A 45054-nucleotide genomic window follows, 5' to 3' on the forward strand; every position below is an offset into this window, starting at 1 on the left:
TCGATGCCAATAGTGTTGACCTGCTTAATCAAAACAACACCAATTCTTTTAATCAAAGTGCTATAAAGTTGTATTACTTGGAAAATGGTGAGAAGAAATTTCAAAACATTTATTTTTCTTGTGAAGAAGCATTATGTTTTCTTAGGCTTTACACAAAGGCAGTGCCGTTATTTCTTGAGCTGAACAATCAGGTTACCGATACAATCACTAGCGAATTAACTATAGATGGTGCTAACTATAAAAGAAAAATTTGGTATAATGGTGAGCTAATCTCAGATACCTTGGCTGGTAGCGAATTTCATTTTACCATTATAAAATAATTTGCACCAAACTTAACGACCGATCTTTAAGTTTAAACTTTAGGATTGGTACATCATTAACAAATACCATGAAAAATATTTTTTTCTTAATTCTAACAACATTATTTTCAATAAATGTAATCGGGCAAACAACTGAATTCTCATTTCATCTAACTTCCGGCTTGTTTTCGTTTAGAGGATCAGAATCTGGAACAACAACGATTTATACAGCAGCATCTGATTTTGGCGCATATTCAACATGGTCTCCCTTTGGTAAACATAGCGGATTTTCATACTGTCTTGGGTTTAATGCACAAAGAATAACGGATTCACATTTTATTTTTGGAATTCGAACTAGCTATGAATCATTATCAAGCAGCATTAATATTGACAAAGTTATAAATATCACATCATCCGGAGGGGAAACCTGGGATGCCTATGACAGCAGAACAATCTTAACTAACCGATTTATAAATATATTTCCATTCCTTGGTAACAGAATGAATGTAATTAATGGGGTTAATTCCGATTTAATTTTTGGCTTTGATATTGGTGCATACCATAGCATAAAGGAACATGCAACAATAAATGCAAATCAGAAATCATATAATACAACAAAAAATTCTTTAAAAGAAAAATGGGACTACAGGCTTCATGTCGAAATGATAAACTATTATAAAAGAGTAGGGCTTAGCATCGGATACTCATATGGTTTAACAAATTATTTATTCGTGCCTAAATATAATAATTTTGAAAAAAGAGATGCACGGTCGAGAATGTTGAGGTTTGGATTAGTTTATAAAATTTAAAAAATCAAGCTTCACTTCGAATTAATCTTCTAAAAAGAAAATGAGGTGGTAAAATATTTTCATAGTTAAATAAGCCAATTTGAAAACAGGGTTATAGCCTTCCGAAAGATTATAATTTTCGGAAGGCTTAATTTTTTCTATTCTTTCTTATTGAAAACAAAAGAGCCCTGAAAGTTTTCCGAATCATAAACTTTTGCGTTCAAATTACCAGACTCAAAGACTCCTTGTAATTCAATCATTTTTCCTTTTTTTGTAAGAAAAGTAAGATACATATTTTGATTAATCATGTAAAGGTGATCAATTTTATAAATGCTGCCATCAGAAGATGTTACCTGCCCGAACACCGCATCCTGTTCTGTTTCAATGTTGATGATTAAAGCACCCTCCTTAGGATCTTCAGGATGAGTTTCCCAATGACCTTTAAAAAATTGGTTTTCGGCCAGTGATGCACGAAGCGAATGATTTGAAAAATTATCAACTACCTGTTCAAAAGAGAGACCACCCATTTCGAAAAATGAATGAGGAATGAGTGTGCCCATGTAGTTTAGAAATTCACTCATTTCCTTTGCCGTGTAAGGGTGCATTAAAGCCAGCACCTCTCCTCCTTTTTCGATGTCCATATTGTGGATCAAACATGGTCCGGCCTTAGCCGAAAAATCAACATCGTTTAATGAAAAATGTTTTATGGCCGGATTGATACGGGTTCGAAAATAAACCTGCTTTTTGATTGGATCAAAAACGATGGACCATTCTGCCACATCAAATACTTTTATTTTATCGAGCATGTAAAACCCATAATCCACGATATTTTCTGAAGGATCGTAAGTTTTAATTAAAAAGTCGGTTTTTACAAATCTTGGTACATTCGGATTGTCCAATTCAACTTTATATTGGCCCCCAAAATTCTCATAATATTTTGCAACTTCCATCTCACGATTGTAAGAAGTGTTAAACAATCCTTTTACCGGCATATTTTTATCCCTGTTGATTTTCATTTTCCCATCGACAAAAGCCAGAGCAGCACAATTGCCGCTTGCATCAGCCAGAAAATAATGCCAGCCCCAACCGTCAATTTCAATCTTTTCGGTCATTTTGATGGCTTCATCCAATGTTGAACAATTATCAAGCAGAAACTGCATCCATCCCATTTGGCTCAATCGCTGTAAAGAATCTCCTATCGGATAATCGGCATCTTCATTCATTTCCCAAATATAAAATCCAGCTTCATTCATTCCACCATCAGGCAAATCTTTCCCGAAATTATTGAAGGTTACCGAACCATATCGTGAAATCCAGCTAAGTTTTGAAGGCTTTGTAACTTCTTTATTCATCATCTCATTTAAACTACGCCCCATCTTAAAAACGCCCCTTTTGTTAATAAACACAATCCCAGGAACGCCAATGTCCCCCTCATTTAAATTGTGCCCAAAGATGAGCTTATCGCCTTTGTGTAGCATGAAAGTTGAACATGCCGAAGCTTTTACCAAACTCAATAGCGTCAAAGAAACTATTAATATACCGATCATTGTAAATTTGCGATAACTGTTTTTCATCATATTTTTGTTTAATTTGTTTTACACTTTTATGACGGTCAGTATTTGGTTTGGTTACAAATTTTATTCAGATTATGAGTTTTAATTCTACGTTCACCATAAAAAAACAGTATTCTACCGATTTTTGCTTCTTTCCAATCGATGGTTCGGGTAGTTTTGTCCATATCATAAATTTTTTATGAAAAAAGATGAAGTATAATTTAGTGCTCGGTAACTAATAAATATTGTAACGAAGTACATTTTATAATCGTCTAAGATAAAATTTCACATGAGTATCCATCAAAAACCAAATTCAATGAATGCTATCAAACTTATATCACCGTTATTAATGGTGTTTATATTTTTTCTGGGGCAATCTGTTTATGCTCAGGAAAACAACAATCAAATTGAAGTCGGGTACCGAATGACTGGCGAAATTGATGTTCAAGGATTTTCATTATCCGGTCAATCAACCATCAAGATTGAAGGTCACGCCGGATTATATGAAAGGATGGGGAACGACTTAATGTTTTACGGTTGGATTTTAAACGGTAAAACCCGCGAAGTAGTATGGGACATCTTAAAAGAAGAAAATGATAAATTTTTCGGGTACCGTAACTCGGGAAGATTTAAATTTAACAATGAAATCACCTTGCCTGCCGGCGACTATGAAGTTTATTACGCTGCCGGTATAGATCAAGGGAATTATAACAACAATAATAATTTCAATTTTGGCGATCTGCTGGATTGGATTTTTGATGGCAATTCGCGAGAACGTGATCGTGACTCAAGAAGGTATTCCGACTTTTCGATGCAGGTAAGCGGCCCTGAAAATAGTTTCATAAAAAACGACTGGCGAAAAAGCGTAGATGCATTTGCTCAAAATGCAATTGTTTCGATTGTAAGAGCAGGTGATGATGAATTTATGAGCGAAAACTTTAAGGTCGAAAACGAAATTGAATTAAATATCCGCGGAATTGGTGAGCAATACGATGGCGAGCAGTTCGACTTTGCATGGATCGTAAATTCAAGCACCTACGAAAAAGTATGGCCAACTGAGGACACCCGATTTTTAAAAGCCGGAGGAGGAAGAAAAAACCGATTGGTGTCTGAAAAAATCACTTTACAAAAGGGAGATTACACCCTGTACTATATTTCTGATGGCAGCCATTCTTTCCAAAGATGGAATGTACTTCCACCATACGATCCACAATTTTGGGGCATTTCAATCTGGACAGATGAAAAAAATCAAAACAAGGTAAAACTAAATGATAAATCAGATCAGTTTGTACTCAAACTAACAAAAGCCCGTGACGATGATTATTTAAGTCAGGCATTTAAACTTAAGAAGGACATGAAAATACGGGTTTACAGTATAGGAGAGCGTTCGGGCAGTTCGGAAATGGTTGATTATGGCTGGATTATTAATTCTGATACCCATAAAAAAGTTTGGGAATTTGATGGAAGGAATTCTGAATACGCCGGTGGTGGAGATAAAAACAGGTTGGTTAACGAAGAAATCGAATTAAAAGCAGGCAATTACATCGCTTACTATGTAACCGATGGTTCTCACTCTTATCGCAATTGGAATGTAGCTCCTCCATTAATTCCCGATTTATACGGACTCAGCATTTTGGCAGGTGACAATCGTGATTTTTTTGAATTGCAAGATACTCATGTCATTACCAACGAAAATGTTTTAGCCGAGATTGTAAGGGTTAGAAATAATGAATATGAAAAAAGGTCATTCACTTTAAATAAAGAATCGAAAGTAAGGATTTATGCAATTGGCGAAGGCACGGGCTGGGAAATGAATGATAGTGGATGGATTAAAAGTAAAGAAACCGGAAGAGTTGTTTGGGAAATGACACCCCGAAATACAGATCCGGCAGGTGGTGCAGAAAAAAACAAATTGTTTGACGGTACCATAACCCTGCCCGAGGGCGAATACACAGTTTATTATGAAACCGATGGCTCTCATTCCTATCGAAATTGGAACGCTTCCGCACCCCACGATCAGGAACATTACGGAATCAGTGTTTATTTGATAAAATAGCCTCTAATATAATAGCGATAAACTTCTCGGGAAAAAATAATAAGAGACGCCATCCGCCAATTGGCGGATGGCGTCTCTTATTACAATTAGCAAATTGGCACATTAACTCATTATCTCATTAATCAACCCATCATCCGCGAAATTAGGCAGGGTAACTTTTAAATTCGGTTCGGATTCCATTGCACGTTTTATCGCAAATACCGCTCCTTCGTTTCGAGCCCAACTGCGACGCGAAATACCGTTGTTCACATCCCAGTGCAACATCATTTTCAGTCGTTGATCGGCTTCTGCAGTTCCATCTAAAAGCATTCCAAAACCGCCGTTGATAACTTCGCCCCAGCCAACGCCACCGCCGTTGTGGATACTTACCCAAGTAGCTCCGCGGAATGAATCGCCAATTACATTCTGAACTGCCATGTCGGCAGTAAATTGTGAGCCATCATAAATATTTGAGGTTTCGCGATAGGGAGAATCAGTACCGGAAACATCGTGATGATCACGACCCAAAACAACCGGAGCTGAGATTTTTCCTTCTTTAATTGCTTTATTAAATGCCTCTGCTATTTTTGTTCTGCCCTCGCAATCGGCATATAAAATCCGGGCCTGAGATCCCACCACCAATTTGTTTTTCTGTGCCTCCCTGATCCACTGAATATTATCGCGCATTTGCTGGCTGATTTCAACATGCGCGGTTTCAGCAATTTTACTCAGTACTTCCATCGCAATCCGGTCGGTAATTTCCAAATCTTCGGCCTTGCCCGAAGTACAAACCCAACGGAAAGGCCCAAAACCATAATCGAAACACATGGGGCCCATAATATCCTGAACATAAGAAGGATATTTAAATTTCCCTTCTTTATTCATGATTTCGGCATCTGCCCTGCTTGATTCAAGTAAAAAAGCATTTCCATAATCGAAAAAATACATGCCTTTTGCCGTCAAGCGGTTGATGGCCCTTACATGTCTTCGTAAGGTTTCTTTAACTTTTTCTTTGAATTTTTCAGGATTGTTTGCAATCATTTCATTCGATTCTTCTAAACTCATCCCAACAGGATAATATCCACCCGACCAAGGATTATGAAGTGAAGTTTGATCAGAACCTAAATCCACAAAGACATTGTCGTCGGCCAATCGTTCCCATAAGTCCACCACATTGCCTTGATAAGCGATTGAAACTGCCTCTTTATTAACCTGGGCGACTTTTACCCTTTTGATTAATTCCGATAAATCTGTAAAAACCTCATCCACCCATCCTTGTTCAAAACGGGTTTTAACAACCTTGGGATTAATTTCGGCAATCAATCCAATGGCACCTGCAATAACGGCTGCTTTTGGCTGAGCTCCTGACATTCCTCCCAATCCTGAGGTACAGAAAATTTTTCCGGCAAGACCTTCACCGTTCTTTTCAATCATTCGGCCTGCATTCAAAACCGTAATAGTGGTGCCATGAACAATTCCCTGAGGACCAATATACATAAACGAACCGGCAGTCATCTGTCCGTACTGCGAAACACCCAATGCATTAAATTTTTCCCAATGATCCTGTGATGAATAATTGGGTATAACCATGCCATTCGTAACAACCACCCTCGGGGCTCCTTTATGCGAAGGGAACAATCCCATCGGATGACCTGAATATAGTGCGAGGGTTTGCTCATCGGTCATTTCTGAAAGGTATTTCATCGTAAGCAGGTATTGCGCCCAATTTTGGAAAACAGCGCCGTTGCCTCCATAAGTAATTAATTCGTGAGGATGTTGTGCAACTCTGGGGTCGAGATTGTTCTGCAACATCAGCATAATGCCTGCAGCCTGCTTTGATTTTTGTGGGTATTCATCAATGCCTCGGGCATACATCTTGTATGTCGGACGAAAACGATACATGTAAATCCGACCGTATTTTTTAAGTTCTTCTGCAAATTCGGGGGCAAGGGTTTTATGATGTTTTGGATCGAAATAGCGAAGTGCATTTCGAAGGGCAAGTTTTTTCTCTTCTTTACTTAAAATATCTTTACGAACCGGAGCATGGTTTACCTTTAGATCATAAGCCTGAAGGTCAGGTAAATTGCTGGGAATCCCCCTTTTTATTGCTTGCTGGAAATCATTCACGATTTTTGGTTTAAGGTTTTTTATTTGCTCACAAATTTACAACAATGCCCTTAATTTGTCATTGATAATCTTACTATTTTTCATATCTTGCATTTAAGTCGAAGAACAGCATAAAACAAGAAATCCTTTTAAGTATGAAAGTAATTTGCATTGGTAATTACCCCCCTCGTAAATGTGGCATCGCAACTTTTACCGAAAACCTGGTTAAGTCGATGATGATGGCTGCCGAAATAAATCATGACGATCTTGAAATAGAAATCATAACAATGAACGATCAAAATCAGGTTTACGATTACAGTGAAAAAGTAGTTCGGGTCATTAATGATCAGGTTCTCGACGAATATATTTCTGCCGCGGATTTTATTAATCAGTCGGGTGCTGAGGTATGTTTGCTGGAACACGAATATGGAATATTTGGAGGTGACAGCGGGCTTTTGCTTTTACGATTATTGCGAAGGGTCAATATCCCCATCGTAACTACCTTGCATACCGTTCTGCAAAGTCCTACTTTTCTTCAAAAAGAGGTATTAAAAACGATTGCCAAATATTCATCAAAGTTGGTGGTTATGAGCAATCTTGCTGTTAGGTTTTTGAAAGAGGTGTTCGAAATACCTGAAAATAAAATCTTAAGGATTGAACACGGGGTACCTGATTATAAGAATTATGCAAATAAAGAAATTATAAAGCCGAAAGAATTTTTAAATAGAAAAGTAATTTTAACATTTGGATTAATTGGGCGCAGCAAAGGAATTGAAGTCGCGTTAAGGGCCTTGCCAAAAGTGGTAGAAAAACATCCCGATCTACTTTATGTTATTCTTGGAAAAACACATCCTCATGTGGTAAAACATGCAGGTGAAGAATACCGGGAGTTCCTGGCCCAACTTACAAAAGATCTTAAAATCGAAAACAATGTTCTTTTTGAAAATCGTTATGTGGATGAAGAAGAATTAATAAATTACCTCTTAGCTTCAGATATTTACATAACCCCTTATCATAATAAGGCCCAGATTACCAGTGGAACTTTGGCTTATGCGGTAGGTGGTGGATCTGCGATTATCTCTACACCTTATTGGCATGCCGAAGAATTGTTAGCAAATGATACCGGAATCTTGTTTGATTTTGGCGACAAAAAACATCTTTCAAATATTATTAATGATTTACTCGACCATCCGGACAAATTAAAAGCCTATCAGAAAAAAGCTTATCAATATGGGTTAAAAATTGCATGGCCCATTATTGGAAATCAGTACAATGAATGCTTAAAAGAAGCAATTGATCAATTTGAAGATCAAAAGGAATCTTTTAAAATTCCTCCTTTGAAACGCTTACATCTCGAGCGCATGACTGATAAAACAGGAATTATACAGTTTGCCAAAGGAAGTCTTCCGGATTACAGAACAGGCTATTGCTTAGATGATAATGCCAGGGCATTATTGCTCTGTTTAAGGGCTTATAAAAGATTTAAAGACGACAATTTTCTTCAACTCATTTACCGTTATAGCACCTATTTAATTTATATGCGAAATGAAAATGGGAGCTACAAAAACTATCTGAGTTATAATAAAGAATTTATTGACCAGATTGGTTCTGATGATGCTTTTGGAAGAACCATTTGGGCATTGGGATATTTGATCAGATATGCGCCTAATGATTCCATTTTACAAATAGGGCACGAAATGTTTGTTCGTTCACTTGGCTGGTTCAATGAACTAAAGCATGCGAGGGGTTGGGCAAACACCATGCTAGGACTGTATCACTATATTAAAAAGTATCCCGATCGGGAAGAGTTCGGAATTCGATTAAATGAACTTGCAAAAAAAATGGCAGCAGCTTTTTATAAATTTAGCAAGGATGATTGGTATTGGTACGAAGATATTTTAACTTATGACAATGGATTGTTACCTGCTGCAATGTATCGGGCTCATGAAGTACTTCATAATGATGAATATCTTGAAATTGCCGAAAAATCCGCCCAATTCCTTGAACGTAAATGTTTCACAGAAGGATATTTAAGAATTATTGGTAATCGGGAGTGGTACCCTAAGTTTGGAGAATTTGCAATCTACGGTCAACAACCCATTGATGCAGCAGCGATGGTAATTTTATATCATGCTAAATATCAAGCATTACAATGTGAAGACGCTGCTACAAAACTTAAAATCTGTTTTGAGTGGTTTCTCGGAAAAAATGATCATAGCATTCCGATGTACGATGAAGAAACAGGAGGTTGCAACGATGGGCTTGAAGAATTTACGATCAATCGAAATCAGGGGGCAGAAAGTACGATTTCGTATATCCATGCATACTTAATTGCAGGTGATTATTATTAACTATTCAATCCCTGCTTAATTACTTCAACGATTTTTATTGCTGGTTGAGCAAAGCTAAAAATTATTTCTTTAAAATTTTTTGAATCCTTAACAACAAAACTTCTTGGTCAACTGGTTTCTTGATATATTCGATTGCTCCCATTTTTAATCCTTTGGCTTCTTCTTCCTTGCTTGTAAATCCGGATAAGAGGACGACCGGGATTTTGATGTTATTATCGTTAATATAATTGAGCATTTGATAGCCATCAAAATTCGGCATAGCAATATCTGAAAGAATCAAATCAAATTTACCTTTTGAAATCTGAATTAGTGCGACAATTCCATCAGGCGCAATTTCAACTTCATAACCTCCCGATCGTAAAATACCGGCTATTACTTTTTGATTGATTACCTCATCTTCTACAACTAAAATACGTGCTTTATTAACTTCAGCTTCACCGTTCATCTTTTCGAGATTATAACCGGCAGGAATAAGTCGTTCCATCAAATCATCCATCGGAATTGCAGCATAAGTAGAAGCCGTATCTGACATTGCATATGGAAGTACCAACTGATTATTATGTATAATCGAACCACATGAATAAACTACATTTGGAACATAACCTTCACGTTCTTCTTCATTTGGCATAAGTAATGGTTCACTCAATTGCCCAATTACTTTGGTAGGATCTTCTAAATCAAGCAAAGTTGCACCCAAACAATATTTTCGCATGGTACCTACTCCGTGTGTAATTACTAACCATCCATGTTCGGTTTCAATCGGAGAGCCACAATTTCCAACCTGAATATATTCCCAGGGGAATTTTGGTTCCTGAATTTTTTTAGCCTTATTCCAAATATTAATATCATCAGAAAACATGATGTAATTATTTATGCCATCGAGCCTTGAAAGCATTGCATATTTATCATTGAGCTTCCGGGGAAATAATGCCATTCCTTTATTTTGTGCATTTTCTCCATGAATAGGCATAATTTTAAAATGATAAAAATCTTTGGTAACGATCAGTTTAGGCATAATGGTAAACCCATTATAAGCCGTATAAGTTGCATAATAATTAATGGTCCCGTCATTTTCGGTAAACTTTACAAATCGGGCATCTTCAATGCCGTTGCTTTCGGATGCCGCGATTGGAAAAATTACCCGATCGGAGATTCCAGTATCGAGCGAGAAGGTAATTTCATAATGTGAATCGGCCAACCAGGTCATGGTTTGCAGTTTTTTTCTTGCTGCAGCATCAGGGTTGATCTCAAGAATGGTTTGGTTGATGGCATTTATTAACTCATTATAATCAAACTCGAATCGCAGCTTTTCAGAAACAGGGGCAAGTTCTGTTTCTGTTAAATGCATTTCCATTAGTTTATTAAAGAATTCTTCTTTTTGATAAACTTTATTTCTTATCGCCTCGGCTTCATCAACTAATTTTCCGGTCTGTATAACCTGTAAATTATTGTCCTTATCAAGCAAACCTCCCCTAAAAACGATGGAAGAAATATGCCCTTCACCTGTAGCCCTAAAACTTAGAATTACCCTTTTTTCTCCTTCCATTAATCCTGTTTGATCAGGATCTTCTACGATGGATGGATTAAAAAACGCGGCTGATTCAATAGAATATTCACTGGTAAAGTAAGCACCAATCAATAGTTTTTTAAAGTCGGGAAGTTCACTTATATTCCCATTCCTACCATTCATGATCTCCTGAACACGATTAAAGTTAGTTTGAAATATGCGGGAAATATTTCGATGACGACTTGAAAAATCACGTAATGATTGATTTAAGGTAAGTTTGGCAGCCTGATCGGGCATATCAATCACTTTTTGGATAATAGATTGTATCCGGGTTTCCGGGCCGGGAAAAAAGAAACGTGTTATAACCCTTTTAGGATCTGAATAAAACCGAACTGCCTTCCTGAATACTTTAGTGCTCATTAGAATTAGATTTACAATTTAAAAATATACAAAAAACACTTCGATAAATAATTGAATTATTAATAAAACAAAAAGCTAGTACTTTTCAGGTATGTTTTTGAGAATATTGAACAAGAATTCACGAGCTCTGAATAGTTGAGCCTTAACTGTGCCTAAAGGAAGATCTAATTCTTTTGAAATTTCCTCATACGAAAACTCCTTGAAATATCTTAACTCTATCAAGGTTCGATAATGAGGTTTTAATTTTTCAACAACCTCATGCATCATCTCAATTTTTTGTGTCTTTATTATTCTTTCTTCAGGATCTAAGGTTTCAGAAGGAATGCTTTCGCCGAACTCGTGACTATTTTCATCTTCGCCCCTATTGTTTAATGAAAAAGTATTCTTTTTCTTTTTACGGATAAAATCGATGCAATTATTGGAAGCAATTTTAAATAGCCAGGTACTAAAAGCATAATCGGGAGTATATTGTTCAAGCTTTTTAAATGCCTTACCAAAAGCTTCAATGGTAAGATCATCTGCATCGTCAGGATTATTGGTCATTTTCAAAAGCATAAAGTATAATGAATCACGATAATTATGCATTAACGTAGCATATGCCTTCTGGTCACCATGATTAACTGCTGCCAAAACCAACCTATAATCACGTAATCCCTTCTCCGTCAGATGCGACCCTACTTCCATTTGTTTTGTTTAATAAATACATTCGATATTCTCACCGTCATATGGATGAATATCATGAGTAATTCCAGCAAAGGTGTAACTAACAATAATTTGCGTTCCGATAAAACCATCATGCTCTTTTTAATAATAATCAATTGCGTCAACAATCTTAATCCAAATAACCCCAAAACAATAAAAATATTGTATTCCAAGATGAGTAGTGTGGCAAATAGCGCATAAATAACAAACTTGCTTAGTTCATATTTCCCTAATAAAAAACGGGTTCCACTTCTAAAATATTTTACCGTATTTAATTGTTGTTGCTTACGAAGAAACCATAAACGGAAATATGGTACAAACGCAGTATGCATAAAACTTTCAGGACGAATAGATATGTTTGTATTCTTACTTGTGGCAACTCTATTTATGAATAAATCATCATCACCTGATTGTATTTTATAATGAGAAATAAAACCTTTTGATTTATAAAAAAGCGACTTTTTATATGCCAAATTCCTACCAACCCCCATAAATGTTTTACCAATTATTGCATACGATAGATACTGAATAGCTCTTTGTATTGTATCATAACGGGCAATTGTATTAAAGAGCCCCTTATCGGGTTTAATTGGACTGTATCCCAAAACTATTTCCGTTGAAGGAGTAAAAGCTAAAGCCATATTTTTCAACCACTGATCGGAATTTGGTTCACAATCAGGATCGGTCAATACAAGTAACTCGTTTTTTGCTGATTTGATACCAAGTGACAGTGGGAACTTTTTTCCACTGAAAAAATTCAAATTTTGGGCGATATTAACAATGCTGATATTCGGGTGTATCCTTTTTAAATCTTCAAGGTACTCAAGCGTATCATCGGTTGAAGAATCGTTAACGACTACAATTTCGAAACTGGGATAATCTTGCTCTAAAATTTTTGGCAACAAAGTTCTTAGCAAATAATCTTCATTCCTGGCACAAATCACAACCGAAACAGGGAGCAACTCTATGCTCTGCTTTGTTGGACGATAAAAAGCCAGCCTGCTAAAAATAAACCAGTAATATATCATCTGATCAATAAATGCCAAAGCATATATTGCCAACAATATAAAAGGTAAAGAAAATTGGGGAATTGGCATTTCCATTTCACAATAATTAGAACGTAAAATTATTCAATCTTCAGTAATAAAAATTAACTTAGAGCAATTTTTTATAAACATGAAATTTTCCATAAAATCGACTGATAAAAACTCCAATGCTCGTACCGGCATATTAGCTACAGGTCATGGCAATATTGAAACTCCCATATTTATGCCCGTGGGCACAGTAGGTGCCGTAAAGGCTGTTCAAATCCCCGATCTGACAAATGATACTAAAGCTCAAATCATTTTGGGCAATACCTATCACCTTTATTTGCGACCCGGGTTAAATATTATTGAAGAAGCCGGTGGTTTGCACAAATTTAACGGATGGGATAAACCTATACTTACAGATAGTGGTGGATATCAGGTTTATTCATTGGCAAATACACGAAAATTGACCGAAAAAGGAGTAGTTTTCCGTTCGCATATCGATGGGTCAAAACATGAATTTACCCCTGAAAATGTAATGGATATTCAACGAACCATTGGAGCTGACATCATCATGGCTTTTGATGAATGCACTCCTTATCCCTGTGAATATGATTATGCAAAAAATTCATTAAAAATAACTCATCAATGGTTGGACCGATGTATTGCACAATTTGATTGTACACAAGCTAAATATGGTTACGATCAAATACTTTTCCCGATTGTTCAAGGTAGTGTTTATAAAGATCTTCGCTTAGAATCTGCTGAATTTATAGCGTCAAAAAATGCAATTGGAAATGCCATTGGTGGATTATCTGTTGGCGAACCTCATGAAATGATGTATGAAATGACCGAGTTAGTTTGTAACATTTTGCCGAAAGATAAGCCCAGATATTTGATGGGAGTTGGTACACCTGAGAATATTTTAGAAAGCATTGCCTTAGGCATCGACATGTTTGATTGTGTGATACCAACAAGAAATGCCCGGCACGGAATTATTTATACATCAAATGGAATCATTAATATTAAAAATGAAAAATGGAAAAATGATTTCAGTGTTCTGGATGAAAATGGCCAATCATATGTAGATCATCAATATAGTAAGGCATATGTCAGGCATTTATTTGCAGCAAATGAAATTTTAGGGGGAATGATTACCAGTTTACATAATCTGGCTTTTTATTTATGGTTGGTGAAAGAAGCCAGAACTCATATTTTTACCGGAGATTTTACTAGCTGGAAAAATACCATGGTAAAAAAGCTTTCTGCAAGAATCTGATTAATGTACTATGTTTTCTATCTTTGCTTCACATAATTCATCATAACAACGCTTTTCGGTAGATTCATGAAAATAATCGATTATTATATTATTAAAAAATTTCTGGGGACGTTTTTTTATGCAATAAGTTTGCTGATCATTGTTGTTATTATCTTTGATGTCAGCGAGAATATAGATGATTTTTTGGAAAACAATGCTCCTCTCAAAAATATTATCTTCGATTACTATTTAAATTTCATCCCTTATTTTATCAATCTTTTTATTTATCTTTTCACCTTCATCTCAGTGATTTTTTTCACTTCGAAACTGGCATCAAATACTGAAATTATTGCCTTTTTGAATAGTGGGATTAGTTACAATCGATTCCTCAGACCTTATCTTCTTTCTGCCGTGTTCCTTTCAATACTTTCATTTTATTTATCAAATTTTTTAATCCCGCCGGCGAATGAAAAGAGACGAGAATTTAAAGATGAGTACATGGAGAAGCTGAACAAATTGAAGGATAGGAACATCCACCTACAAATCAGCCCGGGTGAGTTTGTATATGTTCAGAATTATAGTATTGGGAGTAATGTTGGTTTTAAATTCACCTTGGAAAGATTTAAAGATTTCAAATTAGAATATAAACTAAGTGCCGAACTTATAAAATGGGATACAGCTAATTTAGTTTGGCATCTGGAAGATTATTTTATCCGCAAAATTAACGGTGAAACCGAATCCCTTATAAAAGGTGTCACCCTTGATACAACTTTAGCGTTGGCTCCTTCAGATCTTTACTATCAAAAGAACGATTACGAGATCATGAATTATTGGGAGTTAAATGAAAGAATAAAACAAGAGAAACTGAAAGGATCGGACAATGTCAAGTATTATGAAGTTGAAAAAGGAAAACGTCAGTCAGCCCCATTTGCAACCATTGTAATGACCATTATTGGGGTTTCCCTATCAAGCAGAAAATTGCGAGGCGGAATTGGAATGCACCTTGGAATGGGGCTCGGAATTGCTTTTGCCTATATTTTATTCATGCAAATTTCAACAGTATTTGCAACCTTCGGTAATTTATCGCCACTATACGCAGCCTGGGTTCCCAATATCTTCTTCGGTATAATCGGAATAGCAATATTAACAACAACCCCAAAATAGAAGAGCCAGACAAATTTTCATTATCCGGCTCTTGAAAAAATTTATTAAATTTTTGATGACCAATAAAAAGAATCTTTGAAATTTGCCGACAAATCAATTGGTTTTTCAAACATCCCGTAAACAGCCGAGCCGCTACCACTCATCGATGCATACGTTGCTCCCAAATTGTATAATGCCGATTTAATATTTTTAAGTTCAGGATAAATGCCAAAAATGGGTTCCTCAAAATCATTGACCAAAGTATATCTCCACTCTTCAACTCGCTCGCTTTTAACAATTTCAGAAGAATGTCTTTCTTTCTTTTTTGGAATAATCTTTGAATAAGCGAATGCGGTGTCAACATGGATATCCGGTGCGATGATTACAAATTGATATGTATTCAAATCTATATTCATTTGTTTGAATTTATCACCTCTTTCGAACGCTGCATGTGGTTCATTTATAATAAAAAAAGCACAATCGGCTCCAAGTTTGGAAGCAAATTTCAATAAATCAGATTCTTTAATTTTTAAATCAAAAAGATTGTTCAGCAATTTCAAGGTAAAAGCCGCATCCGACGAACCACCACCCAAACCGGCGCCCATTGGAATCACTTTATGAAGATGGATTTTTACATCCGGCAAGCTAAATTTATCTTTTAATAAATGGTATGCCTTCATGCACAAATTTGCTTCCTGATCGCCGGTAATCCTTAACCCGCTTGAGTTAAAACTGGTTTTAGAATCTTCGGTTTTGATAATTTCCAAAACATCGCATAAATCCACCGGGAAAAATACGGTATCAATATTATGAAATCCGTCCGCTCTTTTATCTAATACATTTAAACCCAGATTTATTTTAGCATTTGGAAAAGCAATCATATCTTATCGAATAATAATGAAATATAAAATTAAAGAAATTAGACATCTGAAAGGTTTTATTTTTTTACTCCAGGTATTCAAACGATCATCCTATTTTAGTAACTTTGAGTGATTATATATATTCAATTTCTTAATTGCGCTTATGGCCCTTCTAAATTCGGTACTTTCCTGGCTCATAAAAAAGAGGATTCATCAAATTGAGCTCTTTAAAAAATATCCTCATGAAGTGCAGGAAGAATGGTTGAGGAAATTAATCAACAGCGCTAAAGATACTGAATGGGGTTTAAAATATGATTTTAAATCCATAAAAACCTATGCCGATTTTTGTGAACACGTTCCTGTAAATGATTACGATTCGCTTAAACCCTATATTGAACGTTTGAGGACTGGGGAGCAAAATTTATTATGGCCGTCCGAAATAAGATGGTTCGCTCAATCGTCCGGCACCACAAATGATAAAAGCAAGTTTATTCCTGTAAGTGAAGAATCGCTCGAGGATTGTCATTATAAAGGAGGCAAGGACATGCTTTCCATTTATTTTAACAATAATCCGAATTCCAATTTTTTTGATGGCAGGGGCTTGGCTTTAAGTGGAAGTCATCGCATCAATGAAGTGAATAATGAAGATTATTATACCGGAGATTTATCTGCCATTATCATCCAAAATTTGCCTTTTTGGGCTGAGTTTATCCGTGTACCAAAAAGAAGTGTGGCCCTGATGGATAATTGGGAAATCAAAATTGAAGAAATGGCCAAGACAAGCATTGAGTATAGCCTTACCAGTCTTTCGGGGGTTCCATCCTGGACCTTACTTTTACTTAAAAGGATTTTAGAGATTTCGGGTAAGGAAAACATTTCAGAAGTATGGCCCGATTTGGAAGTTTTCTTTCATGGAGGTGTAAATTTTGCACCCTATCGTAAACAATTTTTAGAATTGATTCCATCGCCAAAAATGCATTTTGTTGAGACTTACAATGCGTCAGAAGGGTTTTTTGGGATCCAGGATCAGCTTGATTCTAACGAATTATTGCTCATGCTCGATTATGGCATATTCTATGAATTTTTACCAATTGATCAAGTTGATAATGTGAATAAAAAACCACTTCCGCTTAACAAGGTAAAATTGCAGACCAATTATGCCATGTTGATTTCAACCAATGCAGGTTTATGGCGATATATGATTGGCGATACCATTGAATTTACCAATTTATCACCTTATCGAATTCGAATTACCGGAAGAACCAAGAGTTTTATAAATGCCGTAGGTGAAGAAGTAATAATCGATAACGCAGAAACTGCTCTCGCCGAAGCATGTCTTACTAATCAAGCTCTGATTAGTGAATATACAGCTGCTCCAATTTATGCTGATGGTGATAAAAGAGCTGCTCATGAGTGGGTGATTGAATTTGAGATCATGCCAAAAAACATTGAGGATTTTACTAATACACTCGACAAAGCATTACAATCACTTAACTCCGATTATGAGGCAAAAAGATTTAACGATATGATTTTGGACAAACCCATTTTAAGAGTTGTTCCAAAAGGTACTTTTTATAAATGGTTAAAGAAACGCGGAAAATTAGGTGGACAAAACAAAGTTCCACGTTTATCAAATAATCGGATTTATATTGACGATCTTCTGGAAGATCTTAAATTTTAAAATTGTTTGCCGTTTGTTTGATTTTTTTAACTTCGTACATAATTAAAATCACAAAGAGATGCATATAGCTATTGCAGGAAATATCGGTTCAGGGAAAACTACTTTAACCCGACTTCTTTCAAAACATTTTGGGTGGAAGGCTCATTACGAAGACGTTGACACTAATCCATACCTCAACAGTTTTTATGAAGATATGCAACGATGGTCATTCAACTTGCAAGTATATTTTCTGAATAGCCGGTTCCGCCAAGTGATTAAAATCAGGCAAAGTGGCAAAACTGTAATTCAGGATCGTACAATTTATGAAGACGCTTATATTTTTGCGCCGAATTTGCATTCGATGAACCTGATGTCGACACGTGATTTTGAAAATTACAGTTCCTTGTTCGAATTGATGAGTTCGTTTATTCAACCACCTGACTTATTGATTTATTTGCGTTCAAGTGTGCCGAATTTAGTGAATCAAATTCAGAAACGCGGGAGGGAATATGAAGAATCTATTCGATTGGATTACTTAAAACTCCTAAACGAAAGATATGAAGGCTGGGTTTCAAAATATGAATCAGGTAAATTATTGATTATTGATGTTGATGATATTGATTTTGAATCGGTCCCTGAAGATTTAGGAATGGTAATTGAAAAAATTAATGCAGAAATTCATGGCCTGTTTTAAATAAAACTCATGGCTACTATTGAAGATTTTAATAAACTTGATATACGAAGCGGGAAAATAATTGAGGTTTACGATTTTCCTGAAGCCAAAAATCCATCCTATATATTGGTGATCGATTTTGGTAATGAAATTGGATTGAAAAAATCGAGTGCACAACTTACAAAGAACTATAAAAAGGAAGATTTAATGGGAAGAATGATCTTAGCTGTTGTAAATTTTCCTTCCCGACAAATTGGCCCGAAAATTTCAGAGGTACTAACATTGGGCGTGCCGGATAAAAACGGGAATACCATTTTAATAGTTCCCGAGAACGAAGTACCTGAAGGTGCTAAACTTTATTAAGCTATTATGAAAATCATTGGCATTATACCAGCTCGTTATGAGTCCAGTCGTTTCCCGGGCAAGCCATTGGCAATGATATTGGATAAACCAATGATACAGCATGTTTATGAAAATGCGTCTAAAACTGTTTCTTTAAATGAACTTATTGTAGCTACCGACGACCTGCGAATCTTTGAGTGTGTGGAGAAGTTTGGCGGCAAGGTTGTAATGACCGGAAAGAACCACCAAAGTGGATCGGACAGATGCAGTGAGGTTTTGAAATTATTAATAGCTAAGAAGCAATATTTTGATGTTGTAATTAACATCCAAGGTGATGAACCATTCATCAAAACAGTACAGCTCGAAATGATAATCGAAAGCTTCGAAGAAGATTCAACTGCTGAGATTTCAACATTGGTAAAAAAAATTCATCAAACTAACGAACTTTTTAATCCAAACGTCGTTAAAGCAGTGGTCAATCATAAAGGAGATGCATTATACTTTAGTCGTTCACCCATCCCATTTATGAGAGATCTGGATCAGGCTCAGTGGATAAGCCATCATTCTTATTATAAACATATTGGAATATATGGATTTAAGACTGATGTACTGCAACAAATTACAGGCTTGAACAAGTCCGGTTTAGAGAAATCTGAAAATTTGGAACAATTAAGATGGCTGGAAAATGGCTTTAAAATAAAAACTAAATTAACAACTATTGAAAACATTGCGATTGATCAGCCGGAAGATTTAAAAAAAATTACAAATAATATTTGAATATTGAATTCAACGGTCGTACTTTAGCAGATTACCAGATTTTTAAGGGATAAAAAATGAAAGTTGCACGTTATATTGGAGACTTACTGTTTAAATACGAATGTATTGTTATTCCTGGATTTGGTGGATTTATAACAAAGGAAATTCCTGCAAAAATCCACCCTGTTCAAAATTATTTTGTTCCTCCTTCAAAAGACATCGTATTCAATGCTCATCTAAAAGCAAATGATGGGTTACTTATAAACCATATAGCCAGTTCAGAGAAAATTACTTATTTAGAAGCAAAGAAAACACTTGATCGATTTGTTGAACAATGCGAATCTGCTCTAAAAAACGGAAAAAGAATTCATTTCCGAAAAGTTGGCACTTTATTTTTAAATGAAGCCGGCTTTAAACAATTTGCACCGGATGGTACTCAAAATTACCTTGCCGATTCTTATGGGTTAAAAAGTTTTATTTCACCGCCTATCAAAAGAAGTACAACCGGTCGGCCAATTGTTAAAAAACAGATTCCACAAGATAGGAAAGCAGAACATGTTTATGAAAGGCCACAGATCAAAAAACCTATAGCAAAGCCTAAAGCCAAGGGCCCAAAGTATATTCGTATTAATGTATCTGCAGTTGTTATTTTGCTCATTGCTTCAGCCTTTTTAATATTCAGGTTCAATCACGTTAAGGAATACTACAAAAACTATTCTTCACTTATTCCTTTCTACTATGCCAATCCTAACGATTATCTTATTTCAAATTATGTTAGGCTTGGACTTGCAAATGTTACAAATTTGGGTGATAAATTAAAAGTTGTCGGAGATAAATTAAATATCAATTATGAATTACCTAAAGAAGAGACAGATAAACCTATAGTTGAAGAAAAAAAAACCGACTCAATTGTTGACACCTATGATATATTAGTGGAAAATTTAAAAGGGAAAACGAAGGATTTATCAGAAGTTGAATCTGAAAACAACAGAGCCATTGAAGCTCAACCGAATGAAAATGCTGCGCCACAACCTGTTGTTCTTGAAAATAAGATTATCCCAAAAAACGATCAAACTTCACCTAAATATTATATTATTGGCGGGTCATTTGCTAGTTTGGCCAATGCCGATAAGTTTGTACTGGAATTAAAACAAAAAGGATTTGAAGCCGACATTGCCGGAGTTAACAAATTCAATCACTACCGCGTGTATTATAACAGTTATAACAATATTGCTGATGCCAATCAAAAATTAGCAATTATCCGTAAAAATGAAAATTCTTCGGCCTGGATCTTACCTCTTTAGTTGTTAATATTCCATTTATCCCGACAAGTATTTCAGAATTATTATTGAATAAAATATTGAATGTCTCATCTTTTTCAGATTTTTTACGAAATTTGCTCCTCTAAAAAAATCGCTGGTGCCAAAAAATAAAATTAGGAAATTTCAAGAAAATCTCACATTTCCAAATCTCTTTCAAATAGAATATCATGATTTGATGGCCAACGGGTTTGGACTAAAAGGTAATTGGCATAATGCCTATTTCAAAAATCAGAACCCGATTATTCTGGAACTGGGCTGTGGTAAAGGAGAATACACGCTGGGGTTAGCCAATAAATATCCTAATCATAATTATATTGGCGTGGATGTTAAAGGTGCAAGACTTTGGAGAGGTGCAAAGTCATCAATTGAACAAAACTTAACAAATGCAGCCTTTGTACGAACACAAATTGAAACCATTGATTATTATTTTGAGAAAAAAGAAATTAGTGAGATATGGGTCACATTTCCAGATCCTCAACCAAAATCTCTCAAAACTCACAAAAGGTTAATTTCACCCAGATTTCTGGAAATTTACAAACGATTTCTTAAACCTTGCGGGGTCATCCATCTAAAAACCGACAATCTAAATTTATTTGAATATTGCCTTGAAATGATTAAAACGGAAAAGCATGAATTAATTCTTCAAACAAAAGATCTTTATAATTCAGATATTGAGGAGGATGTTAAAATCATTCAGACCTATTACGAGACACGTTATCTTCGTGAAGGGAAAAAAATAAACTATTTAAAATTTATTATGCATGAATGATGACATGCCTTTTTTCGAACAGGTTTACCAAGTTGCCCAACTAATCCCAACCGGAAGATTTACTACCTATGGTGCCATTGCAGCATATATCGGAAGTAAAGGCTCGGCCCGTATGGTTGGTTGGGCAATGAATGGGTCTCATCACGCAATTAAATCTATTCCTGCCCACCGTGTAGTTAACCGCAATGGGATGCTTACCGGCAAACATCATTTTGGGGACCCGACCTTGATGCAAAAATTACTTGAAAACGAAGGCATTCAAATAGCTAATGACAAAATCATTGATTTTGAAAAATATTTCTGGGATCCAGCAAAAGAATTGCTTTAAATAACTCCAATCTCATCCGAATGTCTTAATTTTACCAAATCTAAATAAGAATAGTATTATTAAATACCAGTATGCAAAAAGAAGCAATATTTGAGCAGTTGAAACAAATCATTTATTTCCCTAAACGGAATAATATTGTTGAGTTGAATATGATTGAAAACTTACAAATGAGTGAAAGTGAAGTAAGTTTTAACCTTGTGTTTCCTGATTTGAACGATCCGGGCATTAAAATGATGGTGGAAAATTGTTCTGGCTTAATTAAGGAAAAATTCGGAGAAGCAATTCAGGTAAATGTCAATCCCATCGCACAAAAAAATAGTGGGGAAGGGCCCTTATCGGGTGTTAAAAAGATTATTGCGATAGCTTCAGGTAAAGGTGGTGTAGGGAAATCAACCGTAGCAAGTAACTTAGCGATTGCCCTATCAAAATTAGGTAAGAAAGTGGCACTGCTCGATGCCGATATTTATGGCCCATCCATGCCAATTATGTTCGGCTTGGAAAATGCGCAACCATCGGCCACTCAAGTAAACGGTAAAACAAAGGTATTGCCCATTGAAAAATATGGCATCAAAATTTTATCGATTGGTTTTTTTGTTAAAGCTGATCAGGCATTGATTTGGAGAGGCCCTATGGCTTCAAGTGCCTTAAATCAATTATTCAATGATGCCGTTTGGGGAGAGATCGATTATATGCTGGTTGACCTTCCTCCCGGTACCAGTGATATTCATCTTACATTAACACAATCATACCCAATAACCGGAGCAATAATTGTTACAACACCGCAGCAAGTAGCTATAGCTGATGTTAAGAAAGCAGTTGCCATGTTCAGGCAAGAAAAAATAAATGTGCCTGTTTTGGGAGTTATCGAAAATATGTCATATTTCACACCGATAGAATTACCTGACAATAAATATTACATCTTTGGGAAAGGCAATGCCGAAAATTTTGCGATAAATTTAAACATCCCATTTTTAGGTGAAATCCCTTTAGTTGCTGCAATTGCTGAGTCGGGCGATAAAGGAAGTCCCATCGCAATGGACGGGAATGGCATCATTGGGAAAGTTTATGCCCAATTAGCTAAAAATATTATTGAACAGACTTCATAATACAATTTTTATTAAGACTTAATTTACAAATAGAATTTTATACATTTGCATTTTCAAATTTAAAAGTATTTTCCTATGAGCGAAACTAATAAAGAATTAGAGCAGAAAGTAATAAATATCATTGATCAGGTTCGGCCTTATCTTCAACAAGATGGTGGCGATATCAAGTTTGTAAACATTACCGACGACTTGGTTGTAAATGTAGAGTTGATGGGTGCTTGTGGTGCTTGTCCTTATAGCACAATGACCCTTAAAAATGGCGTTGAATCTGCAGTTAAAAAAGCTTTACCCCAAATTAAATCAGTAGAAGCCATAAATCTGTAAACAAATTTACGATAAATACTTTGCAACAATAGGCATTCTTCTGCCCATCCCAAAAGCTTTAGGCGACACCCTCAATATTGGGGGTGTTTGGTATCGTTTATATTCGGTGGTATTTACCATCTTCAGTGTGCGATCAACAATTTGCGCATCAAAACCCATCTTTTTCAAGTCTTCAGGACCTTTTCTGAGTTCGATATAATTATACAGAATTTGGTCTAATATCTTATAATCAGGCAATGAATCTGAATCTTTTTGATTCGGACGGAGTTCGGCAGAAGGAGGTTTGATAATTGTATTTTCCGGAATAATTTCTCTTTTCCTATTAATATAACGAGCCAGCTCAAACACTTCGGTTTTATAAACATCACCGAGTACTGAAATACCTCCGTTCATATCGCCATATAAAGTGCCATAACCCACGGCTGCTTCGCTTTTGTTCGAAGTATTAAGCAGTATTGACCCGAATTTATTTGACAAAGCCATTAAAATTACCCCTCTCACTCGTGCCTGAATATTTTCTTCGGCCAAATCAAAAGGTAAACCTTTAAATTGCTTACTTAAACTTTCTTTTATAGATATGTAAGAACTTTCGATGGGAATGACATCGAACTTACAATTTAAATTTAAAGCCAGCTGTTTTGCATCAGATATGGAATGATCGGAAGAAAACTGAGATGGAAGCAAAATCCCTGTAATATTTTCAGCACCCAGTGCTTCTGCTGCAATAGCAGCAGTTACTGCCGAATCGATCCCTCCTGAAAGACCCAATATGGATTTTTTAAAACCCAGTTTATGAAAATAATTACGTACGCCCATTACCAAAGCTTCATGTATCAATTCAATTTTTGAAACAAACGGTGATAAAATAACATCAGTTTTAAATTCGATCACTTCATCTAGGTCGATTAGCTGAAGGTCTTCTGTAAAATAATTACACTCCTTAACCAACTCGCCATTAGCATTATATACCAATGATCCTCCATCAAATAATAGTTCCGTTTGTGCACCCACATGGTTAACGTAAACTAAGGGTAGTTTATATTTTTTTACATTTTCAAGTAAAATTTCTTTTCGTGACGATGCCTGTAAATAATTAAATGGTGATGCGGCTATATTAATTATCAAATCAGGGTTGGATTTGTATAATTCGTCCATAGGATTTGCCGTATATAAAGGATTATCACCAACATTCCATAAATCTTCACAAATGGTCAAGGCAATTTTTTTCCCCATATATTCGATTGTTTTAAAAACGGTGGAGGGCTCAAAATAACGATATTCATCAAAAATATCATAGGTTGGCAACAAACCTTTATGATGAATGGAAACGATCTTTTTATTGCATATAAAAACAGCAGAATTATACAAGCGTTTACCTTTAACATTTATATTTCTACTCGGAGAGCCAATGATCACAGCTATATTTTCGGTTTTCTGTGCAATTGATTCAATACTTGCCCAACATCTGTCAATATAATCATCAAATTCAAGAAAATCACGGGGTGGGTAACCCGATATAGCCAGCTCGGCGAATACAACTAACTCTGCTCCAAGGCTCCTGGATTGATCGATAGCCTTGAAAATTTTGTCAAGATTTTGATCGAAATTTCCGATGTGATAATTTAATTGGGCAATAGCTAATTTCACAATTTTACACCTTGTATTATTAAAAAAGAAAGCTTACATAAATTTCAAAATAATTGTTGATCGCAATTTGGTTGATTGATGGATTAATCTTGTTCTCGTCTTTCAGTATATCGTTAATTCCGTTATTAAAATTTATCCCGGTAATTAACTTGTTTGATCCTCCTAAAGCGTACTCCATTCCGGCCCCTACAATTACTGCATATCTTGCAAATTTTATTTCTTTATAAATATCATTTTCCTCATTGATCTGACCGGCATTCTCCGAAAGAAACTTATCCTTTGCATTTCCCGATAACAAGAAATTAAGTTCCAGCCCTACCTGTCCAAAGAACCGTTTTTTTGTATTTTCATTTGTTTTCATCCTAAAAATAAGAGGCAGACCTAAATACTTAAAATTATATAACCTGCTCATTTCTCCTTCAATAGGATTTCCCTCAATGGTTTTAAGGTCGGGATAAGTAAGTGCTGAACGGATCATTGTAATATTCACTCCTGAATGGAGATCGTAGTTTTCCATAAGGTGAATTTCTGCAACGAGACCCCAACTAATCCCCGATTTTACGCCATCATAATTATAACCATCAGAATTTGGTTTCATCCAACCAATATTGGGTGACAATTTCATCCCGAATAAAAATGGCTTTTCCTGAGCCAGGCTTTGACTAATTGTTGCCGAAACTAAAATAAACAGCACAAATAATTTTTTTTTCATCCGCAATCAATTAATATTTAACGAAATAAATTATAATTTAGTGATCTGATTTCTTAAATAATTCTATTTTAAAATCCCAATACTAGCATTCAAGATACTGATAAGCAAATGTAATTAAATCAATATTAATACGCTATAATATTTGACAAAGATGATCGTTGTTAATAACCTGTTATATATTTACTTTAGTTCTTATGAATTGACTATCTTTGTTAATGCAAATTTTTTTACATGTAATAATTCAAATATTATTTTTGAAACTATAAAAGTGAAGAAAAATAAATATTAATTAACCTCAAAAATTAACAAATCAAACAATATCATGAAAAAAGTTATTTTATTATTTGCAATTACTTTGCTAGCAAGTACTGCATTCTCGCAAATTTCATTCGGGCCAAAGATTGGCTATAACACATCTAAACTTTCCACAGACAAAAGCGAAATCAAATCTGATTTGCAAAGCAGCTTTCAGTTTGGGCTTTTTTTAAGATTAGGAACTAAAATATATGTTCAACCTGAAATTAACTGGGTAACTGAAGGTGGAACATTCAAATCTGAAATTGGATTTTCGAATCCTTTTGAGAGTGATGTTAAACTAAACACTATTCAGATCCCATTCTTAGTAGGAGCTAAAGTCATTGATCTAAAACTACTTAATTTAAGGGTTTTTGCAGGTCCTACAGCATCTATTGTTACCGATAAAACCATTGAAGGCACAAATGATCTCGGAATACATGTTGATGATATCGAAGATTTAAATTGGGGCCTACAAGTTGGAGCTGGTGTTGATGTTTTAATGTTTACCCTAGATGTTCGATATAATATTGGATTAACCAAAGTTATAGGGGATGTAGACGGAAATACCTACGATTCAAAAAGTAATGGATTCACCGTTTCACTAGGTTGGAAGATTTTTTAACTGAATGAGTACCTCGGTTTTCAGGATGCCAAATCATATGATTTGGCATCTTTTGCTTACGTTAATCCTTCAGTGTGAAAAAACAAATAATGATTAACTTTTACTGTACAGTTTTTTATTAAAAATATTCTCCTTGAAATTTAAAACGTTTTATATAATTGTTATTCTATTCTTACTTAATTCATGCAACAGTGAAAAGGAAAGAAAATTAGATTTTGATGTTTCGGGTATAAAACTAGCTGATTTTAGCATTGCACGCTACGAGCGTGATCTCTTCAACCTACAACCTGATCACATAAAGGAAGGCTTGCAAGTTATTCAACAAAAATATTGGATTTTTCTTGCTGCTGATCTGGAGGATACCACGAATTTGAACAAGATCGAAGATTTTATAACAGATCCTGAACTAATTAACGCATTTCAAGAAACAGAGAAGAAATTCCCTGATCTAAATTCACTAACCTTTGAGCTAGGAAATGCTCTTAAATATTACAAACATTATTTTCCTGAAAACTTTATTCCTCAAGTTTTTACTTATGTCTCAGGATATCAATATGAGTATCCTGTGCAAATTGCCGACAGTGCGGTTATCATTGGATTGGATGTTTATTTAGGCAACGATTTTAAAACTTACAGCCAAATCGGTATTCCCCGATACAAAATTGAAAGGATGCAACCCAATTATATTTCCATTGATTGTATGAAAGAACTTGCCCTGCAATTACTACCTCCATCCCCAAAAACAACTACATTTCTGGATGAAATAATTAACCTCGGGAAAGTCATGTATTTTCTGGATGCTACCTTGCCAAAGAAGGAAGAGTTTTTAAAAATTGGCTATAGTCCGGAACAGCTTAAATGGTGCTCGGAAAACGAAAGAAATTTGTGGGCCTTTATCATCGACAATCAGGTATTATTCAGCTCCGATAGTCAGATTATCAGAAAGTTTACAATCGACGGACCTTTTACTGCCGCTTTTTCTAAAGAAGCTCCTGCCCGCCTTGGCACATGGTTCGGATGGCAAATAGTCCGTTCATACATGAACCATCATCCTGATATCACACTTGCTGAATTATTCAGGAATACAGACAACAATTTGATCTTTTCCCAATCCAAGTACAAACCACTTCAGTAAAAATTAATTCTTGCATTTCTGCGACATTTTAACTTTTTTGGTATTAAACTTTACCTGAATCTTAATTTTGCAGGTTAAATTATGCTCGTTAAAACATTCGGAAGCGCCATCATTGGAATTGATGCCTTAACCATAACTATTGAGGTTGAAGTTGGTCAGGGTATCAATTTTTACTTAGTCGGATTACCTGATAGTGCGGTGAAAGAAAGTCAGCAAAGAATTGAATCGGCCCTATCTCAAGTTGGATATAAATACCCGGGGAGAAAAATTGTCATCAACATGGCCCCTGCCGATATCCGCAAAGAAGGTTCTGCCTATGATTTACCACTGGCCGTTGGAATTCTGGCAGCATCTGAACAAATTAAATCTGACCTTTTAAACGATTACATCATCATGGGAGAACTCTCACTTGATGGCAGCCTGAACCCCATAAAAGGAGCTTTGCCAATTGCTATTTCTGCTTTGGAAAATGGGTTTAAAGGGATTATTATTCCCAAAGCGAATGTATTAGAAGCTTCAATTGTCAGTAAGTTAGAAGTTCTAGGAGCCGAAAATATTACAGAAGTGATTGAGCATCTGGATGGAAAAACCCCAATCATCCCATCAATAATTGACACCAGAAAAGAATTTTATTCGCAACTTAATCATTACGAGTTTGATTTTTCGGAAGTAAAGGGACAGGAAAACATAAAACGGGCACTTGAAATTTCAGCTGCCGGTGGGCACAATGCAATTTTGATAGGCCCACCCGGATCAGGAAAAACGATGTTGGCAAAACGAATGCCCTCCATACTTCCACCTTTGAACTTAAAAGAAGCTTTAGAAACCACTAAAATTCATTCGGTTGCAGGCAAAATGGGAAATCACAAAGGATTAATTACGGTTCGCCCTTTCCGTGCGCCCCATCATACGATAAGCGATGCCGGTTTGGTTGGAGGAGGGTCCTTCCCTCAACCCGGTGAAATCACCCTGGCACAAAACGGTGTATTATTTTTGGATGAACTTCCAGAATTTAAACGAACCGTTTTGGAAGTAATGCGACAACCCATGGAAGATCGTAATGTAACGATTTCACGTGCAAGGATATCAGTTGAATACCCGGCCAATTTTATGTTGATTGCAGCTATGAATCCATGTCCTTGCGGGTATTACAACCACCCCGACCAGGAATGTGTTTGTGGACCGGGCATGGTTCAAAAATACCTGAATCGCATTTCCGGTCCTTTGCTCGACCGGATTGATATTCATGTTGAAGTAGTTCCTGTTCCGGTTGATACACTCTCCGATAATACTCCAAGCGAACTAAGTGAGTTGATACGTCAGCGTGTAATTAAAGCCCGAAAAATACAGGAAGTTCGTTTTACAGATAGTGAAAATACACATTGCAATGCTCAAATGTCGACCAAACAATTAAGAGCGATTTGTAAGATTGACGATACAGGTCAACAACTTTTAAAAAATGCCATTAACAAATTGAATCTGTCTGCCCGTGCTTACGATCGTATCATCAAAGTTTCCCGCACTATCGCTGATTTGGAAGGACAAGAAGAAATACTGACCGAGCATTTGGCTGAAGCCATTCATTATAGAAGTCTTGACCGTGAAAGCTGGGGAAATTAATTAATAAAGTACTATCCACAAAATACTTAGATTAAGCAAATGAAAATGAAGAAGAAACAAGAAACGGCAGACAAAAAAGAAATTTTTAAGTGTTACAGATGTAGATACATTTTAGATGAATTTACAAAATATTGTCCCCGCTGCGAAGAAGAGCAATTACAGATTTTAATGCAGCCTTATATTGAAAAGTAATGCAATATGATATCTTGAGAAGCTTCCAGTATTATATGCAAAACCATTGTTGTGCGAGGTTTCCAAACCATTGTTGTGCGAAGTTTAGAAACTTCGCACCGAATAGAAAGTAGACCTTGTCTACTTAAAATCTTGATACCGAAAAGAAAAATCACATGGGTTACAAATATCAAATACATGACCAATCAAAAGCATACTATTTAACTTTTACAGTAGTTCAATTGGTGGATGTTTTCAGCCGAAGGACATATAAAGATATTGTCATTGATAGTCTTAAGTATTGTCAAAAAAATAAGGGATTAGTAATCTATGCATATGTAATCATGACCAATCACTTGCACCTGTTAGTCAGTGCCGATCATGAAAACTTAAGTCAATAATTGCCGATTTTAAAAAGTTTACAAACAAGGCCATCATTAGAATAATTCAGGAAGGTGATGAAAGCAGAAAAGACTGGATGCTCAATCTGTTTTCATTCGAGGCTAAAAAACATAGCCGAAATAAGTATTTTCAATTTTGGAAACAGGAGAGCCATCCGGTTGAGATTTATTCAAATACGTTTATTAAACAGAAGGTTGAGTACATTCATAATAATCCAGTAAAAGCTGGGATTGTTGAAAAACCTGAAGAATATTTATATTCCAGTGCAAGAAATTATGCTGACAAAGTAGGAATATTGGATGTGGTTCGCCTTTCGCTTTATGTTTTGTAAGGGTTTTGTTACTTTTGTAGTTAAAAACTACCTATTATTTTGTGCGAAGTTTCCAAACTTCGCACAACAGGTAAAGGTTATATAAAAGAATGTTATAAAGTTAAAGTCTTGGCTTGAAACAATAAATACAGGAATTTCACACAACCCAAAATATCAAATCATTTCTGTTTCATAAAGGCTCAATCTGTTTCGGAGCAAAATAATTTCATCCTGCATCGCTTTCATTCGTTGTAACAAATGAGTTATGGTCTCAATACCTTCAAGGTTAATATCCATATCATAATAAAAACCGATAAATTTTTCAACCTGCCGAAGCTGATCGGCATCAATAAACACTGCATTTTCAACTGTCATAACTTCAATCAATCCGGTTTGCTGCAAAGCGCTGATGAATGAAATTTCGATATTGTGATTGGTGCAGAATTCATCGATGGCTATAAATTTTTTTGTTTGCATGGCATCTGTTTTAAAATTACGATTTAGACAATTCGACAAATAATGCTTTCTGCTTATCCGTTAACTTTGTTGGAACTTTAATTTTGTAGGTCACATACAAATCTCCAAACTGCCCTTCTTTTTTATAAACCGGGAATCCTTTACCTTTTAACTTTATTTTACTACCATTTTGCGTTTCAGGTGCTACTTTTAGTTTTACTTGTCCGTTGAGGGTATCAATTGTGATTTCACCCCCTAACACCGCAGTATATAAATTTAAATCGATTGTTGTATATAAATTATCACCCAAGCGTTTAATTTTAGGATGATTTGAAAAAGAAAATGTAATGTATAAATCTCCATTGGGTCCGCCATTTATGCCCGAACCGCCATGTCCCCGGATTTTTATTGTTTGCCCATTTTCAATTCCGGCAGGGATTGTAATTCCAATCTTTGCTCCGTTAACTGCTAAGGTTTGTTTTTGGGTCCTGGCAGCATCAATAAGTTCAAGATGTAATTCCGCATTGAAATCCTCTCCGCGATATTTAGCCTGTCTGCCCCTGCTTCCACCCGCGGCCCCTCCAAACATCGATTCAAAAAAATCAGAAAAATCTCCGCCTGAAAATCCTGATCCGCGAGCATAGGATGATCGTTCCTGATTTTGTTTTTGCTTTTCAAATTCATCTGCATGTTGCCAGTCTTTTCCATGTAGATCGTATTTCTTCCTTTTTTCCGGATCACTCAAAACTTCATTCGCTTCGTTAATCTGCTGAAAATTATTGTTGGCATCCTTATTATTCGGATTCAAATCGGGATGATATTTTCGGGCTAATTTCCGATAAGCGGTCTTAACATCCTTCAGTGTTGCCGTTTTATCGATTCCCAAAATTTTATAATAGTCAATAAACATCTTGATGATATTAAGTTAGAGTTAACAATATATTGAATAAACGTAAAGATAATAAATGCTTAAGCTTTAAGCTATTCTCGATTTTCAATCTTCTTCCAAAATTCAGTTTTAGCCGCCGGCGCAAACATCCACTTTCAGGCTCTCTATTCTTGCTTTAAAAAAAGAAAAGGCACGGACAACCAGCCTACGGCTGGCTAGCATGTCCGCACCAGTGGGGAGCTAATTCATGCCTATGGCATATAAATTTGGAAACTTTGCACAACAGAGAAGGTAAAAGTTTGAAAGGATGTGCCTTCTCAACGATTACGCTTACCCTTTCCATTTCTGTTATTCCCCTTACTCTTTTTGTCTAGCTTCTGCCATTTTCCCGGAACCCAATAATGACCCCGTGGACTTGCTTGCCAATGACCGGTAATGAAGGTCCGGCTTTGGTGTGGTCTCTGCCAATAGCCATTTTGCTGAACATACATGTGGCTTTGACGATTATATGTCCAATTCCCGTCTGTCCATATATGTAGATCGCTTGGGCGTTGTGGCCTGGAATATTCACGGTATGCCGGAACTGTTGCTACATATCTGGATGCACAGCTGTTAAATAGCAATCCGATTCCTGCTAAACTACCTATGAAAATGACCTTTTTCATGCTTTTACCGATCTTAGTAATAAAACCGGTTTCATTTGAAATCAATAATGGTTTAAATTTATTTGCATCCTGAAAACCTTTTGATAAAACATCTTCATTTTTCATAATAATTAATTTTATTTTGTGACTTAGTAATCACAAGAGTACAAATATGGAGTCTTTAATTTCAGGGAGTGTTACACGATTTCAGAAAAAATTTACATGATTCACACATTTAGTTCAACCCCTATAATATAGGATCTTAGTCTTTTACCTGATTTTAATATCAATCCCTGAATTCAACTTTACCTGATTAAAATTATCCAACTTAAAAACCAAACGAATTCTTTCTTTGAATGAACCGGTAACCGATTCAATATTTCCGGAAACAAGCAATGGAACATAGATCTCAAAAAAGTTCCATAATCCTGCTTTTATGCCAGCTTCATAAAAAAATGGCGAATCATGTCCGTTTCCGGCACCATGGTCGTTCAATAAAAAGTTAACAAAGGGTTTAACCGGTATCTTAACGAGATTTCCAGGCAAACTGCTTATGAAAGACAAAGAAATCAGCCACTGGCTATATCCAAGCTTATCGTTAACCGGCGACACCAAACCTCCTTCGGTAATGCTCATCTGCCTCGACCAAAAAGTTGTTGGAAAAACACTGAAACGGTCAGGATAGGTTCCTTGGAAAAGGTATTGTTCAGGTCCGCTTCTGCCACTTGCGGAAAGTGAATAAAACGGAATATCCGGATTATCTCTCAACATTGTTCCTGCAAATAACCTGATATCCAAACCATTTTTCTTTCCCGAATAGCTAAATTTATAATTAAGTACTACAGATGTTTTCAGAAACGACTTACTGTATTCGCCAGAAACCAACAGGTTGAAGGGATTGACCGCGCGAGTGTTTTCCAACTGGTATCCAAGTTGCAGATAAGAATTGTTCCCGACCTTCTCCTGACGTTCAATCTGAAAAAGGCTTGATGCTTCGATATAATTCCCAAATGCCATTTGCGTTAATGGAATATTCATTTTATCAGTCCTGAAATAAACTTTTAATCCAGCCTTCAGCATGTGATAGTTTTGGTTACCGGGAGCACCAAATTGCGTTCCTTCTAATGAAATTGTGGCCTTTCTGATGAGTTTCTCGTAGGGCGTAATATTGTATGAAATTTTTCCAAATCCGGCTAAACCAGAACCTTTGAATGTAAAAAATGGGATCACAAAATATTCAAATGGTTTTGGCGTAAGAAATCCATTATGCAAAGCGATACCAATCATAAAACCATTTTCGAGGGTCCAGTTAAATGCAGGAAAATACATCAACTGTCTTTTTTCGGGATCTTCCAGAGAAAAGTAGAGCTGGGATCGGATGGGGTCAGCTTTTCTAAAAATTCCAGATGTTTGGATGTTATTATTAAGTCTGAATAATTCAGGGGTAACATGCTCCGGGTCAATTTTTAGTTCGGAATAATTACCTTCAGGAATATTTATCCATTGCTGACCTTTAAAACCATCAACCCATTTCTCAAAACAGATCGAATCACCCTTCATACCGGCTATCAAGAATGGGGATTCCAATTCACCATTATTTTTCACAAGCAGTTGTTGATTCACAAAACGAACCACTTTGTAGTCCATCCGTTTGGTTGTGCCAATGAAATCAATAAAAAACCAAGTCAGGTCCTTGCCAGTAGATAATTCAAATGATTCGTGCAGATCCTCCGGTTGGGGATGCATGAATTTCCATTTGTTGTAGTAATCATGCATAGCAGAATCATAAATGGAATCTCCAAGATAGGCCCTCAAATAGTTAAACCCCATTCCTGCTTTATTATAAATAATTAGGCTATAATTCAAGGTGCTGTAGTCTGATGCCTTCAAATTAATGGGTTGTTCGAGATTATCACGAGCTTGCGAAACCCATTCGAGTTCCTGCATCAGCTTAACCGGCATTTTGTCAATATGAAAAAAATTTGCCAGTTTCTTGTTATTAAGATAAACCTCCCAAAGCTTTTTTTCAGGATATCTTTCGTTCATGTATCGCACCTCATTCGAGCTGGTGATACCTTCATCCATAAAAGGGTATCCTCGTTCATCCGTTCCAAGTGCACTATAAAACCAGCAATGGCCTATTTCGTGAGCGATCACCTCATCCAAGGAATAGGCATCCTCTGCCCAGCCAATCACCGTAATACCGGGATACTCCATCCCGTCGCCAGCACTAAGGGCACTTTGAACAGCCGTAAAATTTTGATACGGATAATCACCATTCCATTTCGAAAAAGATGAGATTGCACTATTCACATAAGGTATGGCATCTTTCCAAAGGTTAGCCTGCTGATCGGTAAACATCACCCAAGTGCTTACTTCCCTGCCGGAGTCGGGAAGCTTCACTTTCCCTTTCAATACATGGAACCGCTTATCAGCGAACCATGCGAAATCGTGAATCTGATTTTCAGTATATCGCAAGGTTTTCATCTTTTCTGATGAAGGAGGAAATTCGGCTTCTTTTGCACTTAAGGTTATCATCCAGGTTGTGTCGGCAGCAAGCCGATCAAGCATTTCCGCTTCCAGATGGTTTTGCAGATTTCCGGTGGCACCCACTATATAATTAGCCGGAAGAGTAATGCTTACCTCAAAACTTCCAAATTCTGAATAGAATTCCCCCTGATCCTGATTGGACATGTGATGCCAGCCGGATTTATCATATACCGCCGGTTTAGGATACCATTGAGTAATTTGGTAAGATTCCCCGATATGGCCCAATCTTGAAGTCACTCCTTTGGGGATTTTAACATGAAAAGGGGTGGAAATTTGCAGAGTGTCACCAGGTATTAGATCTTCATTAAGCCATATCCGGCATATATCAGGCTGATCCGGCAATAAGTTCCATTTTACCTGTCGATTATCTACGCTAAAGTCCAATGAATCGATGTATCCTCTCAATTCGGGATCATTGAACAGCTTTTGTTTTCCATTTAAACTTAGTAATTGTTTGGCTAATTCGGTGTTATTATTGGAATAACCATTCGGCCACAGATGAAAATAGATGAATCTAAGGGTATCGGGAGAGTTGTTGATGTACTCAACTGTTTCGAATGCATTTAATTCATGAAGCTTATCATTGAGTGTAACCTTTATCCTGTAATTGACCTCTTGCTGAAAATACTCCTGTGAAAGAGCATCAGAAAAAGACCCGATAATAATGAACCCGAATATCAATAGTTGCGTGAATCTGCGAGAGTAGAAAAACCTCTTCAAATAATTTAAGTATGATCGTTTTTTTTGCATTTCTGTTGATAAAATATTCACCATAGAATAATGAGCCACTCAATTTTGGAACTGTTATCGGATCCGGCAGACTGTAAAAATAAATATGCAATACAAATCGTATTGCATATTTTAATGAGAGAAGCCATAGGGAATATTTATTTGCTAATTTCTTCAGCAATGATGACTATTCTCCCAAATTGATAAGAAAGTGATTAATTAGAGTAAAAGGATGAGCAAAATAATAATTAAAAGTGTGCTACCGCCAATATAAACGACAGAACCACTTTTTCGAACATTTTTCTTGATCTCTCTGCTTTCTTTTCTCAACTCACTCTTTTCGGTAACAGACATTCCTGATTTATCTGTACTTCTGATTTCTTCAACACGGTTTTTTAAACGACTAACCTCTTCTGTAGTTAGTTTATTATCCGTTTTGATTGGAATGGCAGGATTCTCCGAAACTGATTTCTGATCAGTATTAACTGCAAATGATGTTATTGAACCCAATGTGAAAATCATTAAGATTGCAACAAAAATTGTTTTTTTCATTTTACCTTTTTTTATTTATAATTATGTCGATAAAAGTAAAGGATATCGCATTTTAACTTGTTACATAATTCTGTAAAAAAGTTACATAAATAACACATTTTTTCGGTGGATTATCAAATCAAAGCAGAATTGGTTCGCATTTCTCTTTATGTTTTGAGAGGGTTTTGTTACTTTTGTCGTTGAAAACTACCTTTAATTAGATATAAAAAAGGGATGACTTCTGTAAAGAGGGCGCCGTCCCCATTTTTAAATTTTGGTTTCACGAATAAAATTACCTCCTATCTTTGTAAAAAATAAGCACAGAGATGATTGATTTAAATTCCAGCCTTGATGAGTTAAACAATTTCAATGATAATACCTTAATGTCTCAATTGGGGATCGAATATTTGGAAATAGCCGATGGATTTGTTAGAGCTAAAATGCCGGTTGATCACCGAACCATGCAACCCATGGGAATTTTACATGGCGGAGCCAGCCTTGCACTTGCCGAAACCATTGGCAGTATGGGTTCTGCGTTAATGGTTGATTTGTCGAAATTTGATGTGCGTGGAGCTTCAATCAGCGCGAACCATGTTGGCAGCATTCGCGAAGGCTTTGTTTATGGAAATGCCAAATTGGTTCACAAAGGGAAATACACCCATGTGTGGGATATCGTAATTACCGATGAGAATGAGCGCAGGATTTCAATCAGTCGCCTCACCAATATGATCATTAAAAAATAAAAATGGAAAATCGAATTGATTATTCATTTATTGAGAAATGCATCGAAAACCGTATTTGTTTTGCGGCATATACCTTGCCTGATTATAACGAATTTTCAATCATCCTTCAACGGTCGGCCCATCCGCTAAAGTTTAATGTTACCGACAATTATTCCAATTATAAAGGATTTATCCTTGCTCCTTTTGACACTACCATTGCCGACAAACTTTTGATTGTTGATGACTTTTTACTTACAGAAAACGAAGTAAATGTTGATGCCTGGGATTTTGTAAAAACCACCCTTCCCCATAAAAAATATTTGCACGAATTGCCCTTAGCTACTCCATATGTCACTTATCTGCAGCAATTTGATGATTTTATTTCCGATTTAACCAACAGAAGGGCTAAAAAAATTGTATTATCGAGGGTAATTACAAGCTATAAAAAAGAGTTTGTTTCGTTTTCTGAGCTTTTCAGGATTCTTAATAATAAATATCCGAACACCTTTAATTATCTATTTTACACCCCTTATAGCGGACTTTGGATGGGTGCCACCCCTGAGCAACTATTAAGGATAAACAGTGAAGAAGCAACAACAGTCGCTTTAGCTGGAACACAAGTCTTGAGAAATATCGAACTAAACAAATATGAATGGGGCGATAAAGAAAGAGAGGAGCAACAATTTGTTGTGGATCATGTCGAGAAAACGATCCGGAAATACACCCTGGATGAAAAGATAAAAAAATCTACGCAAACTATAAAAGCCGCCAAAGCTGTTCATCTCGAAACATCATTTACGTTTAATGCTCATCCTATTTCTGAACGATTGAATGAATTTCTGGATGACCTTCACCCGACACCGGCTGTTTGTGGGGTCCCTAAATCTTCAGCATTAAAACTAATTAATGAAACAGAACATCACGACCGGGAATTTTATTCCGGATTTTTAGGCCCATTAAACATTCATCTAAAAACAGATTTATTTGTAAATTTAAGATGTTTAAAAGCTGAAGGAAATAATCTCTCTTTATTTGTGGGCGGTGGAATCACACTAAGTTCAAAAGCTCAAAGCGAATGGGACGAGACAGCATTAAAAGCTCAAACTTTATTATCGCTCATTAACTAAAGATTTTATTTGAATGGAAAAGCAGAAAAGCGGGATCAGGCATTTAGTTGAAATTTGTTTTCTAAAAGGGATCGAAAACATTGTTATTTCTCCCGGCTCCAGAAATGCGCCCATCATCATTGCCTTTACCAATCATCCAAAAATAAATTGTTTAAGCATTGTTGATGAACGAAGTGCCGCTTTTTTTGCATTGGGCATGGCTCAGCAAAGCGGTAAAACCGTTGCCATCGCCTGCACTTCCGGATCGGCAGCCTTGAATTATGCACCTGCTATCGCCGAAGCTTACTATCAACATGTACCACTTTTGGTTCTTACGGCCGATCGACCACAAGAATGGATAGACCAGGCTGATAGCCAAACCATTCGTCAGAACGGCATTTATTCAAATTATATTAAGAAATCTTTCGAGCTTCCTCAAAGTATTCAAAATGATGATGATCTTTGGTTTGCCGATCGTTTGATTAATGAAGCAATAGACTTATGTCAATCTTCAACTCCCGGGCCGGTGCATATCAATCTTCCTTTTAAAGAACCTTTATACCAGGGCTATGATGAAGATATTGCGCCTCCTAAAATAATAAACACTGCAGAAGTTGCCTTTGTTCTCAGAAGCAATGAAATTAAAAAATTAGCTAATCATTGGAATACTTCTTCGAAAAAACTGATCATTAGCGGGATAATGAACCCTAATCCTGAACTGAACAATGTTTTAATAGAAATCGCAAAAGATCCATCGGTAGTATTATTGACCGAAAACACCTCTAACCTGCATCATTCTGCATTTAATTCCTGTATCGACAGAACACTGGCTGCTATCACAGAAGAAGAGCTGAAGGATTTCAAACCAGATTTATTGATCAGTTTTGGGAATCAGATCGTTTCAAAAAAGATTAAGGCGTTTTTCCGTCAAAACCAACCCGAAGAACATTGGCACATTGATACAGATGAGTTATTTTTAGATACTTATCAATGTCTTACCAAAAATATTCCGGTTAAACCTGCTTATTTTTTCCATAAGATGAGTGAGCACATCATTCCTTATAAAAGTAATTTTTCTATCATTTGGGATAACAAATCTAAACTGACCTCAAAAAAACATCAGGAATTTATTAAAAAATGCGAATATTCGGATTTAAAAGTATTCGATCTTCTGCTAAAGGCTATCCCGTCTAACTCAAACCTACAACTGGCAAATAGCACACCGGTTAGATATGCCCAACTGTTTGATGCCCGGAAAGATATTTTTTACAACAGTAATCGTGGTACTTCCGGAATTGATGGTTCGCTATCAACAGCGGTAGGTGCAGCATTTGAAACAAAAAACCCCACAACAATTATTTTGGGTGATCTATCGTTTTTTTATGACTCGAACGGATTATGGAATAATTATCTAAGTGATAATTTACGAATTATTCTGATCAACAACGGCGGAGGCGGCATTTTCCGTTTTCTGGATGGCCCAACCGAAACTAAAGATTTTGATACTTTTTTTGAAACCACTCATCAGTTGAATGCTGAAGGCATAGCAAAGACTTTTAATATTCAATATCAATCGGCATCAAACTTTGAAGAAGTAAAAGCAGGATTATCAAGCCTTTATCATCCTGAAAATAAAAAAGTAAGTGTTTTGGAAATTTTTACCCCTCGCGAATTGAATGCAATTATTTTAAAAGACTATTTTCAATTTTTAAAGAAGGGATAATTTCGCAAGATTGGATCCATGTCTTTTTTCCACTGAGATATTCGCATGCTCATTTCTTAAACTTTTCATTCATCATTTATAATTCATAATTCATAACTTTGTTTCGCATTTTTCATTTAACATAAAATCTTTGATCATGGCTACACGAGCATGGGAAACCATTAAAGAATACGAAGAAATTCTTTTTGATTTTTTTGAAGGAATTGCAAAAATAACGATAAACCGTCCTAGGTACCACAATGCCTTTACCCCTACCACCACCACCGAAATGAGTGATGCGTTAAGAATTTGTCGGGAAGACCAACATATAAATGTAGTTGTATTAACCGGTGCCGGAGATAAAGCATTTTGCAGCGGTGGCGATCAAAATGTTAAAGGTAAAGGCGGATATATCGGTAAAGATGGCATCCCCAGGTTGAATGTTTTAGATGTTCAGAAACAAATCCGCTCAATGCCAAAACCTGTAATTGCAATGGTAAATGGCTATGCGATTGGCGGGGGCCATGTTCTGCATATTGTTTGCGATTTGACCATTGCTTCTGATAATGCACGTTTTGGACAAACAGGCCCAAAGGTTGGGAGTTTTGATGCCGGTTTTGGATCATCCTATCTTGCCCGAATTGTCGGACAAAAGAAAGCACGTGAAATCTGGTTTTTATGCCAGCAATACGACGCACATGAAGCTGAGAAAATGGGAATGGTAAACAAAGTAGTGCCTTTGAAATCACTCGAAGATGAAACCGTGAACTGGGCAAAAATAATGATGCAACACAGTCCGATGGCATTGCGTATGATTAAACTAGGGCTAAATGCCGAATTGGACGGACAAGCCGGGCTTCAGGAATTTGCCGGAAATGCTACATTGCTGTATTATTTAACGGAAGAAGCTCAGGAAGGCAAGCATGCTTTTCTGGAAAAACGTGATCCGGATTTTCACAAATACCCTAAATATCCATAATTCAATTTTTGATGGAAAAGATTAAAAACTGGCTGAAAGCATTCAGATTACGCACCTTGCCATTGGCTTTATCTAGCATTATTTTGGGTGGGTTTTTAAGTGAAAATGACCATCAATTTAATTTGTTGGTTACAAGTTTGGCCGTAGTTACAACCATTTTACTACAAATACTTTCGAACTTGGCCAATGATTTTGGTGATTATAAAGCCGGAACCGATAACGAAAACCGAGTAGGGCCTACCCGATCCGTTCAGAGTGGCAACATTAGTGAGAAAAGCATGAAAAAGGCGATTTATTTTTTTATTGGACTTTCTTTAATATGTGGATCGGTCTTGATTTATCTAGGTGTACGCGATATGTCATTTTGGAACTTGTTTGTTTTCTTTATCATGGGTGTTTTAGCCATTGCAGCGGCAGTCAACTATACCATGGGAAACAACCCTTACGGCTACAAAGGTTATGGCGATTTTTTTGTTTTGATATTTTTTGGATTTGTAGGGGTTCTAGGAACCTACTATTTAAACACACACACTCTTAGTTCAGATTTGTTTTGGCCGGCACTTTCTTTGGGATTGCTAAGTATGGCCGTATTAAATTTAAATAATATGCGGGATATAGAAAACGACAGAAATTCGGGGAAACATACCCTTGTGGTAAAGTATGGAAGTGCTAAATCAAAAAAATATCATCTGTTTATTGTATTGCTGGCTCTTTTTTCAGCATTTATATACACTTATCAGGATTTCGAATCCTATTTCCAGTTTTTATTTCTCTTAACCGTTCCTTTATTTATAAAAGATCTGATCCTGATCAGTAAAAACAAAAATCCCAAAGATTTGGACCCATTCCTGAAAAAACAGGCTATCCATACCTTGTTATTTTCCATTACCTTTGGGTTAGGATTAATTCTTTAATAAATGCTCCTGGCAACCGTTACAAAACATATACTAATTTTCAAACAGGCAAGTGGAACCTCACGAGGGGTACTTCACCAAAAGCCTTCCTGGTTTTTTAAAATATTTGATGATAAAAATCCTCAAACTTTTGGGCTTGGAGAGTGCAGCATTATTCCTGGTTTAAGTCCGGATGACAGCAGTAATCTTGAGCCTTTCATCCAAAAAGTATCAAAAAATATCAATGCTTATATTGATGATAAGAATGCTTTGCTAAGGTTTCCCTCCGTTCAATTTGCCATTGAAACTGCATTGTTGGACCTGGGAAATAATGGACACAAATTATTATATCCGTCAACTTTTACTGAGGGAAAAGATTCAATAAAAATCAATGGTTTGATTTGGATGGGATCAAAAGAATTTATGCGAAAGCAGATTAGAGAGAAAATAGAGGAAGGCTATAAGTGCATTAAGCTTAAAATTGGATCTTTGAATTTTGAAGAAGAAATTTCGTTTTTAAAAGAAATCAGAATACAATTTAGGCCGGAAGTCATTGAATTAAGATTGGATGCTAACGGAGCTTTTCATCCCGCAAATGCTTTGGAAAAATTGAAACGACTCTCTGAATTTCAGATTCATTCGATTGAACAACCCATCAAAGTCGGTCAGATTGAAAAAATGGCAAATCTCTGCGTACAAACACCAATTCCCATTGCAATTGACGAAGAACTCATCGGTATAAATAAGCCAGCGACAAAACACAAGCTTTTAGCAGAAATAAAACCCCAATATATCATATTAAAACCAAGTCTGCTGGGTGGTTTTGATAAAAGTTCGGAATGGATAAAAATAGCAACCGAGAATCAAATTGGATGGTGGGTGACTTCTGCACTTGAATCAAACATCGGCTTAAATGCCATCGCCCAGTGGACTTACCAGCTTAACAATCCAATGCCGCAAGGCATTGGGACCGGTAAATTGTTCAGCAACAATATTCCTTCTCCATTACAAATTAAAGATGCAAAACTTTTTTACCTCCCCGAAAAAAATTGGAACCTAAATCAGATTATCCGATGAGCCACAAAAAATATGATAAACTGATCCTTGATGGTCAAATTTTTCGAGGAAATGATTTGAAAAAGCATTGTGCCTCAAAGCTGAAGCAATTGTACCTCAAAGATTGGGAAAAACATTTGTTCGGGTTTGTTTTAGAATGGCTCGACGAGGAGGAAGAAATTAAAGTTAAAACTTCTGGCTCAACAGGAATTCCCAAATCCATCCTGCTAAAAAAACAGCACATGATCAATAGTGCCATGGCTACAGCAGTGGCATTGAAACTTGATGCCGGGCAAACTGCTCTTTTAGCATTATCTACTAAATACATTGCAGGAAAGATGATGGTGGTGAGAGCAATGGTTATCGGGTTAAACTTGTTCACCGTTGAACCATCCGGAAATCCGCTTGAAAATCTTAAAAAAGACATTGATTTTACTGCGTTGGTCCCTCTTCAACTATCAAATATCCTGAGCTCAAAAAACTCATTAATTCATCTTGAAAAGATCAGGAAAGTAGTTATTGGTGGTGGGGCACTTGATGAAACCCTGGTTAAAAAAACAGCTAAATTCGCAAATGATTTTTATGCCAGTTATGGCATGACCGAAACCTGCACCCACATTGCCTTGCGAAAATTAAATGGCAAGGATCAAGATTTGTATTTCAAAACTTTGCCCGGAGTTAAAATTTCGACGGATTATCGCTCCTGTCTGGTAATTGATGCTCCTCATTTAAGCGACAATCTTTTAACAACAAATGATCTGACAACCCTTTACAGTGATTCTGAATTTTTAATTATAGGCAGATTTGATAACGTAATAAACTCAGGTGGAATTAAGATTTCACCCGAAGAAATTGAAGCCAAATTAAGAAAAATCATAAAAGAAAATTTCCTGATTACCTCAATCCCTGACCGAGATTTAGGTGAAAAATTAATTTTACTTATCGAAAGCGGCCAATCGAACCTGAATGCTTTATACGAACTTTGGGCACAAATTGAATCCGTTTTATCTCCTTTCGAAGTTCCTAAACAAATTGATTTTATTAAACCCTTCAGTCATACTGCCACAGGTAAAATTGATCGATTGGCAATGAAAAAAATCATTCGGGAGAAATTAATACATTAAGCTGTTTATTTGAGAAGTCGTATTTGAAAACGAATATTGGGACACTTCGACGATGCAAAATGCCCCAATATCCATTAATTTTCTTTTAAAGGTTTAGGTTATAATACAAGCTAACTTTAAAACCTCTGCCGGGCATGGCATAGTCATAAACAACCTGATAATTCCTATCCCAAATATTATTAATATGGATTGCGGCTGTTAAATTTTGTTTACCGAATGGGAATACATATTGCATGCTTAAATTGCCCACAAAGTAAGCTTCCAAATTTCCTGACCACGCTCCTGTAAAACGACTGTCAAAATAATTATGCGAGTACAAAACACTCCAGTTATCTTGTCGAACACCAATATTCAGCATAAATCTGTTTTTAGGAACATATAACATGTTACTTTCCATTTCGATCTCACCTGTTAGATCAATAAATTTTGAATCCGTCCATGTATATAATGCATCAATTGAAAAAGCAGTTTTGCCATATTTAATTTCAGATTGAGCAACTAGATCAAATCCAATGGTTTTTCCCTTGCTTTTATTTGCCACACTCCATGCCGAATAATCTTCATTAGGGATCCAAACAATCCAGTCATTAATATTATTTAAGAAAAAGTTTTGTTTGAACATCAGGCTAATATTTTCTTTTTTATATCCCTGTTCAAATCCGGCATCCACACTCCAGCCATCTTCAGGTTTCAAATCGGGGTTTCCCATCATGTTATACACCGGATCGTACCAGTATAAATCATTAAAGGTTGGATTTCTATATACCCGAGAAAAGTTCCCGTTAAAAGCAACACTTTGATTAAGATTAGCTCTAAGGCCCAATGAATAAACAATCGGGTTAAAGCCACGATCCACCAATTCTTGTCGCAACGAACCAACAACAGTAAAAATATTTGCAAGGTTCGAAATTTTATGAGATACGAATGCTGCAGCCCTTCTACGAGTAGTAAGAGATGCAAAATTGCCCGACTCCCCTTCTTCGTATGTAAAGTTCACGCCAGCAGTAATACTTTGATTTTGATTGATTAAATATTTAGCATCCAGTTCATTCACCCAAATTTTTGACTTATTGGTACTTTCCTGCATCCAGGCTGGATTGTTATAATACAATTCATTAGCTAAAAACACACTCTTCGCTTTAAAACTATACTGATTGGTTGTCTTCTCCCAATTCAAGGCAAGCTTCAGGTGTTCATCTTCCTGATGGGCCTCACTTGCTTCTGTTGCAGAAATTGTGGTTTGTACATCTTTATCATATTTCTGAAACCAAATAGTTGCTTTTAGGGTTGAATTATTGCCTGTTTTAAATTTTGTTTCATTTAAAATAGAATGTTGTTGTAGGCCTGCATTTGTTTGCTTAGAATTAGTTCCATCAGGTAATTTATATTCAAAATCATTATCTGCCTGAGCGAAAAAATATTTGAAA

The 45054-nt window shown here is 36.1% G+C and carries 39 protein-coding genes and 1 pseudogene (1 of these 40 running past the window's edge); 26 read left to right on the top strand and 14 right to left on the bottom strand.

Going from position 1 to position 45054, the window contains the following annotated elements:
* Positions 1-320, top strand: the 3' portion of a protein-coding gene (locus KKG99_11875) for a hypothetical protein (GenBank protein ID MBU1013695.1). The gene continues 121 nt to the left of window position 1, outside the view; only the last 320 of its 441 coding nucleotides appear in the window; its start codon lies off the left edge, out of view; it ends in the stop codon at positions 318-320.
* A 68-nt stretch (positions 321-388) separates the two neighbouring features.
* Positions 389-1108, top strand: a complete 720-nt coding sequence (locus KKG99_11880; protein ID MBU1013696.1) for a hypothetical protein — start codon at positions 389-391, stop codon at positions 1106-1108.
* Positions 1109-1245: 137 nt separating this feature from the next.
* Here KKG99_11880 and KKG99_11885 read toward each other — a convergent pair whose 3' ends face one another.
* The gene (locus KKG99_11885; GenBank protein MBU1013697.1) at positions 1246-2664 is read right to left on the bottom strand and encodes a hypothetical protein; all 1419 of its coding nucleotides are present in this window, start codon (positions 2662-2664) and stop codon (positions 1246-1248) included.
* Between the two features lie 292 nt (positions 2665-2956).
* Here KKG99_11885 and KKG99_11890 point away from each other — a divergent pair, with 292 nt between their 5' ends.
* Positions 2957-4696, top strand: a complete 1740-nt coding sequence (locus tag KKG99_11890) for a hypothetical protein (GenBank protein ID MBU1013698.1) — start codon at positions 2957-2959, stop codon at positions 4694-4696.
* A gap of 102 nt (positions 4697-4798) precedes the next feature.
* Here KKG99_11890 and KKG99_11895 read toward each other — a convergent pair whose 3' ends face one another.
* Positions 4799-6802 (bottom strand): urocanate hydratase, encoded by a 2004-nt coding sequence (locus KKG99_11895; protein ID MBU1013699.1) that lies wholly within the window; start codon positions 6800-6802, stop codon positions 4799-4801.
* Positions 6803-6936: 134 nt separating this feature from the next.
* Between KKG99_11895 and KKG99_11900 the strand changes: the two genes are divergently transcribed.
* Positions 6937-9132, top strand: a complete 2196-nt coding sequence (locus tag KKG99_11900) for a glycosyltransferase (protein ID MBU1013700.1) — start codon at positions 6937-6939, stop codon at positions 9130-9132.
* Between the two features lie 61 nt (positions 9133-9193).
* On the opposite strand, the gene KKG99_11905 is transcribed toward KKG99_11900, so the two are convergent.
* From KKG99_11905 to KKG99_11915, 3 genes are all read right to left on the bottom strand, one after another.
* Positions 9194-11059 (bottom strand): response regulator, encoded by a 1866-nt coding sequence (locus KKG99_11905; protein MBU1013701.1) that lies wholly within the window; start codon positions 11057-11059, stop codon positions 9194-9196.
* Between the two features lie 75 nt (positions 11060-11134).
* Positions 11135-11743: a sigma-70 family RNA polymerase sigma factor gene (locus tag KKG99_11910; protein MBU1013702.1), complete on the bottom strand. Its 609-nt coding sequence runs from the start codon at positions 11741-11743 to the stop codon at positions 11135-11137.
* Positions 11734-12864 carry a glycosyltransferase gene (locus KKG99_11915; GenBank protein MBU1013703.1) on the bottom strand — a complete coding sequence of 377 codons (1131 nt, stop codon included), beginning with the start codon at positions 12862-12864 and terminating at the stop codon, positions 11734-11736. The genes KKG99_11910 and KKG99_11915 overlap by 10 nt, the downstream gene beginning before the upstream one ends.
* A gap of 73 nt (positions 12865-12937) precedes the next feature.
* On the opposite strand from KKG99_11915, the gene tgt reads away from it, so the two are divergent.
* Both tgt and KKG99_11925 read left to right on the top strand, forming a co-directional pair.
* A complete protein-coding gene (gene tgt / locus KKG99_11920) occupies positions 12938-14068 on the top strand; it encodes a tRNA guanosine(34) transglycosylase Tgt (protein MBU1013704.1) in 1131 nt (376 codons plus the stop codon).
* Positions 14069-14134: 66 nt separating this feature from the next.
* Positions 14135-15211, top strand: coding sequence for an LptF/LptG family permease (locus KKG99_11925; protein ID MBU1013705.1), 1077 nt, complete (start codon positions 14135-14137; stop codon positions 15209-15211).
* A gap of 44 nt (positions 15212-15255) precedes the next feature.
* Here KKG99_11925 and KKG99_11930 read toward each other — a convergent pair whose 3' ends face one another.
* On the bottom strand, positions 15256-16071 hold the full coding sequence (locus tag KKG99_11930) for a 4-(cytidine 5'-diphospho)-2-C-methyl-D-erythritol kinase (protein ID MBU1013706.1): 816 nt from the start codon (positions 16069-16071) through the stop codon (positions 15256-15258).
* A gap of 142 nt (positions 16072-16213) precedes the next feature.
* On the opposite strand from KKG99_11930, the gene KKG99_11935 reads away from it, so the two are divergent.
* The 9 genes from KKG99_11935 (at position 16214) to KKG99_11975 (ending at position 23330) form a co-directional block, all read left to right on the top strand.
* A complete protein-coding gene (locus tag KKG99_11935) occupies positions 16214-17731 on the top strand; it encodes a GH3 auxin-responsive promoter family protein (GenBank protein ID MBU1013707.1) in 1518 nt (505 codons plus the stop codon).
* A 58-nt stretch (positions 17732-17789) separates the two neighbouring features.
* The gene (locus KKG99_11940) at positions 17790-18404 is read left to right on the top strand and encodes a deoxynucleoside kinase (protein ID MBU1013708.1); all 615 of its coding nucleotides are present in this window, start codon (positions 17790-17792) and stop codon (positions 18402-18404) included.
* Between the two features lie 9 nt (positions 18405-18413).
* Positions 18414-18746 (top strand): tRNA-binding protein, encoded by a 333-nt coding sequence (locus KKG99_11945; GenBank protein MBU1013709.1) that lies wholly within the window; start codon positions 18414-18416, stop codon positions 18744-18746.
* Positions 18747-18752: 6 nt separating this feature from the next.
* Positions 18753-19502 (top strand): 3-deoxy-manno-octulosonate cytidylyltransferase, encoded by a 750-nt coding sequence (kdsB, locus tag KKG99_11950; GenBank protein ID MBU1013710.1) that lies wholly within the window; start codon positions 18753-18755, stop codon positions 19500-19502.
* Positions 19503-19558: 56 nt separating this feature from the next.
* A complete protein-coding gene (locus KKG99_11955) occupies positions 19559-20785 on the top strand; it encodes an SPOR domain-containing protein (protein MBU1013711.1) in 1227 nt (408 codons plus the stop codon).
* 112 nt (positions 20786-20897) lie between these two features.
* Complete coding sequence (gene trmB / locus KKG99_11960) at positions 20898-21572, top strand: tRNA (guanosine(46)-N7)-methyltransferase TrmB (GenBank protein MBU1013712.1); 675 nt, start codon at positions 20898-20900, stop codon at positions 21570-21572.
* Entirely contained in the window at positions 21565-21900 is a 336-nt protein-coding gene (locus tag KKG99_11965) for an MGMT family protein (protein MBU1013713.1), read from the top strand. Before trmB ends, KKG99_11965 begins: the two co-directional genes overlap by 8 nt.
* 71 nt (positions 21901-21971) lie before the next feature.
* A complete protein-coding gene (locus KKG99_11970) occupies positions 21972-23006 on the top strand; it encodes a P-loop NTPase (protein ID MBU1013714.1) in 1035 nt (344 codons plus the stop codon).
* Positions 23007-23081: 75 nt separating this feature from the next.
* Entirely contained in the window at positions 23082-23330 is a 249-nt protein-coding gene (locus KKG99_11975; GenBank protein ID MBU1013715.1) for a NifU family protein, read from the top strand.
* A gap of 6 nt (positions 23331-23336) precedes the next feature.
* Here KKG99_11975 and KKG99_11980 read toward each other — a convergent pair whose 3' ends face one another.
* On the bottom strand, positions 23337-24977 hold the full coding sequence (locus KKG99_11980) for an NAD+ synthase (protein MBU1013716.1): 1641 nt from the start codon (positions 24975-24977) through the stop codon (positions 23337-23339).
* 19 nt (positions 24978-24996) lie between these two features.
* Positions 24997-25689, bottom strand: coding sequence for a PorT family protein (locus KKG99_11985; protein ID MBU1013717.1), 693 nt, complete (start codon positions 25687-25689; stop codon positions 24997-24999).
* A 322-nt stretch (positions 25690-26011) separates the two neighbouring features.
* Between KKG99_11985 and KKG99_11990 the strand changes: the two genes are divergently transcribed.
* From KKG99_11990 to KKG99_12005, 4 genes and pseudogenes are all read left to right on the top strand, one after another.
* Positions 26012-26608: a PorT family protein gene (locus tag KKG99_11990; protein ID MBU1013718.1), complete on the top strand. Its 597-nt coding sequence runs from the start codon at positions 26012-26014 to the stop codon at positions 26606-26608.
* 133 nt (positions 26609-26741) lie between these two features.
* Positions 26742-27743, top strand: coding sequence for a hypothetical protein (locus KKG99_11995; GenBank protein MBU1013719.1), 1002 nt, complete (start codon positions 26742-26744; stop codon positions 27741-27743).
* Positions 27744-27824: 81 nt separating this feature from the next.
* Positions 27825-29363, top strand: a complete 1539-nt coding sequence (locus tag KKG99_12000) for a YifB family Mg chelatase-like AAA ATPase (protein MBU1013720.1) — start codon at positions 27825-27827, stop codon at positions 29361-29363.
* Positions 29364-29710: 347 nt separating this feature from the next.
* A pseudogene (locus KKG99_12005) lies at positions 29711-30267 on the top strand (transposase).
* Positions 30268-30420: 153 nt separating this feature from the next.
* Here the strand turns inward: KKG99_12005 and KKG99_12010 are convergent.
* From KKG99_12010 to KKG99_12030, 5 genes are all read right to left on the bottom strand, one after another.
* On the bottom strand, positions 30421-30723 hold the full coding sequence (locus KKG99_12010; GenBank protein MBU1013721.1) for a chaperone modulator CbpM: 303 nt from the start codon (positions 30721-30723) through the stop codon (positions 30421-30423).
* Between the two features lie 16 nt (positions 30724-30739).
* Entirely contained in the window at positions 30740-31612 is an 873-nt protein-coding gene (locus KKG99_12015) for a J domain-containing protein (GenBank protein ID MBU1013722.1), read from the bottom strand.
* Between the two features lie 296 nt (positions 31613-31908).
* Positions 31909-32361 carry a YXWGXW repeat-containing protein gene (locus KKG99_12020; protein ID MBU1013723.1) on the bottom strand — a complete coding sequence of 151 codons (453 nt, stop codon included), beginning with the start codon at positions 32359-32361 and terminating at the stop codon, positions 31909-31911.
* Positions 32362-32505: 144 nt separating this feature from the next.
* Complete coding sequence (locus tag KKG99_12025; protein MBU1013724.1) at positions 32506-35535, bottom strand: M1 family metallopeptidase; 3030 nt, start codon at positions 35533-35535, stop codon at positions 32506-32508.
* 198 nt (positions 35536-35733) lie between these two features.
* Complete coding sequence (locus tag KKG99_12030; protein ID MBU1013725.1) at positions 35734-36066, bottom strand: hypothetical protein; 333 nt, start codon at positions 36064-36066, stop codon at positions 35734-35736.
* Positions 36067-36371: 305 nt separating this feature from the next.
* On the opposite strand from KKG99_12030, the gene KKG99_12035 reads away from it, so the two are divergent.
* From KKG99_12035 to KKG99_12065, 7 genes are all read left to right on the top strand, one after another.
* On the top strand, positions 36372-36788 hold the full coding sequence (locus KKG99_12035) for a hotdog fold thioesterase (GenBank protein ID MBU1013726.1): 417 nt from the start codon (positions 36372-36374) through the stop codon (positions 36786-36788).
* 2 nt (positions 36789-36790) lie between these two features.
* Positions 36791-37894, top strand: a complete 1104-nt coding sequence (locus KKG99_12040) for a chorismate-binding protein (protein ID MBU1013727.1) — start codon at positions 36791-36793, stop codon at positions 37892-37894.
* Between the two features lie 13 nt (positions 37895-37907).
* Positions 37908-39596 (top strand): 2-succinyl-5-enolpyruvyl-6-hydroxy-3-cyclohexene-1-carboxylic-acid synthase, encoded by a 1689-nt coding sequence (gene menD, locus KKG99_12045; GenBank protein MBU1013728.1) that lies wholly within the window; start codon positions 37908-37910, stop codon positions 39594-39596.
* Positions 39597-39732: 136 nt separating this feature from the next.
* Entirely contained in the window at positions 39733-40554 is an 822-nt protein-coding gene (menB, locus tag KKG99_12050) for a 1,4-dihydroxy-2-naphthoyl-CoA synthase (GenBank protein MBU1013729.1), read from the top strand.
* Positions 40555-40565: 11 nt separating this feature from the next.
* Positions 40566-41468, top strand: a complete 903-nt coding sequence (locus KKG99_12055) for a 1,4-dihydroxy-2-naphthoate polyprenyltransferase (protein MBU1013730.1) — start codon at positions 40566-40568, stop codon at positions 41466-41468.
* Positions 41469-41471: 3 nt separating this feature from the next.
* Positions 41472-42524, top strand: coding sequence for an o-succinylbenzoate synthase (locus KKG99_12060; protein MBU1013731.1), 1053 nt, complete (start codon positions 41472-41474; stop codon positions 42522-42524).
* Entirely contained in the window at positions 42521-43627 is a 1107-nt protein-coding gene (locus KKG99_12065) for an AMP-binding protein (GenBank protein ID MBU1013732.1), read from the top strand. Before KKG99_12060 ends, KKG99_12065 begins: the two co-directional genes overlap by 4 nt.
* Before the next feature lie 85 nt (positions 43628-43712).
* Here KKG99_12065 and KKG99_12070 read toward each other — a convergent pair.
* A partial coding sequence (locus KKG99_12070; protein ID MBU1013733.1) for a TonB-dependent receptor occupies positions 43713-45054 on the bottom strand: 1342 nt, incomplete at its 5' end.

The sequence above is a fragment of the Bacteroidota bacterium genome, assembly GCA_018816945.1.
Lineage (GTDB): Bacteria > Bacteroidota > Bacteroidia > Bacteroidales.

Coding starts and splice junctions, on each gene's coding strand:
- tgt (MBU1013704.1), top strand. CDS start 12,938: ATGAAATTTTCCATAAAATCGACTGATAAAAACTCCAATGCTCGTACC.
- KKG99_11990 (MBU1013718.1), top strand. CDS start 26,012: ATGAAAAAAGTTATTTTATTATTTGCAATTACTTTGCTAGCAAGTACT.
- KKG99_12060 (MBU1013731.1), top strand. CDS start 41,472: ATGCTCCTGGCAACCGTTACAAAACATATACTAATTTTCAAACAGGCA.
- KKG99_11925 (MBU1013705.1), top strand. CDS start 14,135: ATGAAAATAATCGATTATTATATTATTAAAAAATTTCTGGGGACGTTT.
- KKG99_12020 (MBU1013723.1), bottom strand. CDS start 32,361: ATGAAAAATGAAGATGTTTTATCAAAAGGTTTTCAGGATGCAAATAAA.
- KKG99_11965 (MBU1013713.1), top strand. CDS start 21,565: ATGAATGATGACATGCCTTTTTTCGAACAGGTTTACCAAGTTGCCCAA.
- KKG99_12055 (MBU1013730.1), top strand. CDS start 40,566: ATGGAAAAGATTAAAAACTGGCTGAAAGCATTCAGATTACGCACCTTG.
- KKG99_11900 (MBU1013700.1), top strand. CDS start 6,937: ATGAAAGTAATTTGCATTGGTAATTACCCCCCTCGTAAATGTGGCATC.
- KKG99_12010 (MBU1013721.1), bottom strand. CDS start 30,723: ATGCAAACAAAAAAATTTATAGCCATCGATGAATTCTGCACCAATCAC.
- KKG99_12065 (MBU1013732.1), top strand. CDS start 42,521: ATGAGCCACAAAAAATATGATAAACTGATCCTTGATGGTCAAATTTTT.
- menB (MBU1013729.1), top strand. CDS start 39,733: ATGGCTACACGAGCATGGGAAACCATTAAAGAATACGAAGAAATTCTT.
- KKG99_11905 (MBU1013701.1), bottom strand. CDS start 11,059: ATGAGCACTAAAGTATTCAGGAAGGCAGTTCGGTTTTATTCAGATCCT.
- KKG99_11935 (MBU1013707.1), top strand. CDS start 16,214: ATGGCCCTTCTAAATTCGGTACTTTCCTGGCTCATAAAAAAGAGGATT.
- KKG99_11890 (MBU1013698.1), top strand. CDS start 2,957: ATGAATGCTATCAAACTTATATCACCGTTATTAATGGTGTTTATATTT.
- KKG99_11880 (MBU1013696.1), top strand. CDS start 389: ATGAAAAATATTTTTTTCTTAATTCTAACAACATTATTTTCAATAAAT.
- KKG99_11985 (MBU1013717.1), bottom strand. CDS start 25,689: ATGAAAAAAAAATTATTTGTGCTGTTTATTTTAGTTTCGGCAACAATT.
- KKG99_12000 (MBU1013720.1), top strand. CDS start 27,825: ATGCTCGTTAAAACATTCGGAAGCGCCATCATTGGAATTGATGCCTTA.
- KKG99_12030 (MBU1013725.1), bottom strand. CDS start 36,066: ATGAAAAAAACAATTTTTGTTGCAATCTTAATGATTTTCACATTGGGT.
- KKG99_12035 (MBU1013726.1), top strand. CDS start 36,372: ATGATTGATTTAAATTCCAGCCTTGATGAGTTAAACAATTTCAATGAT.
- KKG99_11930 (MBU1013706.1), bottom strand. CDS start 16,071: ATGATTGCTTTTCCAAATGCTAAAATAAATCTGGGTTTAAATGTATTA.
- KKG99_12015 (MBU1013722.1), bottom strand. CDS start 31,612: ATGTTTATTGACTATTATAAAATTTTGGGAATCGATAAAACGGCAACA.
- KKG99_11975 (MBU1013715.1), top strand. CDS start 23,082: ATGAGCGAAACTAATAAAGAATTAGAGCAGAAAGTAATAAATATCATT.
- KKG99_11885 (MBU1013697.1), bottom strand. CDS start 2,664: ATGATGAAAAACAGTTATCGCAAATTTACAATGATCGGTATATTAATA.
- KKG99_11915 (MBU1013703.1), bottom strand. CDS start 12,864: ATGGAAATGCCAATTCCCCAATTTTCTTTACCTTTTATATTGTTGGCA.
- KKG99_11940 (MBU1013708.1), top strand. CDS start 17,790: ATGCATATAGCTATTGCAGGAAATATCGGTTCAGGGAAAACTACTTTA.
- KKG99_11945 (MBU1013709.1), top strand. CDS start 18,414: ATGGCTACTATTGAAGATTTTAATAAACTTGATATACGAAGCGGGAAA.
- KKG99_12040 (MBU1013727.1), top strand. CDS start 36,791: ATGGAAAATCGAATTGATTATTCATTTATTGAGAAATGCATCGAAAAC.
- KKG99_12025 (MBU1013724.1), bottom strand. CDS start 35,535: ATGCAAAAAAAACGATCATACTTAAATTATTTGAAGAGGTTTTTCTAC.
- menD (MBU1013728.1), top strand. CDS start 37,908: ATGGAAAAGCAGAAAAGCGGGATCAGGCATTTAGTTGAAATTTGTTTT.
- KKG99_11955 (MBU1013711.1), top strand. CDS start 19,559: ATGAAAGTTGCACGTTATATTGGAGACTTACTGTTTAAATACGAATGT.
- kdsB (MBU1013710.1), top strand. CDS start 18,753: ATGAAAATCATTGGCATTATACCAGCTCGTTATGAGTCCAGTCGTTTC.
- KKG99_11970 (MBU1013714.1), top strand. CDS start 21,972: ATGCAAAAAGAAGCAATATTTGAGCAGTTGAAACAAATCATTTATTTC.
- KKG99_11910 (MBU1013702.1), bottom strand. CDS start 11,743: ATGGAAGTAGGGTCGCATCTGACGGAGAAGGGATTACGTGATTATAGG.